The 57671-nt window shown below is 36.0% G+C and carries 61 protein-coding genes, 2 pseudogenes and 1 riboswitch (2 of these 64 only partly in view); of the genes and pseudogenes, 27 read left to right on the forward strand and 36 right to left on the reverse strand.

Annotated features, from left to right (window positions below; genetic code table 11):
- The 6 genes from MKY49_RS11395 to MKY49_RS11420 all read left to right on the forward strand — a co-directional run.
- On the forward strand, positions 1-1254 hold the 3' portion of the coding sequence (locus tag MKY49_RS11395; protein ID WP_341386264.1) for an MFS transporter. Its footprint begins 87 nt before the window's first position; only the last 1254 of its 1341 coding nucleotides appear in the window; its start codon lies beyond the left edge, outside the window; it ends in the stop codon at positions 1252-1254.
- 30 nt (positions 1255-1284) lie between these two features.
- The gene (locus MKY49_RS11400; RefSeq protein ID WP_274797326.1) at positions 1285-2268 is read left to right on the forward strand and encodes an ornithine cyclodeaminase family protein; all 984 of its coding nucleotides are present in this window, start codon (positions 1285-1287) and stop codon (positions 2266-2268) included.
- Positions 2269-2352: 84 nt separating this feature from the next.
- Positions 2353-2844, forward strand: coding sequence for a DinB family protein (locus MKY49_RS11405; RefSeq protein WP_274793142.1), 492 nt, complete (start codon positions 2353-2355; stop codon positions 2842-2844).
- Between the two features lie 157 nt (positions 2845-3001).
- Positions 3002-3475, forward strand: a complete 474-nt coding sequence (locus tag MKY49_RS11410; protein ID WP_274793143.1) for a DUF3291 domain-containing protein — start codon at positions 3002-3004, stop codon at positions 3473-3475.
- Between the two features lie 123 nt (positions 3476-3598).
- Positions 3599-4447: a hypothetical protein gene (locus MKY49_RS11415; RefSeq protein ID WP_274793144.1), complete on the forward strand. Its 849-nt coding sequence runs from the start codon at positions 3599-3601 to the stop codon at positions 4445-4447.
- Between the two features lie 128 nt (positions 4448-4575).
- On the forward strand, positions 4576-5331 hold the full coding sequence (locus MKY49_RS11420; protein ID WP_274793145.1) for a class I SAM-dependent methyltransferase: 756 nt from the start codon (positions 4576-4578) through the stop codon (positions 5329-5331).
- Positions 5332-5401: 70 nt separating this feature from the next.
- On the opposite strand, the gene MKY49_RS11425 is transcribed toward MKY49_RS11420, so the two are convergent.
- The gene (locus MKY49_RS11425) at positions 5402-5551 is read right to left on the reverse strand and encodes a hypothetical protein (RefSeq protein WP_197278953.1); all 150 of its coding nucleotides are present in this window, start codon (positions 5549-5551) and stop codon (positions 5402-5404) included.
- A 60-nt stretch (positions 5552-5611) separates the two neighbouring features.
- Here MKY49_RS11425 and MKY49_RS11430 point away from each other — a divergent pair.
- The 12 genes and pseudogenes from MKY49_RS11430 to MKY49_RS11485 form a co-directional block, all read left to right on the forward strand.
- Positions 5612-5791, forward strand: a pseudogene (locus MKY49_RS11430) (DUF3885 domain-containing protein); the annotation flags it as partial.
- Between the two features lie 224 nt (positions 5792-6015).
- A complete protein-coding gene (locus MKY49_RS11435) occupies positions 6016-6342 on the forward strand; it encodes an ArsR/SmtB family transcription factor (protein WP_274793146.1) in 327 nt (108 codons plus the stop codon).
- Positions 6335-7390: an ACR3 family arsenite efflux transporter gene (gene arsB / locus MKY49_RS11440; protein WP_274793147.1), complete on the forward strand. Its 1056-nt coding sequence runs from the start codon at positions 6335-6337 to the stop codon at positions 7388-7390. The genes MKY49_RS11435 and arsB overlap by 8 nt, the downstream gene beginning before the upstream one ends.
- Before the next feature lie 11 nt (positions 7391-7401).
- The gene (gene arsC / locus MKY49_RS11445) at positions 7402-7833 is read left to right on the forward strand and encodes an arsenate reductase (thioredoxin) (protein ID WP_341386265.1); all 432 of its coding nucleotides are present in this window, start codon (positions 7402-7404) and stop codon (positions 7831-7833) included.
- A gap of 34 nt (positions 7834-7867) precedes the next feature.
- Positions 7868-8074: a hypothetical protein gene (locus MKY49_RS11450; protein WP_274793149.1), complete on the forward strand. Its 207-nt coding sequence runs from the start codon at positions 7868-7870 to the stop codon at positions 8072-8074.
- Positions 8075-8174: 100 nt separating this feature from the next.
- Positions 8175-9530, forward strand: coding sequence for an NAD(P)-binding domain-containing protein (locus MKY49_RS11455; RefSeq protein ID WP_274797327.1), 1356 nt, complete (start codon positions 8175-8177; stop codon positions 9528-9530).
- 56 nt (positions 9531-9586) lie between these two features.
- Complete coding sequence (locus MKY49_RS11460) at positions 9587-10081, forward strand: GNAT family N-acetyltransferase (RefSeq protein WP_274793150.1); 495 nt, start codon at positions 9587-9589, stop codon at positions 10079-10081.
- A 139-nt stretch (positions 10082-10220) separates the two neighbouring features.
- Complete coding sequence (locus MKY49_RS11465; protein ID WP_274793151.1) at positions 10221-10736, forward strand: hypothetical protein; 516 nt, start codon at positions 10221-10223, stop codon at positions 10734-10736.
- Positions 10737-11161: 425 nt separating this feature from the next.
- Positions 11162-11662, forward strand: a complete 501-nt coding sequence (locus MKY49_RS11470) for a sigma-70 family RNA polymerase sigma factor (RefSeq protein WP_274793152.1) — start codon at positions 11162-11164, stop codon at positions 11660-11662.
- On the forward strand, positions 11659-12915 hold the full coding sequence (locus tag MKY49_RS11475) for a DUF4179 domain-containing protein (RefSeq protein ID WP_341386267.1): 1257 nt from the start codon (positions 11659-11661) through the stop codon (positions 12913-12915). The genes MKY49_RS11470 and MKY49_RS11475 overlap by 4 nt, the downstream gene beginning before the upstream one ends.
- A gap of 268 nt (positions 12916-13183) precedes the next feature.
- A complete protein-coding gene (locus tag MKY49_RS11480; protein ID WP_312506667.1) occupies positions 13184-13726 on the forward strand; it encodes an RNA polymerase sigma factor in 543 nt (180 codons plus the stop codon).
- Positions 13716-14879, forward strand: a complete 1164-nt coding sequence (locus tag MKY49_RS11485) for a zf-HC2 domain-containing protein (protein WP_341386268.1) — start codon at positions 13716-13718, stop codon at positions 14877-14879. Before MKY49_RS11480 ends, MKY49_RS11485 begins: the two co-directional genes overlap by 11 nt.
- Positions 14880-14947: 68 nt before the next feature.
- On the opposite strand, the gene MKY49_RS11490 is transcribed toward MKY49_RS11485, so the two are convergent.
- From MKY49_RS11490 to MKY49_RS11525, 8 genes and pseudogenes are all read right to left on the reverse strand, one after another.
- Positions 14948-15439, reverse strand: a complete 492-nt coding sequence (locus MKY49_RS11490) for a PaaI family thioesterase (protein ID WP_341386269.1) — start codon at positions 15437-15439, stop codon at positions 14948-14950.
- 1377 nt (positions 15440-16816) lie between these two features.
- Complete coding sequence (locus MKY49_RS11495) at positions 16817-18673, reverse strand: alpha/beta fold hydrolase (RefSeq protein WP_341386270.1); 1857 nt, start codon at positions 18671-18673, stop codon at positions 16817-16819.
- A 57-nt stretch (positions 18674-18730) separates the two neighbouring features.
- Positions 18731-19297, reverse strand: coding sequence for a TetR/AcrR family transcriptional regulator (locus MKY49_RS11500; RefSeq protein WP_322605160.1), 567 nt, complete (start codon positions 19295-19297; stop codon positions 18731-18733).
- Positions 19298-19386: 89 nt separating this feature from the next.
- Positions 19387-19610, reverse strand: a pseudogene (locus tag MKY49_RS11505) (flavoprotein); the annotation flags it as partial.
- Positions 19611-19693: 83 nt separating this feature from the next.
- Positions 19694-20053: a YxeA family protein gene (locus MKY49_RS11510; protein WP_341386271.1), complete on the reverse strand. Its 360-nt coding sequence runs from the start codon at positions 20051-20053 to the stop codon at positions 19694-19696.
- A gap of 22 nt (positions 20054-20075) precedes the next feature.
- Positions 20076-20810, reverse strand: coding sequence for an ABC transporter permease (locus MKY49_RS11515; RefSeq protein WP_341386272.1), 735 nt, complete (start codon positions 20808-20810; stop codon positions 20076-20078).
- A gap of 12 nt (positions 20811-20822) precedes the next feature.
- Positions 20823-21578, reverse strand: a complete 756-nt coding sequence (locus tag MKY49_RS11520) for an ABC transporter permease (protein ID WP_312506678.1) — start codon at positions 21576-21578, stop codon at positions 20823-20825.
- Positions 21578-22489, reverse strand: a complete 912-nt coding sequence (locus MKY49_RS11525; protein WP_341386274.1) for an ABC transporter ATP-binding protein — start codon at positions 22487-22489, stop codon at positions 21578-21580. The genes MKY49_RS11520 and MKY49_RS11525 overlap by 1 nt, the downstream gene beginning before the upstream one ends.
- A gap of 165 nt (positions 22490-22654) precedes the next feature.
- On the opposite strand from MKY49_RS11525, the gene MKY49_RS11530 reads away from it, so the two are divergent.
- The 3 genes from MKY49_RS11530 (at position 22655) to MKY49_RS11540 (ending at position 25728) form a co-directional block, all read left to right on the forward strand.
- On the forward strand, positions 22655-23368 hold the full coding sequence (locus MKY49_RS11530; RefSeq protein WP_312506676.1) for a response regulator transcription factor: 714 nt from the start codon (positions 22655-22657) through the stop codon (positions 23366-23368).
- On the forward strand, positions 23368-24759 hold the full coding sequence (locus tag MKY49_RS11535) for a sensor histidine kinase (protein WP_341386275.1): 1392 nt from the start codon (positions 23368-23370) through the stop codon (positions 24757-24759). Before MKY49_RS11530 ends, MKY49_RS11535 begins: the two co-directional genes overlap by 1 nt.
- Before the next feature lie 693 nt (positions 24760-25452).
- A complete protein-coding gene (locus tag MKY49_RS11540) occupies positions 25453-25728 on the forward strand; it encodes a YqhV family protein (RefSeq protein WP_274793165.1) in 276 nt (91 codons plus the stop codon).
- Positions 25729-26378: 650 nt separating this feature from the next.
- Here the strand turns inward: MKY49_RS11540 and MKY49_RS11545 are convergent.
- The 6 genes from MKY49_RS11545 to MKY49_RS11570 form a co-directional block, all read right to left on the reverse strand.
- The gene (locus MKY49_RS11545; protein WP_274793164.1) at positions 26379-26684 is read right to left on the reverse strand and encodes a monooxygenase; all 306 of its coding nucleotides are present in this window, start codon (positions 26682-26684) and stop codon (positions 26379-26381) included.
- 298 nt (positions 26685-26982) lie between these two features.
- On the reverse strand, positions 26983-27306 hold the full coding sequence (locus MKY49_RS11550; protein WP_322610811.1) for a hypothetical protein: 324 nt from the start codon (positions 27304-27306) through the stop codon (positions 26983-26985).
- Between the two features lie 428 nt (positions 27307-27734).
- Complete coding sequence (locus tag MKY49_RS11555) at positions 27735-28553, reverse strand: SPL family radical SAM protein (RefSeq protein WP_341386276.1); 819 nt, start codon at positions 28551-28553, stop codon at positions 27735-27737.
- A gap of 22 nt (positions 28554-28575) precedes the next feature.
- The gene (gene adaB / locus MKY49_RS11560; protein ID WP_341386277.1) at positions 28576-29109 is read right to left on the reverse strand and encodes a methylated-DNA--[protein]-cysteine S-methyltransferase; all 534 of its coding nucleotides are present in this window, start codon (positions 29107-29109) and stop codon (positions 28576-28578) included.
- Positions 29093-29716 carry a bifunctional transcriptional activator/DNA repair enzyme AdaA gene (locus MKY49_RS11565; RefSeq protein ID WP_341386278.1) on the reverse strand — a complete coding sequence of 208 codons (624 nt, stop codon included), beginning with the start codon at positions 29714-29716 and terminating at the stop codon, positions 29093-29095. Before MKY49_RS11565 ends, adaB begins: the two co-directional genes overlap by 17 nt.
- A gap of 85 nt (positions 29717-29801) precedes the next feature.
- Positions 29802-30515 carry a 2OG-Fe(II) oxygenase gene (locus tag MKY49_RS11570; RefSeq protein WP_341386279.1) on the reverse strand — a complete coding sequence of 238 codons (714 nt, stop codon included), beginning with the start codon at positions 30513-30515 and terminating at the stop codon, positions 29802-29804.
- Positions 30516-30674: 159 nt separating this feature from the next.
- Between MKY49_RS11570 and MKY49_RS11575 the strand changes: the two genes are divergently transcribed.
- A complete protein-coding gene (locus MKY49_RS11575; RefSeq protein WP_341386280.1) occupies positions 30675-31586 on the forward strand; it encodes a DNA-3-methyladenine glycosylase family protein in 912 nt (303 codons plus the stop codon).
- An 80-nt stretch (positions 31587-31666) separates the two neighbouring features.
- Here MKY49_RS11575 and MKY49_RS11580 read toward each other — a convergent pair whose 3' ends face one another.
- From MKY49_RS11580 to MKY49_RS11650, 15 genes are all read right to left on the reverse strand, one after another.
- Positions 31667-32152: a GyrI-like domain-containing protein gene (locus tag MKY49_RS11580; RefSeq protein ID WP_341386281.1), complete on the reverse strand. Its 486-nt coding sequence runs from the start codon at positions 32150-32152 to the stop codon at positions 31667-31669.
- 369 nt (positions 32153-32521) lie between these two features.
- Positions 32522-34774: a poly(ethylene terephthalate) hydrolase family protein gene (locus MKY49_RS11585; protein ID WP_341386282.1), complete on the reverse strand. Its 2253-nt coding sequence runs from the start codon at positions 34772-34774 to the stop codon at positions 32522-32524.
- 122 nt (positions 34775-34896) lie between these two features.
- Positions 34897-36054 (reverse strand): sensor histidine kinase, encoded by a 1158-nt coding sequence (locus tag MKY49_RS11590; RefSeq protein WP_322610803.1) that lies wholly within the window; start codon positions 36052-36054, stop codon positions 34897-34899.
- Positions 36051-36764 carry a response regulator transcription factor gene (locus tag MKY49_RS11595; RefSeq protein ID WP_341386283.1) on the reverse strand — a complete coding sequence of 238 codons (714 nt, stop codon included), beginning with the start codon at positions 36762-36764 and terminating at the stop codon, positions 36051-36053. The genes MKY49_RS11590 and MKY49_RS11595 overlap by 4 nt, the downstream gene beginning before the upstream one ends.
- Positions 36765-37347: 583 nt before the next feature.
- Complete coding sequence (locus MKY49_RS11600) at positions 37348-37821, reverse strand: flavin reductase family protein (RefSeq protein ID WP_341386929.1); 474 nt, start codon at positions 37819-37821, stop codon at positions 37348-37350.
- 81 nt (positions 37822-37902) lie between these two features.
- Positions 37903-39231, reverse strand: a complete 1329-nt coding sequence (locus MKY49_RS11605) for an MFS transporter (protein WP_312506684.1) — start codon at positions 39229-39231, stop codon at positions 37903-37905.
- 53 nt (positions 39232-39284) lie between these two features.
- On the reverse strand, positions 39285-40148 hold the full coding sequence (locus tag MKY49_RS11610) for an FAD synthetase family protein (RefSeq protein ID WP_341386284.1): 864 nt from the start codon (positions 40146-40148) through the stop codon (positions 39285-39287).
- A 140-nt stretch (positions 40149-40288) separates the two neighbouring features.
- Positions 40289-41005: a hypothetical protein gene (locus MKY49_RS11615; protein ID WP_274793177.1), complete on the reverse strand. Its 717-nt coding sequence runs from the start codon at positions 41003-41005 to the stop codon at positions 40289-40291.
- Between the two features lies 1 nt (position 41006).
- Positions 41007-41681 carry a DUF2848 family protein gene (locus MKY49_RS11620; protein WP_274797329.1) on the reverse strand — a complete coding sequence of 225 codons (675 nt, stop codon included), beginning with the start codon at positions 41679-41681 and terminating at the stop codon, positions 41007-41009.
- Positions 41681-42472, reverse strand: coding sequence for a carbon-nitrogen family hydrolase (locus tag MKY49_RS11625; RefSeq protein ID WP_341386285.1), 792 nt, complete (start codon positions 42470-42472; stop codon positions 41681-41683). The genes MKY49_RS11620 and MKY49_RS11625 overlap by 1 nt, the downstream gene beginning before the upstream one ends.
- Positions 42473-42500: 28 nt before the next feature.
- Positions 42501-43967, reverse strand: a complete 1467-nt coding sequence (locus MKY49_RS11630; RefSeq protein ID WP_274793179.1) for a 4-hydroxyphenylacetate 3-hydroxylase family protein — start codon at positions 43965-43967, stop codon at positions 42501-42503.
- A gap of 272 nt (positions 43968-44239) precedes the next feature.
- Positions 44240-44911, reverse strand: coding sequence for a GntR family transcriptional regulator (locus MKY49_RS11635; RefSeq protein WP_274793180.1), 672 nt, complete (start codon positions 44909-44911; stop codon positions 44240-44242).
- 274 nt (positions 44912-45185) lie between these two features.
- Complete coding sequence (locus tag MKY49_RS11640; RefSeq protein ID WP_312506688.1) at positions 45186-46184, reverse strand: NADP-dependent oxidoreductase; 999 nt, start codon at positions 46182-46184, stop codon at positions 45186-45188.
- 26 nt (positions 46185-46210) lie between these two features.
- Positions 46211-46546: an ArsR/SmtB family transcription factor gene (locus MKY49_RS11645; RefSeq protein ID WP_312506689.1), complete on the reverse strand. Its 336-nt coding sequence runs from the start codon at positions 46544-46546 to the stop codon at positions 46211-46213.
- A gap of 197 nt (positions 46547-46743) precedes the next feature.
- The gene (locus MKY49_RS11650) at positions 46744-47340 is read right to left on the reverse strand and encodes an SCO family protein (RefSeq protein WP_274793183.1); all 597 of its coding nucleotides are present in this window, start codon (positions 47338-47340) and stop codon (positions 46744-46746) included.
- Positions 47341-47924: 584 nt separating this feature from the next.
- Between MKY49_RS11650 and MKY49_RS11655 the strand changes: the two genes are divergently transcribed.
- From MKY49_RS11655 to MKY49_RS11675, 5 genes are all read left to right on the forward strand, one after another.
- Positions 47925-48263: a DUF485 domain-containing protein gene (locus MKY49_RS11655; protein WP_341386286.1), complete on the forward strand. Its 339-nt coding sequence runs from the start codon at positions 47925-47927 to the stop codon at positions 48261-48263.
- Positions 48260-49813 (forward strand): solute symporter family protein, encoded by a 1554-nt coding sequence (locus tag MKY49_RS11660; RefSeq protein WP_274793185.1) that lies wholly within the window; start codon positions 48260-48262, stop codon positions 49811-49813. Before MKY49_RS11655 ends, MKY49_RS11660 begins: the two co-directional genes overlap by 4 nt.
- 481 nt (positions 49814-50294) lie before the next feature.
- Positions 50295-50633 (forward strand): DUF485 domain-containing protein, encoded by a 339-nt coding sequence (locus MKY49_RS11665; protein ID WP_274793186.1) that lies wholly within the window; start codon positions 50295-50297, stop codon positions 50631-50633.
- Positions 50634-50641: 8 nt separating this feature from the next.
- On the forward strand, positions 50642-52186 hold the full coding sequence (locus tag MKY49_RS11670; RefSeq protein WP_274797330.1) for a solute symporter family protein: 1545 nt from the start codon (positions 50642-50644) through the stop codon (positions 52184-52186).
- 95 nt (positions 52187-52281) lie between these two features.
- Positions 52282-52458 (forward strand): hypothetical protein, encoded by a 177-nt coding sequence (locus tag MKY49_RS11675; protein WP_274793187.1) that lies wholly within the window; start codon positions 52282-52284, stop codon positions 52456-52458.
- 47 nt (positions 52459-52505) lie between these two features.
- Here the strand turns inward: MKY49_RS11675 and MKY49_RS11680 are convergent, their stop codons facing one another.
- The 6 genes from MKY49_RS11680 to parC all read right to left on the reverse strand — a co-directional run.
- Positions 52506-53255: a TatD family hydrolase gene (locus MKY49_RS11680; RefSeq protein WP_341386287.1), complete on the reverse strand. Its 750-nt coding sequence runs from the start codon at positions 53253-53255 to the stop codon at positions 52506-52508.
- The gene (locus tag MKY49_RS11685) at positions 53245-53994 is read right to left on the reverse strand and encodes an ABC transporter ATP-binding protein (RefSeq protein ID WP_274793189.1); all 750 of its coding nucleotides are present in this window, start codon (positions 53992-53994) and stop codon (positions 53245-53247) included. The genes MKY49_RS11680 and MKY49_RS11685 overlap by 11 nt, the downstream gene beginning before the upstream one ends.
- Positions 53969-54742 carry an ABC transporter permease gene (locus MKY49_RS11690; RefSeq protein ID WP_322610792.1) on the reverse strand — a complete coding sequence of 258 codons (774 nt, stop codon included), beginning with the start codon at positions 54740-54742 and terminating at the stop codon, positions 53969-53971. Before MKY49_RS11690 ends, MKY49_RS11685 begins: the two co-directional genes overlap by 26 nt.
- The gene (locus tag MKY49_RS11695; protein WP_274793191.1) at positions 54742-55032 is read right to left on the reverse strand and encodes a thiamine-binding protein; all 291 of its coding nucleotides are present in this window, start codon (positions 55030-55032) and stop codon (positions 54742-54744) included. Before MKY49_RS11695 ends, MKY49_RS11690 begins: the two co-directional genes overlap by 1 nt.
- The gene (locus MKY49_RS11700; protein WP_312506690.1) at positions 55033-56028 is read right to left on the reverse strand and encodes an ABC transporter substrate-binding protein; all 996 of its coding nucleotides are present in this window, start codon (positions 56026-56028) and stop codon (positions 55033-55035) included. It lies immediately after the preceding gene.
- Between the two features lie 157 nt (positions 56029-56185).
- Positions 56186-56296: riboswitch (TPP riboswitch) on the reverse strand.
- 128 nt (positions 56297-56424) lie between these two features.
- A protein-coding gene (gene parC / locus MKY49_RS11705) for a DNA topoisomerase IV subunit A (RefSeq protein ID WP_322605173.1) crosses the window boundary here: on the reverse strand, positions 56425-57671 show its 3' portion. The gene runs 1183 nt beyond the window's last position; only the last 1247 of its 2430 coding nucleotides appear in the window; the start codon falls outside the window, past its right edge; it ends in the stop codon at positions 56425-56427.

The raw sequence follows: 57671 nt of genomic DNA on the forward strand, positions 1-57671 counted from the left end.
GTTGCGGCACTCGTTTTTAATCAAGTGTTTTTTGTTAATGATGATCCTACAGTTGGTTTGTTACTTGCTTACGCATCCTTTGCTTTATCGTTCTTTATTAGACCGTTTGGTGGAGTTATTTTCAGTCATATTGGAGATAAGATTGGCCGTAAAAAAACACTCGTATTAACGCTGAGTTTGATGGGGATTGCTACCTTTGGGATGGGATTACTTCCTACATATCAAGCTATTGGCATTTGGGCTCCCATATTATTGATTACTTTACGATTAGTACAAGGATTAGGTATTGGTGGAGAATGGGGAGGAGCTCTTTTACTTGCTGTCGAATATGCTCCAAAGGAAAAGAGAGGATTATATGGAGCTATACCACAAATGGGTGTAACGATTGGTATGGTGTTAGGAACTGTTGCATTGTCTATAATGACTTTACTTCCTGAAGGATCCTTTATGTCATGGGGATGGCGTATACCATTTTTAATAAGTGCATTTTTAGTTTTATTTGGTTTATGGATTCGTAAAGGGATTGATGAGACACCATCATTTAAAAAGGTGCAAGAATCAGGTGACATTCCTAAACTACCTATTATAGAAACATTGAAAAACTATTGGCGTGAAGTCTTAATTGCAATTGGAGCGAAGGTTGTTGAAACAGCACCTTTCTATATTTTTGGAACATTTGTTGTATCCTATGCAACATCAAATTTAGGTTTCTCAAGAACTGTCACTCTAAATGCCGTCATGATTGCCACAATCATTACGACCATTTTAATTCCTATAATGGGAAGCTTGTCTGATAAATATGGACGCAAAAAGTTATACATTATTGGAACGGTTGGCATGATACTCTTTGCATTCCCTTATTTTTGGATGTTACAGCAACAATCCGCGATATTACTTGTAGTAGCCACAATCATCGGTCTAGGCATTATTTGGTCGCCAATTACGGCCGTGCTAGGGACAATGTTTTCAGAAATTTTTGACGCAAAAATTCGTTACACAGGGATTACACTTGGTTACCAAATTGGTGCAGCTGTAGCAGGGGGAACGGCTCCTTTAGTAGCAACAGCTCTATTAGTTCAATTTGATAATTCCTATATACCAATTGCTTTATATATTATTTTTACAGCAATCGTATCACTAATTGCCATTTGGGCTGTTAAAGATCGTAGTCAAGAGAATTTAGACAACGACATTCAAAGAGAATCGAAATTAAGTGATACGAAAAAAATCCCAGTTGGGACTATGAAGTCGTGATGACAGACGATTTAATGGAGGATATGGATGATGTTGATATTAAACGAAGAACAGATTATGAAGAGCTACAATATGAAAAATGCGATAGAGGATGTTAGGAAAGTATTAAAAGCAAAAGAAGAAAATAAAATTGCCGACGTGCATCGAACTGTCATAGATTTTCCAGATCATGATGCATCGGCACTCTATATGCCAAGTGCAGACTTAGTGAGTGAAGTTGCCGCTGTAAAAGTAGTGACCATTTTTCCTAAAAATTCTCCAAAGGGGATGCCCACAACGCAAGGAGTTTTATTACTTACAGATGCAGAGAATGGTTCCCATGTGGCTATGATGAATGCCTCTTATCTAACTCGACTAAGAACTGGAGCTTTAAGTGGGATTGCTACAGATTATTTATCAAAAAAGGATGCGACAATTCTAACAGTAATTGGAACAGGTGGGATGGCTTTTGAGCAAGTACTAGGCGTACTAGCTGTAAGATCTATCACTAAAATTCTACTTGTTAATAAAACAACCTCTAAAGCACATCGTTTTGGTGAGAAATTAAAAGAATATGGAGTGAAAATCCCTTTTGAGGTCATAGATGAAGTATCAGTGGCAGTCAAGCAAGCAGATATTATTTGCTGTGCTACAAGATCAACAAGTGCCGTTTTAGATGGAGAATATTTAAAGCCAGGAACTCATATTAATGGTATAGGATCCTATTTACCAACTATGCGTGAAATAGATGAGACCACTATTTTGAAAGCTAATAAAATTGTAGTAGATGATCATAATGGCGTAAAAAATGAAGCTGGTGAATTTATTCATGCAGCAGAAAAAGGTATTTGGTCTTTCGACAAGATATATTGTGACCTTGGTAAACTTGTCACAGAGACTAAGAATGGTAGAGAGGACGAAGAGGAGATTACCATTTTTAAATCGGTAGGTGCAGCTTACTATGATTTAGCAGTCGCGAAAGGCGTATATCAAAAAGCAAAAGAACTAGGAATTGGCATAGAAATTGATATGTAATACTAATGACAATATGAACATTAGCAGAAGAAATAAAAGGGCTGTATTTACAAAGGAGACAGGATCAAATAGGAGGAATTGAAAATGGTTGCCAAAACATTGCTGTTACGACAATGGACAAGCTGTTTAGATGAAGAAGACTGGTTTCCATCACTTGAAAAAGTGCTAGAGGATATTACTTTAGAACAGGCCATTTGGAAGCCTGCTGAAGGGGCAACGAATTCCATTTGGGAAATAGTTTGTCATCTACTTTTCTATAAAAAGAGATTTCTCACGAGGATTCTTGGTGATAAAGAAAATGAACCACAGGCAGAAAATAATGACGCTACCTTTCAATTACCAACTGTGACGTGGCAAAATTGGGAGGAAACCAAACAGGAATATTTGTATGTCCATCGGGAACTAGAAAAAATACTGGCAAAACCAGAATATGAAGCATTGTACAAAGAAATCCCTGAAGATCGATCATTAGTAATTGAACTGAAGAGTTTAGTAATGCACGACGCCTATCATATTGGGCAAATTGTATTTTTAAGTAAAATGCAAGGAGTTTGGCCAGAGAAGCGTAGCTTTTAAAAAATCTTATATAAAAAATGGGAACATCCAAATCGGTTGTTCCCATTTTTTATAGTTGAAACAGCAATAATATGAGACCAATGAGTTAGTAAAAAAAGGGATTTACAGACCTTTACTTGAATATATCTATAGAAAGACGATAGATGGAGGGCTATTTATGGCATTCGTTGCGATTTATACTATTGGAAGGCTAAATCATCCCTATGACCACCCTAGCTCTCGAGAATTTTTTCAAGTAGGCAATGAAGTATACCGACAGGCAACAAAATCAGGCCTGATAGAGTCATTTTCACCTGAAGGAGTCGCTTTGCCTGAAGAAACCGTGAAGGGAAAAGGTTCTCCCATACTTACGCTAACCGTATGGAGAAATCCTCAATCCTTATATCACTTCACCTATTCAGGACAGCATAAACAAGCGTTACAAGACAAAAGTAAATGGATCGAGCCTTATCCAGAAAAACACCTTTCCTATGTAGTTTGGTGGACAGAAAAGGTGGATGATGTCTCTTGGATTGAGGCATTTAAGAGATACAACTATTATATCCAGCATGGTTCTACTGCGTTTGCCTTTGATTTTAAGCAACCCTTTGATGAAAAGGGAGATAGGTTCTCTTTAATGGAGGAATTTTAGGCTGGGTAAACATTTTAAAAACCTGTTTTTAAACATTCTTTGGCTAAGCGTGATTTCGGATGTATTAATTTTCTAAATACGTTCATAATGGAAGGACGATATTTAGTGAAAAGAGGACAGATATTGAAAAAAATAATACTTTTTACCTTACTGTCACTTCCATTCGTTAACTTTTGTTTGATATCTGTGTACGCGAATGAAAACGAGAACAATGACCTAATTAAAATTGTTCAGGCATTTAAGCCTTTAAACTCTGTACTAATAAGTCCCGAAAAACCTTTCTCTACTTACCCAATCCAACTTTATGATTTTAATAAAGATGGGCAAAAAGAGATCATTTTTACTTTTGAAATAAAAGCAATTGAACAACCTTCCCCTTCACAGTACGGAACAATGGTCTTAAAAAAGGACAACGGAATTTGGAGAAAAGTATGGGAAACCAAAGTTAAGGGAGTGGCTTTAAATTTTTCGGGATTGGTAGATATTACTGGTGATGGAACAAAAGAATATTTATTTGGTGTTACAAATGGTGCGGCCATAGGAAGTGAACTCGGAATTTTCAAATGGGCTGGAGAATCATTTGAGAAGATTACTAATATTCCTTATCATAAAATGGACATCATACATGTAGATCAAAAGGTTGGTATAGCAATTTGGCAAATGTATATAGGAGATAGTTATTTAGTGAATGTCCTAAATTGGAATGGTGAAAAGCTAGTTAATGATGAAGCTTTATTCAACCATTATTACCCGAAAATTGAAACGTTTTATCAAAATAAAATCACAAAAATGGACGCCTGGTTTTACTGGTATTGTCTTGCAGATGCCCAAATTAAAGCAAATAAATTAGAAGATGCCTCTACATCTATTCAAAAGGGGATATCACTTGCTAAAAAACTATCCATGTCAGAAGCAGTTCAAGATTTTATTAATTTAACTGAATGCTTAAAAGCAAAAGAAAATAAACAATAGCAACTTCTCAATCAAATCCTTGCTACATGCAAGAAGTGTAGGAGTGGAGGCTTTATTATCAATAAGTGGTATTTGGAATTAACTATTTTTCTCCTATTCCAAAATATCGACAGGAAGAAGGTAGTACGATGAAAACAACAGAAAATTTTACAGATAAGGCTGATATATATGCGAAATATCGCCCTAGTTACCCAAAAGAATATATAGATTATTTGATTGCAGTAAATGAACTAAATGAGGATCGAATTGTTGCCGATATTGGCTCAGGTACAGGTATATTTAGCAGTCTACTACTTGAAAGAGGTCTACATGTTATTGGAGTTGAGCCGAATGATGATATGAGAATGAAGGCAGAGCAATCATTAAAAAAATATCCTCGTTTCGAATCCATAAAAGCAACTGCTGAACATACTACTTTAACAGGAAATAGTGTGGATTTAGTAACTGTTGCGCAGGCTTTTCATTGGTTTGATAAAAAAGCATTTAAAATAGAATGTCAACGAATAGGAAAACAAAAGTCAAAAGTTGCTCTTGTGTGGAATAGCAGGGATTTAACTAATCCAATTATTAAAGAGAATGCCGCAATTTGCCAAAAGACTTGTTCAAATTTCAACGGATTTAGTGGTGGAATGGAAGAAACACTAGAGGTATTTACTAGCTTTTTTAAGGATGGACAATATGAGTTTAAAAAATATGAAAATGAATTGCTTTTTGATTATGAAGGTTTCTTAGGAAGGAATTTATCAGCGTCCTATGCTCCGAAAAAAAACGACGGGGAATATCAAACTTTTGTTTTTCTTCTAACAGAGTTATTTGAAAAATACAGTAAGAATGGTAAAATTGTTCTCCCAAACATTACACGAAGCTATCTAGGCAATGTCTAGACATCAAAAGAGTTGATTCAAAAGGAAACCCCCAATACTCATTTTAAGTGAATATTGGGGGGAAGTATCACTAACGTTTATTTTCATTTTGAATGCGGCTAAAGTCTACTTCCTCAGCGAACTCTTCTCTGTTCGCACGCTCTCTGTTAGCATTTTGATTTTGATTCTGCTGTTTTTTGTTATCTTGAGTCTTATTATTTTTATGTTTGTTATTACCCATTATCATCTCACCTCCACTATTAGTGTGAGTGGAAGATGATTTTTTATCCGCAAAACTTACAGTATTATTCATAGGATTTATTTTTTAAATATCAAAAGGAAAACCATTTTTCACATTTACGATGATAGAGGATGTGGTTTACTCGCTACCTCGCCTGAATCAATACGAGACATTTATTTTACATACAATGATTGGATATTGGGTTACGACAAAGACAAAATAGATCAAGTGTTTAAATAAATGGTTATTGAACTATTCGGCACAACCACATTAATTGTATAGAAAGTAACACTTTGGAGAGTCTTTCCAATATGGAAGGCTCTCATTAAAATATTTGTTGCAAATCAAAACATAAAATCATAATATAAGAATATAGTTATATAATGATGAAGTCACCTTTCCTTATAAGGTGATTTTATTTAAACGAATATATAAGCAAATTGTTATATAAGGAGTGAAGATCCATGGAAAACACACAAATTGAAAAACAATTAAAAGCAGCAGCTGATTTGAATCGCATTAAATTACTTGCATGCATGAAAAATGGGGAGGTATGTGTATGCGATTTTGTAGATGTTCTAGGTATATCACAACCAGCAGTTAGTCAACATCTACGAAAATTAAAGGAGGCAGGCATTATTACGGAGCGAAAAGTAGGGACTTGGAAACATTACCGTTTAGTAGAGGATCAAACGCCACTGATGAAAGGTATTTTAGAACAAATTCAACCTTTAAACGGATGCAACTGTGGCACAGATTGTTGCCATGTGGGGGGAACTGATCATGAGTAATGAATCGTTAACCAAACAGCTTTCTTTTCTAGATCGTTTTCTAACCCTTTGGATATTTATTGCGATGGGAGTAGGTGTCGTATTAAGTATCACGATACCCGATGTCGGAGAAGCATTAGATTCCATGTCGATTGGCACAACGTCCATCCCCATTGCTATAGGGTTAATTGTCATGATGTACCCGCCTTTAGCAAAAGTAAAGTATGAGGAAATGTGGCGCGTATTTAAGGATTGGAAAGTGCTTTTGCTATCTCTTTTTCAAAACTGGTTACTCGGACCGTTCTTAATGTTCTTTTTAGCTATCATCTTCCTACACGATTATCCTGAATATATGGCTGGACTTATCATGATTGGTTTAGCTCGCTGTATTGCCATGGTCATTGTGTGGAATGATTTAGCACGTGGAGACCGGGAATATGTAGCTGGATTAGTTGCCTTTAACTCTATCTTTCAAATCGTGACGTATTCGATCTTTGCTTACTTTTTCTTAAATGTATTACCTGGTTGGTTTGGTTTAGAGAACTTCAATGTAACAATATCCATGTGGGAAATTACAAAGAGCGTACTTATTTACTTAGGTATCCCATTCGCTGCAGGATTCCTCACACGTTGGATAGGGATTAAAGTAAAAGGAAAACAGTGGTATGAGGAAAAGTTTCTACCGAAGATTTCACCGCTTACTTTAATCGCACTTTTATTCACGATTGTCATGATGTTTGCCTTAAAAGGTGAGCAATTAGTAGAACTGCCACTAGATGTAGTACGAATTGCTATTCCATTATTTATTTACTTTATCATCATGTTTGTTGTTTCATTCTTCTCTTCACGTAAAGCTGGCGCATCTTATCCTGTCACAGCAGCCCTATCTTTTACCGCTGCAAGTAACAACTTTGAGTTAGCGATTGCTGTAGCTGTCGGCGTATTTGGCTTGCATAGTGGAGTGGCATTCGCCGCAGTTATCGGTCCACTTGTAGAAGTACCTGTTCTCATCGGACTTGTATGGGTTGCCTTACGTTGGCAGAAAAAATACTTTAACACTATTAAATAGGGAGCAATATTATGACAAATACACTTTATTTTTTGTGTACAGGGAACTCATGCCGTAGTCAAATGGCAGAAGGGTGGGCAAAAAAATTACTACCACCTAATTGGACAGTAAAAAGTGCTGGTATTGAAGTACATGGCATAAATCCAAATGCCATTAAAGCGATGGCAGAGATAGGAGTTGATATTTCGGATCACACATCCGATTTAATTGATTTTGAGACATTGAACAATGCAACACTAGTTGTCACATTATGCGGGGATGCCGCTGAAAAATGCCCAATGACTCCACCACACGTTCGTCGTGAGCATTGGGGCTTTGAAGATCCAGCAAAAGCAGTAGGTACAGACGAAGAAAAATGGACTGTATTCCAAAATGTACGTGATGTGATTGGCAAACGCATTGAGCATTTTATAGCTGAGGAGTGTTTGGATACTCCCCACTGATTTCTTAAGCATCTGTTGAATGGAGGTTGCAAAAATGACAGTAAATCATGCTAGTGTATTAACTCAAGATTATTTTATCGCTTATTTAAAGTTAATTATGAATAGTAGAGAATTCACATTGAAACAGGCTAAAGAATTTGCTTTTGATTTCTTCTTTAAAGGAGATATGAATCGTTACGGCAATTCTACATGGTTGCAATTTGAAAAAGCAATAAAAGAAATTGGTGAAGCAATGTGTTAATTTTACAAGCAGAGTTTAAACGTCTAGCTAATTGCTAGACGTAAAAAATATATTATATATAAGGGAATGCTTATATAAAGAAAGTAGAGGAGTAATTATGATGAAAACACTTGAAATAATCAACCAAAATGAATCTTGTTGTAGTACTACGAAGGATATTGAAGTACAGGAGAGTGTTAATAACTCTAAAAAGAATTTACCGATTGTCATAATCGGGGCAGGTCCTATTGGATTAGCTGCAGCGGCTCATTTAGTGGAACAAAAGCAAGCCTTTCTTTTACTAGAGGCTGGGCGTGAAATAGCATACAATATTCGTACTTGGGGGCATGTTACATTATTTTCACCATGGCGATATAACATCAATAAAGCTGGTAGAGCTTTATTAAATGCCTCCGGTTGGATAGAACCTCATTTGGATACGTTACCGACAGGACATGAATTAATTGATCTTTATTTAAAGCCTTTGTCTGAGCACGAACAAATTAATCCTAACATTCAATTGAACGCAAAAGTAGTCGGGATTTCAAGACAATTGAATGACAAGATGAAGACAAAAAATCGAGTAGAGCAATCCTTTATTATTTATATTGAACAAGAGAATGACATCCGTATGATTGAGGCGAGAGCAGTTATTGATGCGACGGGTACATGGGGGAATCCAAACCCAGCAAATTCTACAGGTGTATGGCTTCAAAGTGAAAAAGCATTAGCAGATCACATTGAGTATGGTATCCCAGACATACATACAAATACGAAGCGATATGCCAATAAGAAGATTGCCGTTATTGGCGGTGGCCATTCGGCTATCAATACCTTATTAGCACTTGCGGAATTACAGGCAGAGAATCCTTCAACAAAGTTAGTGTGGATTATGCGTAAACACTCTGCAGAAGAGGTCTATGGTGGCGAGGAAAAAGATGCATTGGCTGCACGTGGCGCACTCGGTATTCGCATTCATGAATTAGTAGACACAGGGAAAGTTGAGGTAATAACACCTTTCTATATTTCACAGGTAAAGAAAGATGAGAACATCCATATTGTCGGTACAATAAATGGTGAACAGAAAATATTGACAGGATTTGAAGAGCTTATTGTCAATGCCGGAAATAGACCAGACCTTTCAATGAACAGCGAATTACGGCTTTCCATTGATTCAGCAACAGAAAGTGTGCATGCATTAGCACCACTAATCGATCCTAATGTTCATAGTTGTGGCACAGTAAGAGCACATGGAGAAGAAATTCTACGTCAACCAGAAAAGGACTTCTATATAGTCGGAGCTAAAAGTTATGGACGCGCACCAACCTTTTTAATGGCAACTGGCTATGAACAAGTTCGGTCCATAACAGCTTATTTATCAGGTAATTATGATGCTTCGAAACGTGTTGAATTGGAGTTACCTGAAACAGGGGTATGTGGTATTAATCTTGCTAAACAATCGAATTCATGTTGTTAAACATTTGGCTGTTAGCGAAAGCTAGCAGTCCTTTAAAATAATAAGGGGGAAATAGGATGGATACACTAGTTATTCGTAAAATGGAAAAGAATGATTTAATTGAGGTATTAAAGATTTATAAAGAAGGAATCGAAACAGGGATGGCCACCTTTGAAACCAATGTGCCAAGTGAACAGGTATGGGATGAAAGACATCATGAAACATTGCGCTTTGTAGCAGAGGAATACAATAGAGTTGTTGGTTGGATTGGCATTTCCCCCGTCTCTACACGCGTGGTTTATTCCGGAGTGGGAGAAGTCAGTGTTTACATATCAAATGACAGTAAAGGCAAAGGTATTGCTTCAAAGCTATTTAAAAGACTAATTGAAGAGAGTGAAAAGGAAGGGATTTGGACACTCCAATCATCAATCTTTGTCATTAATACAGCAAGCATTCATCTACATCAAAAGATGGGCTTTAGAGTTGTTGGAACGAGAGAAAAAATTGCTCAGTTAAATGGAGAATGGCATGATACCGTTATTATGGAAAAAAGATGTAAGGAGATAATTTAATGTGAGGGGAAATCCCAAGCATGAATAAAATAACATGCTTCCTTTACTCGAAGTTATCCCTTCATTAACAAATTTTGTAGAATAGTTGAAGAAGGATGATGCTATAATTAAAGTTAAAAATTACGTTATGAGGTGAAAAATGGACTCTTTCGAATTAAACAAATCCAAATACATTGTCGCTAATATCAAAGACATTTTATATCATAAGCTTAATTTTGTTAAACCGTTATCTCACGATGAGATCAAACAATTAAACCTCGTTAATCCACCTGTATATGATAGTGAGAAATATTTCTTAAAGGAACAATGGTTATATCGTATGGATATTGGAGAATGGGAAGATGTGGAGATTATTATTCAAGGGAGCAATGAAAACCCTGATAGGGCTTTAATCGAACTAGCAGAAAAGATTTTCGAGGAACTCCATCTACATATAAGCCGTTCATTAAACTATCTACAGAAATTTTTTCCTACTCAAGAAATGAAGCATTACTATCTATCCACAATAAGTTTTGGAAAGATGGTGAATGTTGACGATTATCTATTTACAGGGTTTAGTTTAGCTTTTATTTATGATGGTCCTTTTGAGTTTCAGTATAAAGTGAAATGTAAAGAGGATGGATGGCCTATTGGTTTTGAAGGTGGGCCACTCTAATCATCAAAAACCATTTAACTTATTATTTTAATGATTTATAAGTTGTATTAAAAAGAGAAGTTATACTTAAAGAAAAGAGTTGCCTAGGCAGCTCTTTTTAATCTTTTATTAGGTATGTATGTTATTTACTTTAATGTCCTTTGATAGTCTCATATATACCAAAATTAGTAGCATTATGTTTCAAACTATTTTCTCTATTATTATTAGGACAACTATTATCGATACTTAGAAAACCCTTCACTGATTGGCCGAACATATCCATGAAAGACAGGATTATTAGAAATAAGTTCATTCCTGGGTCAATTCCGAACCAAGTAATCTGTGAAAATATCAGTTGCCACACAATGAAGTTCTCTAAAATAAATTCAAAATTTTTGAACGAATTGAAGAATTGCTCAGTCTAATGAAGGAAGGAGGCGAGAAGGATGAAATTTGAAATAGAACAACGTGCTATACAAGGTGATCATGAAGCGATACTTACGCTTATTGAAATGGATGAAGATATTTTATATCGCATGGCCATTACATATATGAAAAATGAGCAAGATGCTTTAGATGTGATGCAGGAGCTTGTATATAAGGCACTGAAAAAAATGCATACCGTTAAGCAGCACGAATATGCCAGAACATGGCTTGTTCGAGTCTTAATTAATTGTTGTAAAGACCATTTACGAAAACGCCAACCCACTGTTCCTATTGAGGAATACCATCTTTCTGAATGGGTCATCTATTCAGATATGGAGAGATTATTAGAACATCTATCTTTGTCGGAGCAGCAACTCGTCTATATGAAATATTTTCAGCAACTAAAAAATAAAGAAATTGCGGAGCTAAATCAAATACCTGAGGGTACTGTAAAGTCGAAGCTTCATCACATCTTAAAAAAGCTTAGACACTTTGCTAGAGAAAAGGAGGACTGGCTGTGAGTAAACCATTAATTGACGTTCCTAAGGAGAAGCTTCAACAAGTTCGAATAGACATGTTTCGTAAAGTTCAACGAGAAAAAAGAATAAAGAATCGCATTGTTTCGGTTACATTTATCTCCATGCTTTGCCTAAGCCTTATCTTTTCAATTCGCATTTCTCCAACGATTGCCAGCCAAGTTGCAAAAATACCTGGCTTTCAGGCAATTGTTTCAGCGATTGCAATAGATAAAGGAATAAGAGATATAGTGGATCATGAATATTTTGAAGAAATCAATGTGACGCAATCTAGAAAAGGTCTATCACTTACATTACAGGGCGTGATTGCCGATAAATCAGGATTGGTACTGTTTTATGACGCCGATGCCTCGTTTGATATGTCAAAATTAAACTTAGAGAAAGTTCAATTGTTTCAAGGGGATGAGGAGATTGAATGCGGCTGTACGTTTATTAGAAATGCAAGCAACCAAACATATATTTCTTCATCAGTGGAATATAATTTTTTAGAGCCTATTGCCTATACTTCAAAGGATTTTAAAGCAGTGTTTTACTTTAGTGATGAAGAGAAGGGAAACATTAAAATTACTTTACCATTTTCGCTGAAAAACGAGGTCGCAGAGGAGAAAATTTTTACTGCGAATCGTACGATAGATGTCAATGGACAGAAATTTACGATTACACAAATTCGCCGTTCTCCTTTAAAAGTGGCACTCGATATTGAGCTTGCCAAAGATAATACAATGCAAATATTAGCGCTGGATGATGTTGCCGTCATGACAGAAAGCGGTGAGCGCAGAGATAGTATTATAAATGGCATTTCAAAAGGCGGAAATATTCGCGATGGCAAATTTACGCTCTATTTGCAAAGTAACTATTTCGATGATCCTGCATCACTGAAGGTTATGATTGGAGCGGTTCATGCAGTGCCAAAGGGTGAGGATTTTGTTGAAGTTGATTTTAGCACAAAAGAAATACTCACAAAGCCTACGTATTTTAATGAAGACCTTTCCGCAGCGCAGCAAAGTGTATCAGTTAAGATTAATAAGGATAATAAAGGCAAATTTTTAATGTTCTCTGATGCCATAAAAGAAGATGGTACGCCGTTAGAAATTAAAGGTGTGACAATTTCAAGAGACGAACAGTACGTAATGGAGACGACCCAATTTGAAGACTATACTGGGAAGGCAAAAATATATTTAAACTATTACACCAATCCTATCGGGAACAATATTGAAGTAAACATTCCATTACAATAAAGTGCGGCTATTTAATAAGAAGAACATTTTAAACTTATGTCTTACTATAATCAGAGAAGTTTTTTCTGACCAATTACTCTCAATTATAATAATTTGTCTAAAGGTTCTTGTCCAAAAATAAAGACAAGAATCCTTTAGACATTTTTTATTTCTTCTATTGTTTTGTTTATAGAATAATCAATAGCTAAACTCAAAATCTGCAAAAATAAAGGGAAATTTTGAGAGGAAATGAAAATTTTTTCGTTATAGTAGTAGGGAGGTGATACAAATGGAGATGGATGAAGTCATTACACGAGTTAAAAATGGTGAAAGTCATCATTTTGCACATATTGTAAAACATTATGAGCAGAAAATTTTTACTACAGTCATCAGAATAGTAAAAAATCGTGCTGCAGCTGAAGATATCGTTCAAGATATTTTTATAAAAGTTTTTTATAGCCTACATAAATATAAAAAAATAGGCTCCTTTAATGCCTGGCTATACCGAATTGTAGTCAATAATTGTTTTGATTATTTACGGATTCAAAAGATACAAACGATGCAAATCGACAGTAATGTAATGGATAATCGTTATCCGGAAAAAGTATTGTTGCTACACGAAAGAAATGAGCAGTTAGAAAAGCTTTTACAACAATTGGATGAAACAGAGTACATGGTATTGTTACTGAAATATGTAAATGAGCTAAGCTATGATGAAATAAGTGAAGTGCTTCAGATTTCTTTAAATGATGTTCGTAACAAGCTACACAGAAGTAAGAGAAAACTTAGGTCCATCACAATGACAAAAGGAGGTTATTTTTATGAAATGTGAACCAATTTTGTTAGAAGATTATGTAGAAGGTTTTTTAGATGAGGATGAACAAAAGAAAATAGAAGATCATTTACAATTCTGTAAAAATTGTCAACGTGAATATGAGCAACTATTAAATGAGCAAAACATCTTATTTGCACAGCTTAATATACCTAAAATAACAAGTAGCAAAGAGGATGCTATTATGCACCATATTTACACTGATACAAAGCGGAAAAAATCCTGGTATACTTTAAAAATTTCTGTAATCAGTGTTGCCGTTATTATACTTAGTTTTACGTTTTATTATTGGCACCGTCCACCGATTGAAGTCACACAACAGGTGGATGAGCCAACACAATTAGTAGAAACGAATAGTAGTGAGCAAGAAGAACATTTAGATAGTAAGCAAGTCTTAAATTACAATGAGCCATTCCTAGATGTTTCTATTGATAAAGTTGTCGAGAATGGGGAAAACATCGATATTCATTATCGAGTTAAATTTAAAGAACAGTATCAGAGAGATCAAGATAATGTATATAAGCAACTTTTAAATAAATATCAAGATATAGAAGTGGCCAACTCACATAAAGTGGATGAAGCACAAGACGACTTTTTCGGAAGTGTAAAATCAAATGTTCGATTTTCCATACGAGATAAAGAAGGGCAATTAATTATCACTACTAAACGAATAGATGGAGAACAACCAATGATTTCAAACTTTTCAGCTAGTGGTGGCGGCACAGCTATATTGGGTGAAATGATTTATACGACATCTGTCCCGAAGTATACTAACCCTGCTACGTTTGAAGTACTTCAAATGGAAGCATTTGTGTTCGATTTATTTGAGACAGAAGTAGATACTGCACATATACAGCCATTTCAATTTAATAATGCTACTTACACCATTGATTCATTAGAAATCAAACAACGTACACTTTATATAGCGATCTCTACAGAGGGAGAGCCTGAGAGGCTGGCATCTGATTGGCATCTGGCGATTGATAATCGTTTAATTGGTTATAATTCTGCCTCTTCAGATTACATTAACAATCGTACGGTTTATAAATTACAGTTTGAGAATTTCGAACAAATCCCAGCTAATTTAAAGCTAGTGCCATCAACTGTAATAATCAAAAAACAAATTGATCCAATCGTATTTGATTTACACTAAAAAAGCCCACATAAATACAAGTTAACCTTCCATAGGTTAACTTGTTTAGCTAATCATAATCGCAACTGTTAATCACTCTTTTTTTGAAATGTACTAGGCATGACAACAAGAACTACTGTACCGCGAGCACAGAGCGTATCTTCAGCGTACACTTCTGTTTCAACCTTCCATCGTTTCGGATGAATTTCTTCAACAGTACCAATTGCTTTTAATGGGACGTGTTGCGGAGTCGGTTTTAGGAAATCTACATTCAGGTTAGCCGTTACAAATCTTGGTGGCTCTGCTCCATCACCAATTTCATGTCCATTTTTACGATGCAACGCAAGCGCAGCAGATCCTGATCCATGGCAATCAATTAAAGATGCGAGTAAACCACCATATAAAAAACCAGGAATACCCATGTATTTTGATTGAGGTGTAAAGATGGTAACTGTCTTATCTCCTTGCCAACCAGTTCGAAGATGATGACCATCCTTATTCAGGCGACCACACCCATAACACCAAGCGAAATCGTCTGGATAAATATCTTGTATTGCTTTTTCTACTATGAATTCTTCCATTCTACTTCCTCCTCAATACTAGTAGTATTTATCATAAGTTTTCTAAGGAGCGTTATTATAAAAGTAGTTTAAGTATAACGATAATATTTCAACTATTCAATTAATAAAAAAATAGGCATTCACACGTTCCATTGCGTGTAGCAACAAGGAGATACCTAGTGAAACAAGTAGAAGATGAGAAAAGCGATATAGAATACCTATTATATTTGATTGAAGAAATAAAATAACATTGGGCTATGGTTAAAAACGGAAAGACCATCAGACCCTCTAATACAGAAGATGAAAAGTAAAGTTTAAGTAAGACGTTTCTTCTTACTTAGCTTTCAGAATAAAAAGGTATGTACCTTATGTTTGTAACTTAACTCCAATGTTGCAAAATTATTCGTAAGCGATAAAGCGTAAAGCAGTTAGATGCGAGGACTGTGCTGACATAAAAAATCACGCGGATGCTAGAAGCGGAATTAAGTGCGGATGAAAGGGCTTATAGACAGGGAGTTATGGTGTTTATTAGACATATTACTTTTCTGGACAATGATGTACGTTATCTTAAATGAGAAGTGCATTGTTGATAAGGTAGTTAATATCTATCTAAGCTCCCCTCCACACAAAATAATTTTAGTTTACATAATATAAATTATAGGAAGTTATATTTCAGTGAAAAGTATACTAATAATATTGAGACAGAATCTAAATTTTTAAGTGTAAAAGGTCCAGATAGTTTTGGACACCAAAAATTCACATGACAAATAATAAAGAATTCAGCTTTTAGTACATTCTCTTTTTAACATAGATCCTACAAGTGCTTTACTTACACCTAAGTGTTCAGCTATGCCCAATAAAAATCTTATCATTAAAGTTTTTTCATTTATTTTAATTAACAGGATAATTTTGATTACATTTGAGTTTACCTATAACTTTCAGCTACAATTTGGACTAAATAACCAGTCATCAAAAATTTCGACAACTGGTTAGGTGTATACTTTTTAGATTGTAATATATCAGCGATTTTCACTTCTACCTGTAAAAAGGATACTAAACATTAGTTTTTACAGAAGCAAGATCTCATCTCCTTTTGCAAATTCATTTTCTATAAAAAAACTTTTTTACTTTTTGCTGGTCGGCTGTATAAATAAACAGCACTAAGGATTTAGTGGCTCGACTACGCAACATAATTACGTTCTATCATGGAAGTTTAAGTATATTTCTCCACAAGGTGATTACCTGCAATTCTTAAGGAGCAATACTTTGTAAATGATTAGCTGTTAGATTCTTAAGTAAATATATCAAATGTTCATATAGACAACCTTTTTTCAAACAGTACGACTTTATTTCTAAGACACAACATCCTACTACACGCTTTTTATTTATCCCACACTCTCATCTGCTATTACTACTATTTTGTATTACCAAATTAGCCGTTTCACTCGGATGGTTAAGAGGAAAATGATGACCATATGGAACAAAATCAACCTTACCAAGATGCGAAGGAGCAGAATAGCCTCTGTCATAATCCCCCCAAATAATGTGAAGATTATACTTTGTTACTTCATTGAAATCACCTTGAATGGTTTTCGATAGTAAACTGTTAAGCTGAACCGTTGTATTTAAAATTCTAGGAGAAGTAAAACTTTTACTTATTTTTTCAATATAATGTTCAGGGATACTCTCCGTACTTTCAAATAAACCATTACTTAATAAATAACGCTCTATCAAATTAGTAGTTGCTAACTTCAATGTCCATTTGTTTATAAATTGAGGAACATTTATCGATTTAGCATTTTTTTTAGCAACAGGTGGCTGAAGTAAAGTTATTGTATACTTCTTATCTATGTACTTTTGTACTATTGCTTCCAAAAGAATATACGCACCAAATGAATGGCCAATTAGATGGGCACCATTAGTAGCTTTCTCCAATAACTTTTTTAATACATTCAAATAGATATTTAAAAGATTTTTTTGTCGTTTAAAAGGAGAACGTCCCAAACCTGGAAGGTCCATGATCCATACAGGTCGACCCGTTTTTTCATGAAGCTCTTTCCCTAAAGGAAATAAATCCTCTCCATCACTTAATAAACCATGTAATAAAATAAACGGTTTACCCTCTCCTTCTGATTGGTAAATGGTAGTATTATTACATAATGTTCGTTTAAATAAATGACTGTGCTGGCCATTTTGATACATCATGCGATAATCCAGATCAGCTATAACGGCTGGGAAAAATTTCATTACATTTGTCTCCTTAAACCAATCTTCTCCCATAATCTTTTTCACTGAACCATTTGAAAATGTTCGATTTGTAATAAAGTTCAGCCCATCAGCAGGAATTTGGGTTATTTTGCTTACGCCACTATTCATAAGTGCTTTCATAAATGGCAATGGGGCAGAAATTTTAGGTGCAGTCATATTCATACTTTCTGCCATAGCATCTAATAATTCTGAAATATTTTGATCATGTTGTTTATCTCCAACAAGTGTATATGTTTGTATAGTTGGATGTCCCAATCGGAAAACCTGCACAATAAACTTTGCTAGTTCATCGTTTGCAATAAGTGGTAATCTATATTTCTTACCCCCAGGAATTACTGGCATGAGCCCTTTTCGCATACTCATCACAAGCAAGCCTAAGCCTACTGTTTGCTCCGTACTCCCTGTTTTACTACTTCCAACTACAGTTGGTGGATTAATTACTGAAAGCGGATAACCTACTGTTGATGCCTGCTGACGGATATAAAGATCTGCTAAAAACTTTGTTCTTTCATATGGATTTTTTATTTTCAAAAAATCGTTTCCTTCTTTAAACACATCTATCGCAATCTTGCTATTTTTATCATCAAAGGGACTCATATAACCTACAACATGAATAAATTGTTGCAATCCCTTCAATTGATGAATAGTTTTAGCGAGTTCACTAATATGTTGGGCACCATTCAAAAATACGGAAGCCGCCTCATTGGTTGTCGCTTGAATATCCATGGGGCCGCCTGCGTGAATAATCACATCCGTTCTCAATACCCTCTCCTTATCTTCAGCACTTAGACCTAAGTCTATTTTCGTCAAATCACCTTCAATAAAGTGCATAACTGCCTCTTTTAAGATGCCTCTCTCTTGAAAAGTTCGTGTTGCTTTACTTTTCGATCTCACTAATAGAAGAATTGTAACATGCTCTTTGGCTAATTCCTCCACTAATTGCTTTCCAATAAAACCTGTTCCACCCGTTAAAAATACTGTTCTCATATAAATCCCCCTTTTAGTACTATTCAGTACTAATTTGATGTAAAAAAAATGCTTCTTTTATCGAAGCAAGTTAAAAAAATGATCTGCTGTTTTCATGATTACAGTTGTATCTTTCAGTGTTTCTGAAATAAATAACGCTCCTTCAAGATTTGTAATAAAAAGAGATGCAACCTCGTCAATATTAATGGTCTTTCTAAATTCACCATTCTCTATCCCTTGTTTAAGTAAAAGAGAAACTTTCGTTTGTAATCCTATAAAGAAAAGACCTATTTTTTCTTTTACTTTTGTGGCATTTGTAGGGCTTTGAATATAAAGCGTAATAAAAGGACAGCTCCCTTTATATTCTCTCGTCTGTACTCCTTGTGATAATTGCTTTAAAAACCGTTGGATACGATCTTCTACTAATAATTGGTTTTGAGATAGTAAGTCATCAATTGCAGATTGATACATTTCAATCCAATAATCAACAACCCCTTCCAACAATTCTTCCTTATTAGAGAAATGATAATACACATTAGACTTTGAAACTTTGCTTACACGAACTAATTCATCCATGCTTGTATAAGCAAACCCTTTTTCTAAAAATAATGATGCAGCTACTTCAATCACACGTTTTTGATTCATTAATTTTATCCTTGTCATAATTAGTACTGTACAGTACTATTATAGGCATTGTCAATTATTTTTGTTAGTTTAATAAAAAATCGATCAAAAAGCTGTTCTGTATCCACTAATTCGCAAATGCGAACACCGAGTGCGCCACGTGCTACTAATGCATCTTTTTCTTCGCCACCATAGGCTTCTTCTATAGCTTTTTTACGCATATCCACACTAGCTTTATTGCTGGATTTTCTGTTTGTAATTCTGCAAGTGCCAATAAGGTATTAATATCCGAATGGCCACTACCGATAACTACAATTTTCTTATTAGCATATCTTTAAGTATTCGTATTAATGTCTGGGATACCACACTTATATTGCCTAGCCTCCAGAATTCCTCCTAAGTGTCTTTTTCAGTTTTTTACTTAGAATATTTACTTTTGATTGGTTCAGGTAATTCATTTAACTGTATCTCCTGCCAATAGGTCACACCCCGAAATGATGCAACATACAATTCTAAATATGCACCTTTTCGTAATTGCTTGCTACTGTTAAAGGTAAGAATCTTCTTTTTGCCACTTTCATCAAAGGCTTCTAACGTGTATTTATATCTTTGATTATCGCCTAACTTTTCTCCGTTATCGTCATTGCCTATCATAGTATAAAAACGAGATTTCCCTTCAGGATTTTCTGGAATAAGCTTATTAGGATTATAGAAGAAGATAGAAAACGCAATAATAACTATTAGGCCAATGCTAGTAACTAATATAGACTTTTTCATGTTACCACTTCCTTTTAATTGTTTAAGCTACGACATCCTTCTTTCGCATCCAATGGATTGCTAATAAACTAATGACAATAATGTATAGTAGATTAGAAATTAAAAACAAAACATAATCACTCTGGGAAGAAAAACCTGATTGACTTAGTACACCCATCCCCATAGTTAGTAAAGAATAGGGAAAGAACATTCCTAAATCCAATACATACATGCCCAAGCCTAAAAAAGTGAAGCATAAACCAATACCAATAGGAACTGCGAAACTACGAAAACGCATCGAAAGAAACAATTGCAAAGCACTAATTGTAAGACTAGCTATCAAGCCTTGAGTGAACCATTCAAATAATTCACTAGGAAGTGCTGAGGTTAGCCCTAACAGTTTTCCTCCAAGAAGGTACAAAAGAAAAAACAGACCTTGAATAAAAATTAGCTGTATACCGACAACTAGCATCTTAGATAAAAAAATACTAGCTACCGATACTGGAGCGGTCATCATCATATTCCAGTTTTTATTTAGATGCTCTAATCTCCACATATACGCACAGCTAATAGAAATAAGTATGGGAAAGAAAAATTCTCCGTAAAATAGACCTACCTGCGACCACAAACTATACCATTCATTCGCCAATACACCTTGATTCATATAAAAGTTGGCACTTCCAATCAATACGCTTATTATTGGAAGAATCATTAGTATTATCCATATACAGGAATGGCGTAATTTCAACCACTCAGCAGAAATGCAACGTTTTAACATAGTCAATCCTCCTTATACCTCTTGTCTCGATATGTGGATACTACCAGCTAGAAAGATAAAAATTCCTGCCGTGATTAGAAGTGACATCAATGGCAATGAATTACTTATATCCTGTGTACTAAATTGCATTTGTTCATTAACATAGTTCTGCTTAATGGGGCTTAGACCTGAGTAATAGGACCAAACAAAAAGTCTGCGGATTCCAAATGGGAATAAATCAGCTGCCAGGCCGATGAAGCCTCCAATCATACCAAGAGTTAACGCAAAAGCTTGATTTTTTACCGCCATTGATACCCATTGTTGGAGTGCTATGATAACCATGTTGGTCAAAACTGTTCCTGAAAGGAATTGAGCCAGTAGTAAAAATGGTACTGGGTCATTAAAACCTTTAATAATACCAAATGCACTGATAGAGAATACTTGCAAAATACACATCCACAACATGACAAGACATGCACACATATATTTTGCAGCATAGAGGTGCCCTCGCTTCACAGAAATTGTTAGTAACAATTTCCATGTTTTTCCTTTATGTTCCATATCACAGATGCGGGAGACGCATATTGCTGATAAAATAGGTAAAAAGAGGCCATTCATAGTGGACAGCATCAACATAAGTGTTTCCCATTTGGCTATCTCTGGATTACGGGAAATCGACATGCTTGTTGCCATAAACGCCCACGTTATTTCTACAAGTAAAATTAGTGTCATCATCAAAAAAAGATGCTTATGGCGCAATTTGTAGAATTCGAGACGAATCGCGTTCATTATAGGCTCCTCCCCTTTCCTGTAATTTCTAGGAAAATGCTCTCTAAATTCTTCTTATTTTCCTCAATACGCAGTACGTCGATATTAGCTGAAGTTAAACTTCTATTTATTTGTATTACCTGCTCATCTGTTAAGTTTCCAAACACTAACGAATCTTCACGATAAAAAGGAGAGAAACCTTTATCAGAAAGTAATTCTTTTGCTAACAAATTGTTACGTGTTTTTATCATGATATTTGGATGGCTTTTGTTTTTTAATTCATCCATGTTACCTTGAAACATCATGTTTCCATCGTTGATAATCCCTACTGATGTTGCAATCTGCTCAATTTCTGAAAGTAGGTGACTAGAGATAAGTACCGTCATTCCATAGCGTTTGGGTAAAGATTTAATCAATTCTCGAATTTCACCAATACCAGCAGGATCAAGACCATTTGTTGGCTCATCCAAAATCAATAGCTTTGGAATAGATAACAATGCCATTGCAATTCCTAAACGTTGCTTCATTCCGAGAGAATACTGTCCTACCTTTTTATCCTTTTGATTCTCCAATCGAACAATTTTCAATGCTTCCGATACATTCTTTTCTGGAATATCCCGAAGTCTCTGTACAATGCGCATATTTTCAAGTCCTGATAGATGTGCATAATAAGATGGGGATTCAATAAGAGAACCAGTTTGACTCAAAATAAGCTGGCGATTTCCTTCAAAATCCTTTCCAAAAACTTTTACATTGCCATCGGTAGGTCGCATTAACCCTAATATCATTTTCAGTGTGGTAGACTTCCCTGCACCATTTGGCCCCAGAAATCCAAATATATCCCCTTCACTTACGGATAAGTTTATATCCTTCACACAGTATTTACTGCCATACCGTTTAGAAAGATTTTGAGTAGTAACTATTTGGTTCATTTTATCTTCCTCCAATTTGTTTAACCATGTTCTTTTCACAAAGATAAAAACTTAACCTTTCGTTAACCTGAAATGAAGGTTACGCTAACCTTAAATCATCATACTTACTGGAAAATAAAAGGAATTTAGAAAAGAGTATTGTATAATTATTGTGGGTGATTTTATATGGATGATATCAAAAACAAGAAGTTGCTTATTGTAGATGATGAATACGAGTTAAGGAATATGGTAGATGGATTCTTGCGCAAAGAAGGATTCGGACGGATTTATCAAGCCTCTAGTTGTGCTGAAGCATTAGAAATTTGTCATACTGTGAAACCTGATCTAGCTATTTTAGATGTAATGCTCCCTGATGGCGATGGGTTTTCCCTTCTATCGAACTTACGTCAAACATCAAATATGCCTGTCCTCTTTTTAACGGCAAGAGGTGAAGATGAAGATCGTTTGCTAGGACTTGGACTAGGTGCAGATGATTACATTGTTAAACCTTTCTTACCAAGGGAACTAGTTCTCCGTCTATCGTCAGTTTTGAGACGTGTTTATTCACCTCCAAAACAGGAACAGCGTCCAGTATTCCAATTAGGAAACTATCATATTGATTTTGAAAGTGGGATTGTTCAGAATGAAGGCAACCAATATCATTTGACAGCAAAAGAACATGCATTGCTGTTTAAGCTATATGACAATCGAAACCGCATCGTCACAAGCGATGCACTTTGTCAGGCTGCATGGGGAGATGATTATTATGGCTATGAAAACACATTAATGGTACATATTCGCCGTATTCGTGAAAAAATAGAAGCTAATCCTTCTAAACCTGAATACTTACTGACTATTCGAGGGCTCGGATATAAGCTGATGGTAAAGGGAGAGGAGTGATGGAAGGCACACTACGTATTTTAAAGCGTTTTATCGGTTCAACTATGATGATTTCTGCTTTTTTACTAGTTTTTAACTTTATCCTATTAGGTGTTTGGATATTCAATGGTATGAACAAAGGGGATTCTCCTGCCGCCATTGTTCAAAATGTGGCAGAGGGCTTGCATCGCTCGTCCAATACTTATTCTGCAGATAACACAACAGTAAAATTACTAAGGGAAAGTCACGCATGGGCAATGTTAATTAATGATTCAGGACAAGTAGCATGGAATTATATGCTCCCAGACGAAATTCCGAAAACCTATTCGTTAACCGAAGTAGCCAAGTTCACCCAAAGCTATTTAAAGGATTATCCTGTTTTTGTATGGGAACATGCTGAAGGGTTGGTAGTTGTCGGGTTTCCGAAAGACAGCTTTGCAAAATATCAGTATATACTTCCAACAAGCTGGGTCTCTTCATTACCATTAAGGATGGTTGCTCTACTTATTATAAATATTGGTTTGGCATTATTATTGTCTCTTCTTATTGGCTATAGACTGATTCGCTCTATCCGTCCACTAGCACAAGGGATACAAGCTCTAGGTGAGGATAAAGAGGCATTTATAGAGCCAAAAGGTATATTAGCCGACCTCGCACAAAACGTAAATAGCGCTTCGGCTTTACTTCGCGAAAAAAATGATAGTTTAAAAGAAAGGGATGAAGCACGTGCCAACTGGATTGCGGGCATTTCACACGACATCCGAACTCCACTTTCAATGGTACTTGGCTATGCAAGTGATTTGGAAGAAAATATAGATATTCCTTCAGAACAAAGAAGGCAAGCTAGCGTTATCCGTAAACAGGCAGAGTATCTACGATCGCTTGTAAGTGATTTAAACCTTGTTTCAATGCTAGAATATGAGATGCAGCCATTGAACAAAAGGCAAATTCGCCTTTCCGTTTTGGCAAGACAAATTGCATCCGAATTTCTAAATAACGAATTGGATGAACGATTCAAAATAGAAGTGAAAATTTCAGATGAAAGAATTCAAGTCAATGGTGATGAACGGCTACTAAAGCGTGCCATTTTTAATCTGATACAAAATAGTATTAACCATAATCCCGACGGCTGTGTGATAATTTTACAAACATCCTTTAATGAAAGTAATAGGACCTGTAGTTTTATCGTGGAGGATAATGGTAATGGTATACCTCAAAATGAAATACCTAATCTATTGGAACTCCCCTTTTCTTCTAAAAGAAAACGTCCTAACTACAATGGACATGGCTTAGGGCTACCAATGGTTGCAAGAATCACAAAGGCACATCAGGGATACTTAATTCTATCAAGTGAGATTGGCAAGGGGTTAAAAGCAGAGCTTGTTTTGCCCTTCGATTATGACAATTGCTAGAGGTTATGTTTTATATGAAGCGCAAATACTGATCGGGAAGGTCAATATGTAAATGCAAAAGGGATTGTATGCAATCAAATGACATCACAATCCCTCTTGAGTATATACATCCTGTTATTTTAAATAATGAATGAAAAGACACGCATTTTTACATGTGTGTCCTAATTCTATTCAAATTAAATTAAAGTATCTACTGTAATCCTTCTCTCGGCTTTCAGCTTAGCTGAACGTATATATCTTTGTAGTCTCACTCTTTTTCTGACCCAGTAAACATTGAATGACATCAATTGGCACACAGTTATTAAATTGCATAGCTTTCGTAATTGATGCGGATGTAAAATCTTTTTATACCCGCTCGATTTAATATAAGCTTGATCATTTATCTTAAATTATCAATGCTCTTCCACCTAAATTCTAAAGAGGTTTTTTACTATTATTTATTATCTTGTGTATTTGATATGAAGAAGCAGATGTATGTATATGAATCTCAAATTTATATAGTCTACCATATCTTTTTCTAGCGTTTTCTAGTTTGCTACAAACATCTAAATTAATACTATAAAGGATAATATAACAAGAATATTCGATACGAATCATACATATATTGATTTTAGTATTTCATTCAAACAGAAGTTTATAATTATCCTAATATGGATTTAAAATATATATTCAAAAATTATCTATAAAGATAGGATGATGACAATTATTGATAAATCGGTTTTGGCAATGGTTATTTTACGTGTATTGTCTGGAAGCATTGAAGTAAGTGCTGGATTGTTGATGCTAAAGTTGAATAATTTAGAAAAAGCACTCTATATTAATACAATGCTTGCTTTGGTTGGCCCAACAGTTTTAATCGTAACGACGGCAATTGCATTATTTGGACTAGCTGATAAAATTCCTGTGGCGAGAATCATTTGCTTATTTACGGGAATAACACTTATTATTGTTAGCTCACATATTAAGTAATATGGATATACATCCTAATAATGTTCATTAGTTTGGTGTAGCGTGTGACGACGCTGCTTTTTTTTTGTAAAATTACCCCCTAATTCCTAAATAGCGCTTCTCTTCTTGCTGCATCAATTTTGCTTAAGTTAGATTTTTGTCAGTTATATTATGTAAACTAAATTCACTTGGTGTGGAGGATATATTGGTTACGTCTACTTACGTCTTCCTAGCAATTAGAACTTCCCAATGGTATTACAACAGAAATTGTTCATACCTATGTCAGTTAACTTTTTTATGATTTTGGAGCTAAATTTCCTATTAGATATGTATTTGACCGTCTTGATATTTTAATGAATAATTCTCTGCTTTATTCAAGAGCACAGGCATTAAGCAATTAAACGAATGGACTTATTGTAAAACAGATGATGGTGGATGGATCCTACTTCATGCTAGTCAAAACTATAAAATGATAAACGAGTAGAAATACCTGCTTTCTAAACAACTCTAATAGATCTGCTCAATTCGTTTTATAAATTCATTAAAAAAGACCATCAAAAAAGATAGTCCTACTTCCCTAACTATTCAACCCTGTTTAATCTTTTCTAGTTTCCTTTTAGCTCGGACGGTTGTTTACACAGGTAAAGTAGTATGCTTTACCCTTTCCATCATTACTTAACATAACCGTGATTCATTGTTGTTAGCTTTTCATTTATGTCAAAAATTCTTACTCGAATATCTTTAATACCAAACGATTGAAGTCTTGCTTTATGCATGTCAGCATATTTTTCGGCATCTTGTTTTTCCTCAAATACATAGATACCTCCAGCTTCTTTTGTATCTTGACTTTCTGTCCATATTTTCCAATGGAACCCTTCTTCTTCGTTAATACTTTTTGCTACATCCCAAAACCCTTTGGCCATTTCTTCACCAAAAGGTCCTTCAAACGGAAAATCAACTTGTAATAAATATGCCATTTCAAACACTCCTGTTTTAGTTGTCATTTAAGATAACGTACATCAAAGATTTTACCCCATTCTTTTGTATATTATTATTTTTTTGAAGCGAATGAGTATAATGTATTATTCCTGCACTGAAAAGTAATATGTCTACCAAACACAAAAACTCCTTATTTATATGTCTCTTCACCAGCACTTAATTCCGCTTCTAGCATCCTCTGAAGCTTATTTATCAATAGAACTCGTTTTCCTAAGTAAAAACCGTAATGCATTAGATTCGCCTTTTTTATGTCCATTTAAAAATGATCTAACTTCTTCAGTTAGAGGGTTTGATGGTCTTTCCGTTTTTAACCATAGCCCAATGTTCGATCTTATCTTCTTCATTCAAATATAATAAGTATTCTATATCGCTTTTCTTATCATCTACTTGTTTCACTAGGTATGTTCTTGTTGCCGCACGTAATGGGCCGTGTGATTGTCTATCCATTACTTGAACTTTAAAACCTAATTCTAACTCGATTTGTTGAACTTCCTTGGACTTTTCTGCCGAGTCCCATATACTAAATCCTACAATCGCTAGAAGTGCCACACCTAGGCCAATAAAAGTTATCCACTTTAAATTACCCCTTTTCATCTTCATCATTTCCCTTCCTTCGTTCTAATAAGCATCTCAACTTATATAATTCACCCGTTAGGCTGCTATGGAACATCTCTTTTCAACATTCTTTTCATATGGTGAGGATGCCAATTCGAGGTTACTAGGGTATTATTCGAAAGCCCTGCTTATTTAGCATTTAGACGTTTTTGCTAGACAAATAGTTCTGAATATTTCCAAATGAATCATTGCTTTTCATTGCTTTCAATTTAAATGTTCGTGTTTAACTCAATTTGGGGTGTATCCAGACGATGGACAAATCGCATTTTAGTGGATTAAACACGAATATTTTTGTATCAATAAATAAAAATTTTCGTAAAAAAGAAGTGCGACATAACATACTCTAAGAATAAATTTTTCAATCATTATCACAAGAATGGTTATGAAGGCTGCCCGAAAGAATTTCGTATTTTTTATGGCTCAAACCCAGCCTGGCTCACGTAAACTTGATTTTCTGGAAAGACTTCAATAAAGCGGTTGTATACTTTTTTTATTACATGTGGTCCATACCATTCTTCTAGTCCAAGTTGGGTATATTTGTTCTCTATACCAAGTCTCTTTGTACGTTTTCCTCCACTGCCGTCGCCCATGAAGTAGTCATCGATACAGATACGATCGACAAATGGCTTTAATTTCACAGGGAAATAGTCTCCACTTGGTAAGATGGGAGCGATAGCCACTTGGGTTGGTATGCCCGAAGCCGCTAATTTTTCCAATGTCTTAAAGCGTGCCTGGATTGGGGGCGCTTTTGGTGTAAAATGCTTACGTATCGTTTCTGAATCGGTCTCAATCGTCATACTTACTCGAACTTTATCTTTAAATTGTTGCAGCAAATCGATGTCTCGACTGACAAGGGGGCTTCTCGTCTGTACTAATAGAAAATCAGGGGGATCTTCTAGCATCACTTCTAGTAAAGAGCGCGTCACTTTTTCCTTATGCTCAATTGGTTGGTATGGGTCTGTACTGGATGACATAAAAATGGTGACTTTCCCTTTCGTTTTGGCGCGATGGAGCTCTTTTTTTAATACATTGGCTGCTCCGTTTTTCACATCGACCCAATTCCCCCATTCTCCTTCTCGAAAAAGGGCTACAGGCATTTCGCGTACATAACAATAGGAGCATCCAAAAGAACAGCCTGTATAAGGATTTAGTGAATGTGTATATCCAGAAAGAAAGCCAGTCCCTTTATTCAGAATGGTTTTCGGATTTTTATAAAATAATTCATGTTTCATGTGAGTACCTCCATTCATAGCGTTACACCTTACTAGAAGAAGCTCGCTTTTCCAAATCCAGGAGCTGTGTCTTCATTTCTAATCCACCACGATAGCCAGTTAACGTGCCATTCTTCCCAATTACGCGATGGCACGGTACAGTAATTAATACAGGATTAGCCCCAATTGCCGCTCCTACAGCACGAACAGCAGTAGGTTTATTTATAGTATTGGCAATGTCGGAATAGGATTTCGTCTGTCCATAAGGAATGTCGCAAAGTGCCTGCCAGACTGCTAGCTGGAATGGCGTACCGATGTAGTCAAATGGAACAGAAAAGGTTTTCCGCTTTCCTTCTAAATACTGAATGATTTCAAGCGCATAGGGTTCAAGCTTTTCATTATCTTTGACAAGAGGACTTCCTGGTAAGCGTTTCTTAGCCCATTCGAACAATTCCTCAATTGGCTTGTTCTGTGAACCGACAAAGACTAGACCCTTTGAAGTTGCAGCAATATAAAACTTCCAATTCCGAAACTGTAGTAAAGACCAATATAGGGTTGGTTTAATTTTTGTTTTCATTGTACTTTTCCTCCGTTTTACTCATTTGACGAAATTGTGCGGGAGTCAGTCCAGTTTTCTTTTTAAATAAAGTAATAAAATAAGGCGTATTAGTCATACCCACACTTATGGCGATATCTCCAATTGCTTTATTTGTCTGAATTAAATTCTTTTTAGCCGCGTGCACTCTAACTTGTTGTATATATTCAACAGGCGTAATGCCTTTAATCTTCTTAAATGTCCGATGCATATGATAAGGACTTCCATGACAAATACTTGCTAACGAATCAAGGGTTAATTTTTCTGTGAAATGTTGATCAATGTATGCAGTAATTAAATCAACCCACTCGCTATCAGGCAGATTTTCATTAGTGGGCTTGCAGCGTTTACAAGGGCGAAAATTTGCACGGAGAGCTTGTTCTGCGTTTTGAAAAATATATACATTTTCTTTTTTCGGAACACGGGATTTACAGGATGGTTTGCAAAATATACCTGTCGACTTTACTGCATAAAAAAATTGATTATTGTATGCTGTATCATTATTAATAATGGCTTGCCACTTCTCATCCGTCATCATTTCTCCATCTATTAAAATCTGTTTATGTCCGTTGTTTATATAATCCGTCATTAATCTCACCTCTCCTTCCAATTTTACTCTCTATCCATCCAGAATGTATAATTCCGAGGATTAAATAGTAAGATATTGAAGTTTTTTATTTAGAATCATGAAAAATGATTCCAAGACCGTATCGTTCTCCAGAAGTAACTGTGCTTACTCCGTGCCGAACTGTATTTTTGTAATATCCTTTTTTACCTAGAACGGGTCTATGGTTAGTAGGGAAAATTAGCGCACTCCCTTGTTCTAGTGTAATGACATGTCCCCTGCTCTGAGCACGAGGAATTTGTTCCACTAATAGAGATTCTCCACCGCAGAAGTCATGATCGCGTTGATTTAACACAAATACGACTTGAAACGGGAAAAATACGTCACCATATAAGTCTTGATGCAAACAATTAAACCCACCCGTTTCATACTTTAATAGTAAAGGTGTCGGTCTAGTTTGGTCATATTTTTCACAGATGTTTAAAAAATCTTGAAGATGATCTGGAAACTGTTTTGATTTCTTGAAATAACCTAACCATCGATTGGCTGTTTTGGCCAATTCAAAATAAAAAGACTCTCTTAAACTTTGGATGATTTCAGGTAATGGATAGGAAAAATATTTGTACTCTCCACTCCCGAAGCGGTATCTCTTCATATTGATGGTTGTTCGGAATGGATCTTCCTGACAATACAATTCTATGAAGTGCTCACATTCCTCTTTTGTTAAAATCACTGGAAGCTTTGCAAATCCTTGCTCATCTAATTCATTTTGAATTAATTTCCAATTTAAGTTTACAACGCGTGTTCTAATATCTTGGACCACCTTTATCCACTCCTAGTTAGCATTCTTGATAAATAACACTATAACCCCATCATTCTAAAAAAATAAGGTGTTTAGAATGTAATAGCAAGATAACAAAATAAAGAAAGATTATGATGTGGTAAAGTAAAATTACTCTTAATAAGATGAGGAGAATGAAATGTGACATGGGATGAAGTCAATGATGTGATAGTTATTACATTACCCGATGATTTTGATAAGGATGCAAACCTAGGCTATCTAACAAGGGAAAAAAATGAATGCATGTATGCTATAGAGAACGATGTCATAACAAAAGTTATAGCTATCGGGGAAATTCAGTCCTTAGTTCAGATAAATGTAATGAATAATAAACAAATGAATGTTCATTTTTTAAATGATTCTAGACCTATTGAAAAGTGGAAACGAGAAGAGATTGTGAAATATATTTATGATTGGTTTGATTTAAATAACGATTTAACTCCATTTTTTGAAATGGCAAAAACAGACCCATTACTTAAAATGCCTGCTCAAAAATTTTATGGATTGCGAGTGATCGGTATTCCTGATTTATTTGAAGCTTTATGCTGGGGAGTTTTAGGGCAACAAATTAATTTATCCTTTGCGTACTCCTTAAAGAGGCAATTCGTAGAAAAATATGGGGATTCAGTCGAATGGAATGGTAAAAAGTATTGGGTTTTCCCTTCGTACGAACAAATTGCACAATTAACACCTACCGACTTAGCGGATATTAAAATGACTGTAAAAAAAAGTGAATATATCATTGGTATTGCTAAATTAATGGCAGATGGAGCATTATCGAGGGAACAACTAATGAACATGAGCTTTAAGGATGCTGAAAAAAGCTTACTTAAAATACGAGGCATCGGTCCTTGGACAGCCAATTATGTTTTAATGCGCTGCCTTAGGTTCCAGACAGCTTTTCCAATCGATGATGTGGGTCTTATTAATTCGATAAAACTAATACGGAATATGGACCGTAAACCTACGAAAGATGAAATAGTAGAATTATCGTGTCCATGGAAAAACTGGGAATCATACGCTACCTTTTATTTATGGCGTGTTCTTTATTAAATAATAAAAGGAATCCGTTCTGATAGAAAATTAATCAAAACGGATTCCTTTTTATGAGCCTGATTGTATTTAAGAAAACACTATTTTTTTACAATCGGTATATAAATATCAAAATGTGGATCGTTCGGATCTTGATCAACTGGATAATGTTCATGCTTAATCGGCATGTAAGGATCAGAGTAATCTACACCAGCTTCTCTATATGCGGTATAGTCGCTATCAACTAACCATTGATGTAAGTCAGTATAGGTTTTTTGAATATCTTCTCCTTTGTTATGTGTTGTCTTCACATACGTCCATTCAGGAACCGATATTTCAATCATTCCCTCAGGAATTTCCTGCTCATCACTCACTTCATACACCGCGTAATGTGTGAATCCATTGTCAATTACATGATAAGACAAACCTAATTGAATAGTAGGATTCACCCTATTCTCTAGCTCATCGGCACGGTCTTGAACTTGTTGAATGATATTTTTTAAATGAGGTACAATTTCAGAGAACGTTCCCTCCCATTTTAATCCTACTGCCCGATAGGCTGGTAATGTTATAATTTGATAACTCAAGTTATCTACCTCCCTTTCCCCTAAGTAATAATAATTACTTCAAATATATAGAAATTTCACAACTATGTTTTTCATCATATGACTAGATTGATTATTTCATTTTTATTAGTGAAACCACGTATTTAATAGTAGGTATGTTATCATGCCTAGCCTTCGGTTTTTTACATACAAAATCAATATTGGATTAAGTATGATATTGTTTGTATATGGCTTAACAATATGACTATCCGTATAATCATTTCTACTCCTAATGTATTCTTGCGTACTTTCCATATCCCTGTCCTTGAAAACACTCATCAATCATAAATCTATATATCTAAATATTAGAAATCAATATTTTATCTAACTTAACTAAATTTCAAATTCACATTATTTTTCATTTCTAATACCAATATTATTTATTAAAACCGTCCCCTGCTTCGTTAAATTAAATTGAAAATGTATTTTTTTCAATTTCAAAGAATCAAACTGAGGATTCATGTCTTTAAAATCATTTAATAAAAAATCGTAATGCTGAAATACCGGCTCTGAAATATTGCCTAAATTAGAAAAAGGTTTTTTAAGCACTTTTCCCTTTACTGCTGGTGTTAATTTGGAAATATGATGAAGAGGCAGACTTGCTTTATTACCGTCGCTATCTTCTACAGTGATTGTAAAATCAATCAGCGTCTCTTTTTTTATTTCCTTTCCATCCTTTGCATCATTTGCGACTGAAAATACTATAGAATCATTTTTCTGTATCTCAATCCCTCTATTAGGTAGTGTCACTGTATAAGAAGCTGGAGGAGAGTCATTAGATTCCCAACCTAAATGAACAGCGCTGTAATCGGCCTCTTTTAATTTCATTTTGACTTTTTCTTCTTTCCACTCCTTTAAATTTTCACCTGACAGTTTTCCGTCTGGGACAGTGGTTGTGTTTAGATCAATATCCTCATTATACGTAGCAATTAAAGATGTTTGCGAATCGTAGTAATTATTAATATATAGCGTGTCAGGAAGCCACTCTTTAGCATAACCTAAATCTTTAAATATCTCTTTGTATTGTTTCTTTTCTTTCAACGTACTATCTAGAAAAGCAGATATCAATACTTTAGCGATAGTTTCTTGATGATCGCGCGGTATAATTTGTTTTAGATTATATAGTAGGTTAGCCGTACCAGGTAAATCGCCTCGTCCCCATTCTTCATTAAATTGACCATGATTAGCGCCGTAAATATAGACAGAAGCACTCATATAATCTTGTTTATCGGTATAAGAAATACGATATTGCTGGTTAGAACTATCAAAGCCATTAACATCCATATCATGAGCCCCTTGCAGCGCTAAATAATTTAAATTCTCTAGCGGAAGTAGTTTCCCTGATGGTAAGAATTGTCCATCAGTACCAGCAAGGGAAATAAGCGATCGTATATTGAAGTTATAATCAAATTGAATATTTCCGTTATTAGGAGGGTGTTGCATTTTATTAAAAGCAGCGGCAATTGCGATTGCTTCTCCGCCTCTGGAATGCCCTATCAAGGCAATTTGTTCCATATCCACCTTTTGATAAAATAGATTATTTTTAGTGCTGTTCCATTCTTTCCACGTCTGTAAATGTTCCAATAATAATAAACCTCTTGCTGGATTCTCATTCACTAGTGGACTGACCAAAAACATATCATTGTAGGGAGAAACATTAAGAAAATTCTCATCTATAGATACAACAATATACCCTCTACTCGCAAGAAGGTTAGCTAAATATTCGTAACCTGTATCAGAGTAATCAGTCATTAAATGGTTTCCATGAACAATCAATACTAAAGGAAAGTCTCCTTTCCCCTCTGGGTACCATACATGACCATTTAACGGCATTGTATCAGGTCCAAAACCAAGTGTTCTCGTACGAATAGAAGACCACTTTTCTACAAAATCGCTAGCATCTACAGTTTTAGTTAATAAAGAATTTTTTTGGTTAAATTCTTCCCGATAAGTGTTCGGACTACCGTAAGTGAGCTTCTTAACTGGATAGCTGCCTGGTTTCGCTGGGTTATGAAGCAAGACATTGTCATACCGATCCGATGTTTTCAGCTGCTTTAATATAACCTCTGGAGCGTTGGCTTCTCCAGGATGAATGAGCCAATAGCCCCATACACCTATCCCAATAGTCAGCACAAGTAACCAAGTGAGTACGCTAATTTTTTTATTTCTTTTTACATTTCTGTAACTGCCCTTCAACCATTTGTATAGTAGTCCACCCCATAAGGAAACGGCAACTGCTACAAATAGAATAAATGGGATTGCTACATTCAAAGGGCCGATAAAGCAAAACAAGAGAAATATAAGTGAACTAAACAGTACCCATATATAACGACTAGGAATTATTTTGACTCCATGTAATAAGAGAGTAATAACCCCACTTAAAAGTGCTACGAATAAAATAAATATAAGGATTCCAATAGTGTTGTCTAATAAGCTACGCTGATCTAATAAAAATTTACCTTGAATCAAAATTAAAAGAATTGCCAAAGTACTTAAAGCAATAGCTGCACCATTCCAACCAAATGACAATGGCTCTATACGCTTTCGTTTTCCATTTAACTTTCTAACAAAATATGTGAGTTTCCTTTTTTTAAATTCTACCAATTTTTCATCCTCCTACCTACAATCTAAAAACTCTATTGTAGGTTATAGGAATACTCTTTCCACCTGCTTTCATCTTTCTTTCAATAACCTTACATTTATGCATGTATATTTAGAAAAATAAATTAGTTGGGAGTTAGAACATTTTGAGGTAAGAAGATTGTGAAACTCGTCCCACCATTCGATGTCAGCGTAATATTTCCACTATGTTTTTCGATAACTTGTTTGGCAATCGCTAGCCCTAACCCTGTACCACCATCGCTCTTGCGCGATGGATCTCCACGAACAAACGCTTCAAATATGTTTTCTATAATTGCTTTTGGAATGCCGACCCCGTCATCTTGAATATGAATTTCAATACCTTTTACCGTTGTTAAAAGCTTCAATTGTACGGTTGTACCTGGCGGGTTATATTTTAATGCATTCGTGAGAATATTAGATATAGCTCGGTATAACCATGTGTAGTTAAATGGAAAATTGATTTCACCTTTAGGGATATCAAATTGAAAAATAAAATTTTTTTCTGAAAATACTTCATAATATTCTGCAGCGATTTGTCTCGTAAATTCAGCTATATCAGCTATTTGAACATTAAAAGGATACTGAGGGCTATCTAGTTTAGATAAAGTAAAAATGTCGTCAATAAGTATTGATAAGAGCTCTGCTTTGTCAGAGATTAAGCGTAAAATTCGTTGCCGTCGCTCGTCTTCATTAATTAGCCCCAATTCTATTGCTTCTATATAACCTCTAATTGTGGTAATCGGTGTCTTTAGATCATGAGAGAGGTCAACAAGCATACGATGCTTGCTCTCCTCTAGGCGTTGCTTTTCCTTCTCCAATCGTTCTAGTTGTTCTGCCATGATGTTAAAATCGCCTTGAATTTGTGCAAGTTCATAACTTGCTTTAAAGTTTAGTCGCTTATTGTATTGACCACGAGCAATATCCTGGATACCATCTGCAATTGAACGAAGAGGTGTGGTAAGCCTTGATGCCGTCCATTTCCCAAAAATATACACAGTAATCGTTAGTAAAGTGATAAAGAGAAGAAGCGTTTGCAAGAGCATGTTGTAAAAGACCTGTTCGTGGTTTTGATTATCCTGTCGATCCATAGTGTTAACCGCTTTAGATAGGACAATATCGTTTTCATGAGCGGTGTCCGTAAAATAATTAAGAATCTGCTCATTTAATATAAACAATGAAAAGGCAGCAATAAGTGCGATTATTATAAAAAAATAACTATATGTAACAATTAACATACGCTGAAGTCTATTCTTTGATTTCATGGAGTCAGCTCATCTTTCTTGGCAAAACGATAACCAAGGCCGCGAATGGTTTTTATATATACTGGTTTCCTTGGACACTCTTCAATCTTTTCGCGAATTCTGCTGATTTGAACCATAATTGCATTGTCATCTGCAATATAATACTCATTCCATGCACGTTCAAAAATTTGTTTTTTTGTAAAGACACGTCCTGGTTCACTCATCAAAAGTTTTAACAGTTCGTATTCTCGAGCACTGAGTGGAATCGGTTTGTCTTTGATATATAACACACATTCGCGATGGGACAAAAGTAAATGTCCTAACTTTAGTTGAGAGGATTGTTGAGTAGAAAATGAATCATTAAATTCATAAAACCTCCGCAACTGTGCTTGTATTCTAGCAACCACTTCTAAAGGGCTAAATGGTTTAGAAATATAATCATCTGCTCCTAATTTCAGCCCTGTTATTTTATCGTAGTCTTGGTTTTTGGCCGATAGTAAAATAACCGGGATTTTATATTCTTGACGAATCATTTTTAGTAGTTCGTAACCATCGATGATTGGCATCATTATATCAATAATGGCAAGATCAATTGCTTGATTTTTCAACTGATCGAAAGCGGTTTTGCCATCTAACGCTTCTAATGTAATATACCCTTCAGCATTTAAGTAAAGTTTCAACAAGTCTACAATATTAAGATCATCATCAACTATCATTATCGTTTTGACCATAGTCCATCCTCCTTCACATATCCTCTAATGTATTCTATTGCCCAATCTTCAATTCCTTTTAGATCTGTGAATTATAAGGTAAATTTAAGATCTAAATTTCTTTTCTGTATAGATATTGAGTTACTTATCTGATATTAAGAGGAAACTAGAAAATGTACTTTTTTATGGTGCATATGGAAAAAGTGGAGATATTTTTACCAACACCTTAAAATATACCAACATCACGTTTTGTTATAGCCGGAAGTGCTTGAACATATTTTAAAAATTACCCTAAAATAAGGGTTTGAAATGTTTTTTCACCATCAATCAACCACACCTCAGAACAGTTTTTATAATAGAGGGGTACCTTCTCGACTTCTCTTACTTTGTAACGTACCTTAACCATTGTTATCACTCCTACTCGTATTGTGATGTGATTTTATCAACCTTAGGATTGAATAAAAACATCCATAACTATAGCAATTAAGCAGTCCATTTTCCAACTTGAAAAATGAAAAGTTTAAAACAAGACAAAACCATCGTTCGAACAAATAATGCTCAAACGATGGTTTCGATTTTTTATTGGAAGATGTTTAACAGATGGTTATAAGCTTATTGGCTGACTAACTTTGCTATATTTGCCTTCAAAGAACGCAAGAGGTGCGCCATCATTCATCACAATATCCGTTACTTCCCCAATAAAGAGTGTATGATCTCCTGCTATTTGTTTGCTATGGACATTACATACGATGCTAGCTAATGCATTTTTAATAATAGGTAGTTCATTTACCCAATCAAAATCAATCGCACGCTCTTCTTTTATTTGTCCTGCAAAATGCATCGATAGATCTTTTTGTTCCTCTGATAAAATGTTAACTGTAAATTTTCCTGTAGTATTAATTTTATCTAGCATTTTTGCTTTTTCACCAATGGATATTAAGACCAGTTTAGGGTCAAGCGAAACGGACATAAATGCATTAGCCGTCATACCGTGTGCTTCCCCATCCATAACTGTTGTAATAACTGTCACCCCAGTAGCAAATTTCCCCATTGTATTTCTAAATGTTCTATCGTCCATCATATGATTTCCTCCTCAAAATTTTTCGTATTTTAACCTTCTTAAATAATTAAATATTCAGACTATAGATTGTGGATTCTGCTATTTAACAACTAGTTCTTTCTGTGGTAGTGATTGATCTACTAGGCTCTCCTCCATCACTGGCGTTTTGCGTAAAAATGTTACAGAGATAAAAGAAGCAACAGAAAGGATCGCAATAAATAGAGCGAGTGGCATCCAAGAGTTATGATAAGTACTTAGCAAAACTGTAGCAATCATAGGTGCAGTTCCACCAAACAATGCGGACCCTGCTTGATAACCAAGTGTAATGCCTGTATACCCAACATTTGTACTGAACATCTCTGTAAACATGGTGCCAATGATACTGGCAATAGAAGACCAGAGAATTCCTAAACCTATAATGGCAGCGGCATAAGCCCAAAATGTTGATTGTGTTGATAATAAATAATAGTAAGGGAAAGAAAAGACTGCGATTCCAGCTGCTCCCATCATGAAAAGGCGCTTACGCCCCAATACATCTGATATTTTCCCCATGATTGGAATACAAAGTGTCGTCACAATGGTTGCAGCAGTTATAATGTTTAATGCGGTAGTCCTCGAAAAGCCTATGTGCTCTGTCGCATAGGAGATAAAAAAGGTTGTGAAAAGATAGAATGGACCTACTTCCACACATTTTGCCCCCAATGAAATGAAGACGGCTTTCCAATGGTAACGTATTGTTTCAAAAAGCGGAACCTTTACCACATTACCTTTTTGCTTTTCTTCACTGAATGCTGATGTTTCTTCTATGCCACGGCGTATCCAAAAACCAGTAATTACTAGAACTGCGCTAAGTAGAAAAGGCAGTCTCCAGCCCCACGAAAGGAATTGAGCCTCTGGTAGTAAACTGACGATTGAAATAGCCGTTGTACCAAGTAACATACCAAGAGGGATTCCCATCGCGGGGAAACTGCCATAGAAACCTCTCTTTTGTTTTGGTGCATTTTCTACTGCTAAGAGAACAGCTCCTCCCCATTCTCCACCAACTGCAATACCTTGAAGAAGTCTTAAAAACACAAGCAGAATAGGTGCAAAAATTCCAATTGTACTATAGGTTGGGAGCAAGCCTATACATACCGTGGATATGCCCATTAATAGTAATGAAACGACAAGGGTATTTTTCCTTCCGAACTTATCACCCATATGACTAAAAATCAGGCCGCCAAGAGGTCGAATAAAAAATGTGACACCAAAGGATGCATAAGCGAGTAACAAACTTACATACGGATCATGGCTTGGGAAAAACAATTTATTGAAAACAAGTGCTGCCACAGTACCATAAAGAAAGAAATCGTAAAATTCAATGGTACTGCCTACTAAACTAGCAAATAATACTTTTCGGGAACTTGCAGTTGATTTTTCATTTCCCATTCATCACATTCCCCCAACTATTTGATTTTTTAATACCATTTTGTAGTTAAACTTTAATTCCAAATAGGGATACTATCCATATAAGCGACCTTGTTAAAAAATTTTACAGTCATTTCTTGATGATTTCCCTCTTTTAGCCTATCTAGTTTATTACTATTCAGTTCTACCCTGGAATCATTGGAGCCACTATGTTTTAAAAAGCCTTGAATGGTTCTATCTCCATAAGCTATTTCAACTTTATACAAGCCTGGTTTTGGCATCACATATTTCTCTTGAATATGAAACTCCATACTATTCAACTGCTGATAGATAAACAGATCTTTTGGGTAATGGGAGCTTCCCTTTATTTCATAATGCTTTCCTAAGTAATAGGGAACTAAGTGAACATCACCTTCACTTATTAATTCTCTAATCAACGTTGAGCTTATCTTGTTATCATTCGTAATTCTTTTGGGGATGACCGTTACATCAAAGGGATTGGATAAACTAGCCTTTCGTAAATAATCTACATTTCCTTGCGCTTTACAACCAAAGGTAAAGTCAAAACCCGCGACAACATGTGTTGCATGGAGATTGATTATATATTGATTAATAAATTCACTCGCAGGAAGTGAAGCGAAAAGCAATGTGAATTCCATTACCAAAACTCTATCAACACCGAATTGAGACATTTCTTCAAGTTTAGAAGATAACGGGGTAATATATTTTCTATCTGTTTCACATTTAATAATTTCACTAGGATGAGGATGAAAAGTCATTACTGACAATTTTAACTTTTTTTTATTAGCTACTTTCTTTGCTTGCTGTAATAAATATTGGTGACCTAAATGAACGCCATCGAAAAAACCTAAAGCCATCACATGTGGTTCTTGAATGGCATGCCCGTTCAATGGATGTGTTAAATACAAAACTTCCACTTTGCTTCACCTTCCTTACAAGTTATATAAATGTATACTGTACTGTGTATACATTAAAGGACAATAAAAAGTGTAGGTGTTGACCAGAGGCATTTTAGATGAGATTCTTCACCCCATCTAATTAGCTTCTCTATCTATGCTTACTCTTTATTTGAGTAGTAGCGAACTTCAAAAATCTTGCAGCCATTTGGTGATTTCCAAGGTCCATGCTCCATGCCAGGAGGTCGACATGCTACCATACCAGCTGAAAATTCCTCATTCAAGCGTAAGTCGATTAAGGATCCTTCGATAATGTATAATTCTTCCCAGAAATCATGAACTTGTACACCATCTGGGGAAGTGTCCGCCCCTGCACCTAGTTCAAGAATACGTGTTGCTACTTCAGTACCTGGAATTTGTGCGATAATTCGTTGTGCGGAGCCTTCTACCGTTTTTGAAGGAATAGCCTCAAACGTTTTATAGTCAACAAATTCATGCTCTTCTTTCTCCTGATTCGCATAATAACGAACCTCGAAAATTTTACAGCCGTTTGGTGATTTCCACGGACCATGCTCCATTCCAGGTGGACGACATGCTACCATACCAGCTGAAAATTCCTTATTCAGGCGTAAATCAATTAACGACCCTTCCATAATATATAACTCTTCCCAGAAATCATGAACTTGTACGCCATCTGGGGACGTATCTACCCCTGCGCCTAATTCCAGAATACGTGTTGCCACTTCAGTACCCGGAATCTTTGCGATAATTCGTTGTGAGGAGCCTTCTACCGTTTTTGAAGCAACTGTCTCAAACGTTTTATAATTAACAAATTCATGCTCTGGTTTAATAAGCACATCAATATCTGGTTTTCCCATGTCAAACGACCTCCGCATCTGCTAAAATATGAACCTTGTAATCTAATTCGATTTTTCGGTCAGTTAAACGATCATATAATTCTGCTGAAAAACCGTCACCGTATATAAATTCTCCAGTAACAATTGGTAAGGTGCCACAAAATATCATCATATCCTCACAATAATATCCACGGTCTTCAATAATAGTTAGTAAATCTTTTGGATGTAGGAACTCACCAAGTGTTCCCGTTTGATATTCCTGTTTCACACCATTCACCAGCATCCAACTTCTCATTTCAATGTCATCCCAGCGACTTGCAATGTCATCCAGTAACCAAAATTGTGATGAAATAGGCTTGCTGCAAACCTGTTTGGATTTTTGGATGGAGACTTTTTCAAGCTCACGATCCGTGTGATCACTGCCTAGTCCTACATACCATTGTCCTTTCACATTCATAATAACGACTTCAGCCTCACCACTACTCGTTTCTTTGACTACTGAAATAGCTGAGCTTGTCGTAATAAGATCTGTTGAAACATCGTAAATCATCGGCACTTGAGGTGGTGCTGGAACGCCAATCGCTTTTAATTCATCAATATGTTTTTTTACAGATGCCTGATCTTTTCCTGTATAGCCAGCAATAAGCAGCCGTTTAGGTGTAACCTCCATGCTCTTTCCTGAAACGATAATATTCATCAAATGTACTCCTCCTGTCTGTCTAAAACTCGATGCTTTAAATTAGGGAAAATATCACGAATGTGCGCAATTTGAGAAGGATCAATTTCTGTTTTTACAATCGTTTCTTCATCTCCTCCACTTGCCATTACAATTCCCCAAGGATCGACCACTTGACTATGTCCGCCTAAATGAACGCCATGCGTATTGCCTACACAATTACTCGAAATTAAGAAACATTGATTTTCTAATGCTCGAGCTGTATTAAATATTTTCCAATGCTCTAATCTAGCATGTGGCCAAGCGGATGTAACAAGAAGTAGCTCTGCTCCTAAATCTACCTGTGCACGATATAATTCAGGGAATCGTAAATCATAGCAAGTTGATAATCCAACCTTCCCAAAATCTGTATCAACTACAGTGATTTCATTACCTCTAGTAAGGATTTTCCCTTCATGGGAACCGTAGCGGAATAGGTGAATTTTTCTATACGTGCCTATTAGGTCCCCATCAGGAGAAAATAGAACACTTGTGTTATAAAATTTTCCATTATTTCTTTCTATGAAACTGCCTGCAAAAAGATAGGATTGAACTTCTTTTGCCTTTGAAGAGAATCGTTGGACAAAATCTCCATTTATTTCCTCTGATTCATCAACATATCGATCAAATGCAAAGTATCCCGTAGCCCATGTTTCAGGTAGCACAATTAAATCTTGACCTTTTAACTTATCAATCATGGATTCCACACGATCTATACGGGCGATTTTAGATTCATTCTCTTTAATCTCCATTTGGATGGAAGCAATCTTCATATTTTCAACCTCCTTTTCTCAATATTTCCTAAACTAGTTCCTCGACTTGAGTAGGAAGAGAATAACTTTCTAAAAATGTTTCCACCATTTTTACTGGCTCTTCATAGCCGTAATTTCTAAATGCGTAGCCTTTCGTTACAAATGGTGCTCCATTATAGAACAATTCGTATTGTTGATGTCTACCACCAAATTCTGAACCAATAATGTCCCATACTAACTTAAATAATTTGATTCTCTCTTCCGCACCAACCCCTGTTGAACGGATATATTGGTATATATCATCTTTCGTATCAGGATTGATCATTTCTTTATATGAGGAAGGCAATTGTAAAACACCTCCACCACAAAGCTCTCTTAAAATTCGAATAGTAGATGCATAAATAATATCCTGCTGACCAACTACACCATAAAGGAAACGTGGATCTGGTCGAGCTACCCCATTTTTATCAATCGTACAATTATATTCTGAAGCTAATAAATTACCTTCTACAGATGCTGCAATAGATGCTAATTCACCTAGCTTTTCTTGAACAGAAGGGATTTTATCAATACCATTCATTGCTGTCACTTTACGTGCTGCACCAATTAAAAACTTTAATTTGTTACTAAATCTAATTTGTGCTTGATTATTGCCTAAAACGTGAGCTGGTGTTTCATGGAACTGGGCCCTTACAATATCAATATTTTTGTAGACAAAAATATGTGACCATGGAATAAATACATCATCAAAAACAACTAACGAATCGCTTTCATCAAAGCGAGAAGACAAAGGATAATCAAATGTGCTTGGTGATTTTTCAGCGTAACTAGGTCTCGCATAAAATTTCAACCCTTTTGCATTAATCGGTAAGACAAAGGATAAAGCATAGTCTTCATCACCAGGACGTAGTGGCGTAAGACAGCTTACAAATAAGTAATCTGATACGGCTGAAGCTGTACCAAGCATTTGAGAGCCTCTTACTACAATTCCATCCTCTTTTTCTTCATAAACGCCTACAGGGAGGTATTTATCTTCTAGCTCATGAGCTGCTTTACTTCGGTCAATTTGTGGTGGAATGATAACATAGGTTACATATAAATCATGATCTCGAACATGTTTATAGAAATTTAACACATTTTCTCCAAAACCTTTTCCCCCACGTTCAAATACTTCTGGTGAACTGGCAAATGAAGCTAAAAAACTAGCGACATGGTCTGGACTTCTGCCAACAAATCCACAAGTTGCTTCAGACCATTTAGAAATGGCCAATCTACGTTCCTTTAATTCCTCACGACTTTTGGGGATCATATAGATTTTATTTGCTAGCGTTCCATCCTCAGTTTTATAAAGCATATTTTGTGATTCATCTAATGCTAAATCGTATAAACCAGCAATTGTATTTGTAATTCCTTTAAAAGCAGGATGAGTCGCTACATCTCTCACTCTTTCTCCATTTATGTAGATCGCTCTATCATCTTTCAATGCTTGTAAATACTCTTGACTTGTTCTAACCATCTTTCATTCCTCCCAATGTGTTAACTATATAGATGTTAAAGAGACAATCTTTCAGACAATCAATACCCCCATCAAGTATTTTGTATACTGTATTGTGTATACATTGATTCCTGAAATAATTCTAAAAATTACAATAATTTAATATAGACTTCACCGCAAGCGCTTTCAATAAAATAAAAAATAGGATTAGATATTCCCTAATTGAATAATTTGAAGTGACTCTAGTCAGTAGTAAATTCCTTTAACACCTCCCTTCAAAGCATTAATGGCTATTAGGAATTATCCATAACCATTAACGTTTCTTTCGTCTTTTCTAAATGATGTAAAATCATTTCAGAAGCTGCGTCAGGATTTTTTTCCTCTATAGCTTGAATAATTTGTTGGTGTTCCTCTAGCACACTTTTCATTCGTCCTGGCTGCCTAACAGCTCTTAAACCCATAAGCTGTGTTAGATTATGAAGATTCGTCAGCATTTGTTCCATAATAGTAAATTTAGCTAACTTTGTAAGTGATAGATGGAATTCATGGTCGAGTCCAATAAAACGAATCGCATCATCATTTTGCAGCGCCTCTTCCTGTTGCTCCACAATTAGCTTTAGTGATTTTAATTGATCAGGAGATGTAATGATCTGTATTAGTTTTTTTACTGCCTCTACTTCAATTGCACTTCTTAATAAAAAGACTTCCTTTTGTTCATCCTCGGTAAGTTTTTTCACAGTCATTCCTTTTCTTGGAACAGAAACAAGTAAGCCTTCCTTTATCAAGTCTTGAAGAGCAGCTCTTACCGGCGTTCTTGACGTATTTAATTTTTCGGCTAATTGAACTTCTGTAAAAATTTCATCACTAGTTATACCACCGTATAAAATAGCTTTTTTAATTTCTTTATACACTTTGTCCTGTGTTGTTTTTTCTTTTTCAATCGGCTTTAATTGTGCCCCTTCCATAATAACCATCCTTTTTATTAAGTCTTTACCATACGAAATTAAAAAATTGAATTTATATGAATGGTTTAAACTCTTTATGTTTTATGTATACATAATACAAAATACGATTATCATAAGTCAACATCATTTTTTGTTTTTTCAGAAATTTCTGGGCAAGTGAAGCAATATCATAAAGAAAGCCCTTCTCCAGCCTACATATGTTCTAATAAACAATTAACAACGTAAACCGTGAAGGGCATGTTTGTACAAACGAAACATTTGCTAGAACATGATATTATTTAATTTTTACTATGATCTTCCCTTTAGCTCTACCAGATTCCGCATATTTCATAGCCTTTTCTGCTTCTTCAAATGAAAAAGTTCTATCAATAACTGGTTTGATGCTACCAGACTCAATCAAATCAGCAATAATACGCAATTGATCGCCACTTGGCTTCATAAATAAAAATGAGTATTGAGCATGATGTTTCTTTTCCAGTGCAGTCAACTTACGACTTGCTGCTGAAAATAACAAGGTTTTCCACCATCCTGAACCATATTCCTTGGCGAAGCGGGCATTTGGCCTGCCTGATACGGTTACAATATTTCCACCATTCTTAATAATTTTGAAAGACTTTTCTAGTGTCTTTCCTCCAAGCGTATCAAAGACAGCATCGTAATTTTTTAAAATAGCTTCAAAGTTTTCTTTCTTATAATTTATCACTTTATCTGCACCTAACGAGGTCACTAAATTGGCACCAGCTTCACTTGCCGTTGTAGCAACTGTGGCACCCATTGCTTTTGCCAGTTGAATTGCAAATGTTCCAACACCACCAGAGCCAGCATGAATTAATATCTTTTGACCTTTTTGTAATTGCATGATGTCATGTAAGGCTTGGTATGAGGTTAATCCTACTAGTGGAATCGAAGCAGCTTCTTCAAAGCTCAAATTTTTAGGCTTTAGGGCGATATCATCTTCATGAATGGAGATATATTCTGCAAAGGTACCAATTTTACTTTTCCTTGGGCGCGCATATATTTCATCCCCAACTTTAAAACGAGTTACTTTTTTGCCTACTTTTACAATAACACCGGAAAAATCATTGCCAAGGATAAGAGGCATTTTATATTGTATTAACAGCCTCACCTTTCCATCACGTATTTTGAAATCAATTGGATTAATACTAGCTGCATGAATTTCAGCGAGTACCTCATAATCATTAATTTCAGGTGTAGGCATTTCTGCCAACCTCATTGGGGCTTTACCATATCGATCAATCACCATTGCTTTCATTGTTTATTCCTCCAAATCATCTATCGTCAATAATATTCCGTTAACAATGTCTCGATATCTAAGACAAGATTTTTTAATAACCCTAATTTTGTACGTATATCTATATAATAAAAATTTTTTGTACCTTCTTTTCGCATTAAAATAACACCAGCATCTCGTAAAATCTTTAAATGATGTGACACAGCCGGTCGAGAAAGATGTGTTTGTTCCGTGATTTCTCCTACACGCAATCCAGTTTGACAATCTGTTCCCATTAAAACCAATAAAATTGATTGTCGGGTTTCATCACCAATCGCCAATAGAACCTTTTGACAATTCATAAAGTCGTCCTTAATCATGGAAAGCTGGTCCTGTTTATTCATGTATTTCGAAGCCTCCTTTATTTCATTAGTTCAATAGTTTAAGTTAATGAACGATAACTGAAAACAACAATATCGTAATGGTGTACTCTTTGCAATATTGAGAAAGAAAATCGAGACGAATCAAAGTGAGAAGGTCAATAACTTATACTCTTCCCTTATGACAATAAAAAAACACAGAAGTCACATGGACCTCTGCGTTATTTGCTTTCTTTTATAAGAGCTTTCATATCTCCAACAATAGTTTCTACTGGTACGTTTGTCGCGCCATCATAGTCTTTGACAACTGTGCCGTCTGCGTTTACTAAATAATAGTTTGACATATGTATGACTTGGTCTGAGTTAGGATCATTTTTAACTAATGAATTGAATGATTTACGTGCGAATTGTTCAATGAATTTTTGTTGATAGCCTGTTAACAACTGCCATTTGCTGTCATCCACAACATTATACGTATTTAAGTAATTCGTTAATACTTCTGGCTTATCCACTTCTGGATCTACACTAAAGGCGACAATTTGATAATCCTCTAAACCCTCATCCTGAAGTGCCTGTTGGACCTCTGTCATATTAAATGTCATTGGCGGACAAATGGTCGTACAGTTTGTAAAAATAAACATGGCTAACCACGGTTTTCCCTTCAGATCATCGAGGCGTACTTGTTCATTTTTTTGATTGGTTACTGTAAAATCTTGAACCTCAAGATTTAATGTTGGCTCAAACTTGTAACCTCCGCAAGCAGCTAAAATACTACTTAAGGCTAAAACTAAAACTAGCAGTATACTTTTCTTTTTCATTTGAGTTGCCCCACTTCCCTTCATTTCATCACCTTATTTTATTCATAATACAAGCTAAATACAAGATAATGAACTTACTTACAGATCGCTTTTTGTGTAACCTGTGAACATTAACTTTTTTTGGTATATTATCATGTGAAATCTTTAAAACAAAACTTATTTTTAAAAAAATTTTTTAGAAGTTTTTTATTATTTTTTGTTATTTCCCAAGGCATCAGATAATTGTTATATAACACAATTATCCACTTTTAGATCCTATGCAAAATTTAATCTTAAAATAATATAAAACACAATATTCTCTTTTAGGTTATTATTTTCTTCTACATTCACCTTTATTAACAACAAACTATTTTAATAATATTATTTCAATAAAAATCCATTCTCTCTTTTATACATTTATTTTCTAACAATTCCTTATTATTTCTACATTATTTCCTATGATTCAAAGTGACTAAAAATTATAAAAACTCAAAATTTAGTATTGCATTATAAGATTCTCCCTCATAAAATAAGTGAATATAACGACGAACGAAAAAGAAATATGTCGTTTGAAACAGAAATATATAACTTTAGGGGGAATAATAATGGTGAACGTTTCAACAAAAAAACAGGCTCAGTCTATTGATTATCATGCAATAGAGGCAATGGAATCGTTTAATAGCTTTGTGAAAAAGAAAAATACGTTTCTTTTCTCGATTACTGCAGTGTTTCTAATCCTTTATATCTTGCTACCGATCCTTGCCTTCCATCCTGTACTACAACAAAAATTCTTCGGAAATATTACGGGTGTATGGGTATATTCCGCAGGCTTATTTATCATGACCATTGTGCTTTGTACAGTATATGTAAAAAAAGCGGCTTCATTCGATAAAGCTGCAGCTGCTGTGCTCGAAGAATATCATGCGAAGGGAGAAAATAAATGAACATTGTATCTATCGGCTTCTTTCTAGCTATTGTCGGCTTAACACTTGTGGTTACTTATATTGCAGCAAAGCGTACGTCCTCTGCAGCTGATTTCTATACAGCTGGTGGTGGTTTAAAGGGGTGGCAAAATGGCTTTGCGATTGCTGGTGACTATTTATCTGCCGCAGCTTTCCTTGGGGTTTCTGGTGCGATTGCCTTAACAGGTTTTGATGGTTTCTTCTTCTCTGTAGGCTATGTAGTGGCAAATTTAGTGCTACTTTATGTCATTGCTGAGCCTATGCGTAATTTAGGACGCTATACATTAGCAGATATGTTAACGGCTCGTTTTAATGAAAAACGTATCCGTGGTGTAGCTGCGTCAGGCACTATTATTATTGTCATTCTTTATATGATTGCACAGCTAGTAGGTGCCGGTGCATTAATTAAACTATTGTTTGGAATTGAGTACTGGATTGCTGTGTTAATTGTCGGCGTTATGATGACAACTTATGTTTTGTTTGGTGGAATGACTGCGACTTCTTGGGTACAAATCATTAAAGCAAGCTTATTATTATTTGGGACAGGTCTTTTAGCCGTATTAGTATTAGTGAAATTTGACTTCTCTCTTATGAAAATGTTTGACACAATTGCCGTAGATCATGGTGAGGAATTCCTTGTACCCGGAATAAAATACACAAGTACTATTGATTCTGTTTCTATGATGATGGCTTTAGTTTTAGGAACATCTGGCTTACCTCATATTTTAATGCGTTTCTTTACAGTCAAGGATGCCAAGACAGCACGTGCATCAATTTCTTGGACAACTTGGATTACAGCTATTTTCTTCTCATTAACGATTTTCCTAGGGTTTGGTGCATTAAACTTTGTTGGGCTTGATCAAATTCTTGCTGAAAGTAAGGCTGGTAACACGGCTGCCCCACTACTTGCCCATTATTTAGGTGGCGATGTATTGATGGCATTTATCGGTGCCGTAGCGTTTGCGACTATTTTAGCCGTTGTTTCAGGTTTAGTGTTAACTGGGGCGTCTGCGATATCTCATGATATTTATGGAGAAATCATGAAAGGAGGTAAATTAACAGAAAAGCAACAAGTGGTAGCTGCCCGTACTGGCTCCATTTCGATTGCCATTGTATCTATAATTCTTGCATTATTCGCTCAAAGCTTAAATGTTTCATTCTTAGTGTCCTTTGCCTTTTGTATCGGTGCTTCAGCCAATCTACCTGTTATCCTTTATACAATCTATTGGAAGAAATTTAATTCTACAGGCGCTGTAACGGCAATGGTAACAGGATTAGTATCTTGTTTAATTTTAGGAGCGATGGGACCAAATGTGTGGAGCCCAGTTGAAGGTGCTGCAATCTTTGTAGGACAACCACTTGTCCCACTTGCGGTTCCAGCTATCATTACCATTCCTCTAGGCTTTGTTGCTGGATATCTAGGTACAGTTCTTTCTTCAAGTAAAGTACCACAGGAAGAGGCAGAACGTATTTATAAAGAAATTCGCGTGAAAGCGAATACGGGTGTGTCAGTATCGGACATTTCTCATTAATATTTATACACCTCTCTTATAATGAATCTCAATTCAAAAAGTGCAAAAAAATAGGCAAAAAATTCGATTTTTGGTCGAGTTTTTCGCCTTTTTTGTTATTCGATATCTACCAATTTATTTATCGAACAATACTATTCCTCTTCCAAAAAACAGAAAAAATCCAATTTCCACTAGGTGAATAGTGTTTATTTTTAGTTAAAAAAACGAGATTTTTTTGTAAATTTACCCTCCTTTTTTTATCAAGAATCTAGATTTCTCTTTACTTCATTTATTTATCTGAATTTTCTAAAACCCTTTATACCCTTGACTTTGTGCCATTTTTTCTCTCCTAGGACTATTTTCAGAAAAATTTTTTTTACATAATTTTTCTGAAATGTATTGCAATTTTGTGAACTGTTTCATAAAATGAAAATGTGAATTCACTAAACTAGCAAATTTTAGTCTTGAGGCAGAAAAAATATACACAAAATGGGGAATGTTAATGGCGAACAATCAAGCGAAAAAAGGTGTCGTGATTGACTATGATGCAATTGCTAACCAAGAATCATTTAAGGCTCTTGTACGAAGAAAGAACTCTTTTCTTTGGTCTATAACTGCCATATTTTTATTGGCCTACATGATGTTACCAATTCTGACATCATACACGGAAATTCTACACCAAAAGGCATTTGGGGAAATTACTTGGGTGTGGATTTATTCTGCAGGGCTATTCATCATGACATGGGGGTTATGTCATTTATATGTAGCGAAAGCAAACAGTTTTGATAAAGAAGCAAAAGCGATCATCGCTGAATATGAAAACGGAGGTGGCCGCCTATGAGTAATGGAATGAGCTTTACAGCCATATTCTTCTTCGTAGCCATTGTTGGTTTAACTTTAGTTATTACATGGTGGGCTTCTAAACGTACATCTTCAGCAAGTGATTTCTACACTGCTGGTGGTGGCTTAACAGGCTGGCAAAATGGACTAGCTATCGCTGGTGACTATCTATCAGCAGCCTCTTTCCTAGGTATCGCTGGTGCAGTAGCATTATTTGGATTTGACGGATTCTTCTTCTCTATTGGTTATTTAGTAGCTTACTTAGTGGTGTTATACATCGTAGCTGAGCCATTACGTAACTTAGGGAAATTTACATTAGCTGACATGATTACAGCGCGTTTCAATAACGCAAAAGTACGTGGAACAGCTGCTTTAAGCACTATTACAATTGTTTTATTCTACATGATTGCACAACTAGTTGGTGCAGGAGCACTTATTCAATTACTTTTAGGAATCGACTATTGGATCGCCGTATTAATCGTTGGTTTCATGATGACAACTTACGTACTATTCGGTGGTATGACTGCAACATCTTGGGTACAAATCATTAAAGCTTGTCTTTTAATGTTAGGTACAGTAATTATCTCGTTCTTAGTATTAAAAGAGTTCGGCTTCAGTATATCTACAATGTTCAAAGAAATGACAACAGCTACTGATAGTGGTGCTGCTTATTTAAACCCAGGTCTAAAATATACGGATGGACTTGATACTATCTCAATGCTTATTGCGTTAGTATTAGGGACTGCGGGGCTACCACATATCTTAATGCGTTTCTTCACAGTAAAAGACGCACAAACAGCTCGTTCTTCGGTTATTTGGGCAACTTGGATTGTAGGTATCTTCTATGTTCTAACTATTTTCTTAGGTTTCGGTGCAGCAGCATTCGTTGGGAAAGAAGACATTATCGCGGCAAACGCTGCTGGTAACATGGCTGCCCCACTTCTTGCAGAAGCACTTGGTGGCGACATTCTATTCTCATTTGTTTGTGCGGTAGCATTCGCAACAATTCTTGCAGTAGTAGCAGGTCTTGTACTGTCAGGTGCATCTGCCCTATCACATGATATTTATGGACAAATTATTAAAAAGGGTAAAATTACAGAAAAAGAGCAAGTTCTTGCAGCTCGTATTGGTTCGATTACAATTGCTGTTATTTCTATCCTATTAGCGCTTGGTGCACAAACATTAAACGTTGCATTCTTAGTATCTCTAGCATTCTGTATTGCAGGATCTGCTAACCTTCCAGTTATCATTTACACAATTTATTGGAAACGCTTTAATACAGCTGGTGCTGTAACAGCGATGTTAACAGGTTTAATTTCAGCATTAGTATTAGTAGCTATTTCACCAAACGTGTGGAATCCAGTTGAAGGTAAGGCAATTTTCGTTGGTGAACCATTAATCATGTTAACGAATCCTGCTTTAATTTCTGTACCACTTGGTTTCCTTGGTGGCTTTATTGGCACATTACTATCTAAAGAAAGTGATGAGTCGAAATATCGTGAAGTAGACGTGAAAGCTAACACAGGTATTTCTGTACAGGACGTATCTCACTAATACCATGAGAACCTCGTAAGTATCTTGCTTACGAGGTTTTACTTTTTCTCCCCTATTCGCTACTATAATGTTAGAAAGGATTGGAGGGTAAATGTATGTCACAATCTAAAGCTAAAAAGCAACGAATGCATGTTAAACGGACAGTAGGCAAGGATGTTGAAAAAAATCGACAATCGATCTCCTTTAGTACACATGAACGTGTAACAAAAACAAAGAATGAAAAATTAGAGCATGATTACTCAAAACATAAAAAGCAGTATAAGGACGACTAATTCGTACCCTATACTGCTTTTTTCTTAACTTTAATGCAGAAGAACTATTAAAGCTGATAGAAGTTCTTAGTATTTTCACTAATGATTTTAGCCGCTTCCTGTGTTGACAGCCCCTTAATATGCGCGATCACCTCAATCGTCGAATGCATCATCCACGGAGATGTTCGCTTATTCGTAAATGGACCTTCAAACGGCCAAGGACCGTCTGTTTCTACCATCATGAGTTCAATAGGGTACGTTTCAATCAACTGTTGAATTTCTTTTTCATACAAACAATCAGGGGTGATGGAAATAAAATAACCATGCTGAATCATGCGTTTCACTACAGTTTCATCCCCTTTAAACCAATGAAAATGAGCTTGATGAAACTGATGCTTTTCAAGCAAATCACATACGATGGCAGCGTCCTCATAGACAGCATGTAAGATAATCGGCTTGCTAAGTTCCTTTGCCAAAACAATAAAACGCTCTAATAGCACCACGTAAGGACGGTCATCAATAGCATGTTCTTGCCTTAAATAATAAGGAAGGCCAACCTCTCCAACAGCGACCATTTCATCTGCATGACAACGAATCCAATCAAATAGTGCATCCTCTTCACATTGACTTGGTAAAGACTGTTCAGGATGAAAGCCAAAAGCTACCTTAACTTGAGGATAGCTGTTTGATAAATGCAATGTCCTTTGGCATGATGTCAAATGCATGCTAACCGCAATGACAAAATCGGCATCTTCTAGCAAAGTTGGAATCTCCTCATCTTTATACTGATCTAAATGAATATGAGCATCAATCAGCATGCATATCACCCTTTTCTTCTTGTAAATACATAAATAATTGTTGCTTTAAGGCTGTAAATGCAGCAGAATGACGAATTTCCTCTCGGCGAGGTCTAGCAAACGGTACGATCATTTCCTTTTTAACCGTTGCAGGCCTTTTCGTTAAGACTAATATTCGATCTGCCAAAAAGAGAGCCTCTTCTATACTATGCGTAACAAATAGAATAGATTTCCGGTACTCTTCCCAGATAGATAAAAGCCATGCCTGCATTTCCAATCTCGTAAATTCGTCTAGCGCCGAAAAGGGTTCATCTAAGCATAAAATGGGCTTATCACTAACTAAGGCACGTATGAAGGAGACTCGCTGCTGCATGCCGCCTGACAGTTCATTTGGATAGGCATCGATAAAGGACCCAAGACCAACCTTTTCTAGCCATTCCTTGGCACGTTCGACGTTTGGTTTACGCTGTAATTCCTCCACGATGGTAACGTTCTCTAAGATGGTACGCCAAGGCAATAGACAAGGCTGCTGGGGCATATAGCCAATCGTCCCTCTCTTTTGCTGTAAATCCTCTCCATTTAATAAAATGGCCCCATGATCGATTGAAGAGACACCACCTATTAATTGAAACAACGTACTTTTACCACTTCCTGAAGGTCCCACAATAGCTACAAACTCGCCATCCTTAACCTCAAAGGACAGATCTTCAAGGACTTGCAGGGCATCAAAGGATTTACTGATGTTTTGAATGCTGAGCATGGTTACCTCTCCCCTTCACCATGATTTTTTCTATAAATCGTATACTGCTAAACAACAGTAAGCTTAACAAAACAATGGCAAAAATCGCGACAAATACACGATCCGTGCGAAAGGAGGATTGAGCTAAGGTCATATATACGCCAATACCCTTTTTCGCACCAAGCCACTCTGCAATGACAGCACCCATGACACTGTATGTAGCAGCGATTTTAACGCCTGAAAATATAGCAGGATATGCATGCGGCCATTCCAATTTCCAAAAAGTTTGCGAAGTTGTCGCACCAATCATCGCAAAATAGTGCTTTAATTCAGGTGAAGTTTGACGAAATCCGTCCATGGCCGCAATGACTATCGGGAAAAAGCACACAAGGCAAATAATAATGAGCTTTGGTAATAAGCCAAAGCCAAACCATATTATGAGGAGCGGTGCTAAGACAAGTATTGGGATATTTTGCGACATGATCAAAATCGGATAAAACAACTCCCGAATAAACGAAAATCGATGCAACACAATAGCTACCGTTAAACCACAAACAATACCAATAGCAAGGCCTAATATGGCCAATTGCACCGTAGCCAAAGCATGTGGTAAAAAGGTTGGATACGACTGAAAGCCTTCCATCAGAATACGACTTGGTGCAGGTAGAAGCCAATGGGGAACTTCAGCCACATGCACGACTAGTTCCCAGATGAATAAGAGGAAGGCGATAAAGATGATCGTCCTTCCCTTTTGAAACGCTTGTTTCATTACTGATATTTCTCCGTTAATGTATCCATGGTAATACCAGTTGGCTGATAGAGTATTTTCACTTGTGTAATCACATTAATAGCACCAAGCTCTATCATCTTGTCATTCATTTTCTCAATAAGTTGAAGCAATGTTGACAGCTCACCTTCCATCGTCGTTTCTAGCGGATGTACTTCATATTTCACACCAGATGCATCAATCACAGCAATGGCTGCATCCACATAAGGAATGACATCCTCATATTTCTCTGTTTTCGGGATAATTTGGACACTGATTAATGAATTTGCCATTTATTTGGCCTCCTTTTTAGGTAAGAAATCATTCGTAAAGGCTTGCTTTGCATCAAACTCGCCCTCTAATACCTTGTTGCTAGACATCCAATTAGCATAGTTTTCCCATACAGAAAGCTTTTGCTCTCCCCATTGCTTCGCATCGTCCTGATATTTATCAGCTAACCATTCTTGACTTTTATGCACTAAATCTTTATCTAAGTCAGGTGCCGCTTCTAGCAAAATATCTGCAGCCTCACTCGGATGCTCGATTGCGTATTCATAACCTTTAGAAGCAGCTGCAACAAAGGCTTTTACAACATCAGGATTGTCCTTTATCATTTTTTCATTAGTAGCCAATACAGGCGTATAATAATCCAACTGATCACTATAATCCGTTAAATACAACATATTAATCTTTTCCCCACGAAGCTCTGCCTCAATACCTGTCCATGCATAATAAATCCACGCAAAATCAATATCTTTTTCCATCATCGTGAAGAAATCTAAATCACCTGCATTGACAATATCTAATTGATTAATATCGGCATTTTCTGTTTGCATTAACGATTGGAGTACCGCTTGCTCTAGTGGGGCTCCCCAACCGCCATAAGTTTTACCTTCGAAATCCTTTGGTGAGGTAATCCCTTTAGAAGCAATCGAAGCAAAGCCCGATGTATTATGCTGAATGATGGCGGCAATCGAAACAAGTGGTACATCCTGGACACGTGCCTGTGTGATGCCTTCCTGATAGCTTACCCCAAATTCTGCCTTACCAGAAGCTACAAGCTGATCTGCTCCCGCTTCCCCTGGCATCATAATATCAACATCTAAGCCTTGTTCCTCAAAATAACCAAGCTTTTTCGCGACATACAGCCCTGTATGATTTGTATTCGGAGTCCAATCCAGTACTACTGACACCTTTTTTAGCTTATCAGTTGCCTGCTTGTCCTCCTTGTCACTACAGCCCACTAATGTTACAAGTGCAGCCAATAGAATAAATAACCATTTTTTCATGCTAGGTCCTCCCAGTTTGTAATATGAAAGTGTTCATAAAGGAATGCGTGTCACCAGAAAGAAAGCGTAAATACGATGGGCAAGAGGTGTTTGAAAATATAAAAAAACGCCTAGGATTCCTCCCAGACGTAAATTGCAATCAATCTTCAAAACTTTGCTTTTTTGAATAGATGTTCCCTACGCTGGTACGAGCCAAATCAGGTTCAAAGGGTCAGCGTCTATCGGACACAATCTCAGCTAGCAACTACTAGCCCCCCTACATTCTTTCGCTATGAACTTTTCGTTGATTATTATACCCATAGTTACTCTTAAAAGACAAGGTACTAATTTGGTTTAACCGTTTTACACCAAAAAAAGCCCAGCTCACAAAAGAGACTGGGCGTTAAAAAAGCTTGGTTATTGTTCCTTTTTGGTCGTTAGAACATGGGAAATAGCCCCATCTGTTGCGATATCCACTTTAAACGATCCATTGGAATGGCGATCAGCACGAGTCAATGCTTGGACATCTAACACCTCTTGCACGCCTTTTTCTGTTTCAATAACAATCTGCTCCTCATCTGTTGCTTGAATAACGGCCACAATGCGGTGCGGATTTGCTTTTAATTCTGTTAATACTTTTAGACCACGTTTTGCACGACTGGCTACTTCAACCTCTGCGACATTCATTTTCTTAACAGCCCCACGCTGTGTCACAATGACAACATATTGCGTTTGATCAGGTTGTAGCACATTCACACCGACTAAGGCTTCCCCATCTTTTAGCGTAATGCCCTTTACTCCGCCTGTTTTTACACCTGTTACTGGTAATTCCTCCATTGGGAAACGAATTGAATAAGCCGTATCTGTTGTTAACATCAATTCCACGTCATCCGTCACAAACGCTGCATAGATCATGGCATCGCCAGCCTTCACATTCATCGTTTTAATTGGTTTTGAATAACGTGTCACCGCGTAATCGGCAAGTGGAGAGCGTTTAATTTGACCATCCTTTGTCGCAGTGAAGATGTACGTATTTGGTTGATCAAATGTTTCAAAGCCATATACAGCGATAATTGACTCATCTTCACCCGTTGGCACGATACTTGAAATATGCTGACCAAGATCCTTCCAGCGAATATCTGGCAGCTCATGAACAGGCTGATAAATATAATTGCCTCGATTTGTAAATAGGAGTAAATGGTGCTGTGTATTTAAGGTTGCTTCATACAATAAGTAATCCGAATCCTTCATCGCAAAATCCTGACCATTCGAGGCGGCATGTGAACGTGTCGAAGTACGTTTAATATAGCCATCCTTCGTTACGGTTACGACAACCTCTTCACTTGGTACAAGAACATCTAAGGTAATTTTAATCTCTTCAATTTCTTGCTCAATTCTTGAGCGACGAGGCTCTGTAAAGCGTTTCTTAATATCAAGCAATTCTTGTTTAATGACACGTACAAGCTTTGCCTCACTTTGTAAAATCCCCTCTAGCTTAGCAATCAACCTATTTAGCTCGTCCTGTTCTTGTCGAAGCTCTGTAATGTCTGTATTGGTTAAACGGTATAATTGCAAGCTGACAATCGCCTCTGCCTGTACCTCTGTAAAATCAAACTTCGCCTGTAAATTAAGCTTGGCATCCTTTTTATCATTAGAAGAACGGA

It is taken from the genome of Lysinibacillus sp. FSL M8-0134 (assembly GCF_038069745.1).
GTDB lineage: Bacteria > Bacillota > Bacilli > Bacillales_A > Planococcaceae > Lysinibacillus > Lysinibacillus irui.

Excerpts from the sequence above, each read along its gene's own strand:
- MKY49_RS11400 (WP_274797326.1), top strand. The coding sequence starts at position 1,285 with ATGTTGATATTAAACGAAGAACAGATTATGAAGAGCTACAATATGAAA.
- MKY49_RS11405 (WP_274793142.1), top strand. The coding sequence starts at position 2,353 with ATGGTTGCCAAAACATTGCTGTTACGACAATGGACAAGCTGTTTAGAT.
- MKY49_RS11410 (WP_274793143.1), top strand. The coding sequence starts at position 3,002 with ATGGCATTCGTTGCGATTTATACTATTGGAAGGCTAAATCATCCCTAT.
- MKY49_RS11420 (WP_274793145.1), top strand. The coding sequence starts at position 4,576 with ATGAAAACAACAGAAAATTTTACAGATAAGGCTGATATATATGCGAAA.
- MKY49_RS11425 (WP_197278953.1), bottom strand. The coding sequence starts at position 5,551 with ATGGGTAATAACAAACATAAAAATAATAAGACTCAAGATAACAAAAAA.
- MKY49_RS11435 (WP_274793146.1), top strand. The coding sequence starts at position 6,016 with ATGGAAAACACACAAATTGAAAAACAATTAAAAGCAGCAGCTGATTTG.
- arsB (WP_274793147.1), top strand. The coding sequence starts at position 6,335 with ATGAGTAATGAATCGTTAACCAAACAGCTTTCTTTTCTAGATCGTTTT.
- arsC (WP_341386265.1), top strand. The coding sequence starts at position 7,402 with ATGACAAATACACTTTATTTTTTGTGTACAGGGAACTCATGCCGTAGT.
- MKY49_RS11450 (WP_274793149.1), top strand. The coding sequence starts at position 7,868 with ATGACAGTAAATCATGCTAGTGTATTAACTCAAGATTATTTTATCGCT.
- MKY49_RS11455 (WP_274797327.1), top strand. The coding sequence starts at position 8,175 with ATGAAAACACTTGAAATAATCAACCAAAATGAATCTTGTTGTAGTACT.
- MKY49_RS11460 (WP_274793150.1), top strand. The coding sequence starts at position 9,587 with ATGGATACACTAGTTATTCGTAAAATGGAAAAGAATGATTTAATTGAG.
- MKY49_RS11465 (WP_274793151.1), top strand. The coding sequence starts at position 10,221 with ATGGACTCTTTCGAATTAAACAAATCCAAATACATTGTCGCTAATATC.
- MKY49_RS11470 (WP_274793152.1), top strand. The coding sequence starts at position 11,162 with ATGAAATTTGAAATAGAACAACGTGCTATACAAGGTGATCATGAAGCG.
- MKY49_RS11480 (WP_312506667.1), top strand. The coding sequence starts at position 13,184 with ATGGAGATGGATGAAGTCATTACACGAGTTAAAAATGGTGAAAGTCAT.
- MKY49_RS11485 (WP_341386268.1), top strand. The coding sequence starts at position 13,716 with ATGAAATGTGAACCAATTTTGTTAGAAGATTATGTAGAAGGTTTTTTA.
- MKY49_RS11490 (WP_341386269.1), bottom strand. The coding sequence starts at position 15,439 with ATGGAAGAATTCATAGTAGAAAAAGCAATACAAGATATTTATCCAGAC.
- MKY49_RS11495 (WP_341386270.1), bottom strand. The coding sequence starts at position 18,673 with ATGAGAACAGTATTTTTAACGGGTGGAACAGGTTTTATTGGAAAGCAA.
- MKY49_RS11500 (WP_322605160.1), bottom strand. The coding sequence starts at position 19,297 with ATGAATCAAAAACGTGTGATTGAAGTAGCTGCATCATTATTTTTAGAA.
- MKY49_RS11510 (WP_341386271.1), bottom strand. The coding sequence starts at position 20,053 with ATGAAAAAGTCTATATTAGTTACTAGCATTGGCCTAATAGTTATTATT.
- MKY49_RS11515 (WP_341386272.1), bottom strand. The coding sequence starts at position 20,810 with ATGTTAAAACGTTGCATTTCTGCTGAGTGGTTGAAATTACGCCATTCC.
- MKY49_RS11520 (WP_312506678.1), bottom strand. The coding sequence starts at position 21,578 with ATGAACGCGATTCGTCTCGAATTCTACAAATTGCGCCATAAGCATCTT.
- MKY49_RS11525 (WP_341386274.1), bottom strand. The coding sequence starts at position 22,489 with ATGAACCAAATAGTTACTACTCAAAATCTTTCTAAACGGTATGGCAGT.
- MKY49_RS11530 (WP_312506676.1), top strand. The coding sequence starts at position 22,655 with ATGGATGATATCAAAAACAAGAAGTTGCTTATTGTAGATGATGAATAC.
- MKY49_RS11535 (WP_341386275.1), top strand. The coding sequence starts at position 23,368 with ATGGAAGGCACACTACGTATTTTAAAGCGTTTTATCGGTTCAACTATG.
- MKY49_RS11540 (WP_274793165.1), top strand. The coding sequence starts at position 25,453 with ATGATGACAATTATTGATAAATCGGTTTTGGCAATGGTTATTTTACGT.
- MKY49_RS11545 (WP_274793164.1), bottom strand. The coding sequence starts at position 26,684 with ATGGCATATTTATTACAAGTTGATTTTCCGTTTGAAGGACCTTTTGGT.
- MKY49_RS11550 (WP_322610811.1), bottom strand. The coding sequence starts at position 27,306 with ATGAAGATGAAAAGGGGTAATTTAAAGTGGATAACTTTTATTGGCCTA.
- MKY49_RS11555 (WP_341386276.1), bottom strand. The coding sequence starts at position 28,553 with ATGAAACATGAATTATTTTATAAAAATCCGAAAACCATTCTGAATAAA.
- adaB (WP_341386277.1), bottom strand. The coding sequence starts at position 29,109 with ATGAAAACAAAAATTAAACCAACCCTATATTGGTCTTTACTACAGTTT.
- MKY49_RS11565 (WP_341386278.1), bottom strand. The coding sequence starts at position 29,716 with ATGACGGATTATATAAACAACGGACATAAACAGATTTTAATAGATGGA.
- MKY49_RS11590 (WP_322610803.1), bottom strand. The coding sequence starts at position 36,054 with ATGAAATCAAAGAATAGACTTCAGCGTATGTTAATTGTTACATATAGT.
- MKY49_RS11595 (WP_341386283.1), bottom strand. The coding sequence starts at position 36,764 with ATGGTCAAAACGATAATGATAGTTGATGATGATCTTAATATTGTAGAC.
- MKY49_RS11600 (WP_341386929.1), bottom strand. The coding sequence starts at position 37,821 with ATGGACGATAGAACATTTAGAAATACAATGGGGAAATTTGCTACTGGG.
- MKY49_RS11605 (WP_312506684.1), bottom strand. The coding sequence starts at position 39,231 with ATGGGAAATGAAAAATCAACTGCAAGTTCCCGAAAAGTATTATTTGCT.
- MKY49_RS11615 (WP_274793177.1), bottom strand. The coding sequence starts at position 41,005 with ATGGGAAAACCAGATATTGATGTGCTTATTAAACCAGAGCATGAATTT.
- MKY49_RS11620 (WP_274797329.1), bottom strand. The coding sequence starts at position 41,681 with ATGAATATTATCGTTTCAGGAAAGAGCATGGAGGTTACACCTAAACGG.
- MKY49_RS11625 (WP_341386285.1), bottom strand. The coding sequence starts at position 42,472 with ATGAAGATTGCTTCCATCCAAATGGAGATTAAAGAGAATGAATCTAAA.
- MKY49_RS11630 (WP_274793179.1), bottom strand. The coding sequence starts at position 43,967 with ATGGTTAGAACAAGTCAAGAGTATTTACAAGCATTGAAAGATGATAGA.
- MKY49_RS11635 (WP_274793180.1), bottom strand. The coding sequence starts at position 44,911 with ATGGAAGGGGCACAATTAAAGCCGATTGAAAAAGAAAAAACAACACAG.
- MKY49_RS11640 (WP_312506688.1), bottom strand. The coding sequence starts at position 46,184 with ATGAAAGCAATGGTGATTGATCGATATGGTAAAGCCCCAATGAGGTTG.
- MKY49_RS11645 (WP_312506689.1), bottom strand. The coding sequence starts at position 46,546 with ATGAATAAACAGGACCAGCTTTCCATGATTAAGGACGACTTTATGAAT.
- MKY49_RS11650 (WP_274793183.1), bottom strand. The coding sequence starts at position 47,340 with ATGAAAAAGAAAAGTATACTGCTAGTTTTAGTTTTAGCCTTAAGTAGT.
- MKY49_RS11655 (WP_341386286.1), top strand. The coding sequence starts at position 47,925 with ATGGTGAACGTTTCAACAAAAAAACAGGCTCAGTCTATTGATTATCAT.
- MKY49_RS11660 (WP_274793185.1), top strand. The coding sequence starts at position 48,260 with ATGAACATTGTATCTATCGGCTTCTTTCTAGCTATTGTCGGCTTAACA.
- MKY49_RS11665 (WP_274793186.1), top strand. The coding sequence starts at position 50,295 with ATGGCGAACAATCAAGCGAAAAAAGGTGTCGTGATTGACTATGATGCA.
- MKY49_RS11670 (WP_274797330.1), top strand. The coding sequence starts at position 50,642 with ATGAGCTTTACAGCCATATTCTTCTTCGTAGCCATTGTTGGTTTAACT.
- MKY49_RS11675 (WP_274793187.1), top strand. The coding sequence starts at position 52,282 with ATGTCACAATCTAAAGCTAAAAAGCAACGAATGCATGTTAAACGGACA.
- MKY49_RS11680 (WP_341386287.1), bottom strand. The coding sequence starts at position 53,255 with ATGCTGATTGATGCTCATATTCATTTAGATCAGTATAAAGATGAGGAG.
- MKY49_RS11685 (WP_274793189.1), bottom strand. The coding sequence starts at position 53,994 with ATGCTCAGCATTCAAAACATCAGTAAATCCTTTGATGCCCTGCAAGTC.
- MKY49_RS11690 (WP_322610792.1), bottom strand. The coding sequence starts at position 54,742 with ATGAAACAAGCGTTTCAAAAGGGAAGGACGATCATCTTTATCGCCTTC.
- MKY49_RS11695 (WP_274793191.1), bottom strand. The coding sequence starts at position 55,032 with ATGGCAAATTCATTAATCAGTGTCCAAATTATCCCGAAAACAGAGAAA.
- MKY49_RS11700 (WP_312506690.1), bottom strand. The coding sequence starts at position 56,028 with ATGAAAAAATGGTTATTTATTCTATTGGCTGCACTTGTAACATTAGTG.